Source organism: Sphingomonas trueperi, assembly GCF_011927635.1.
GTDB lineage: Bacteria > Pseudomonadota > Alphaproteobacteria > Sphingomonadales > Sphingomonadaceae > Sphingomonas > Sphingomonas trueperi.
In genome coordinates this window covers 1-46968 of sequence record NZ_JAATJB010000021.1, presented here as the reverse complement: position 1 = coordinate 46968, position 46968 = coordinate 1, and the positions used below count along the sequence as shown (strand labels likewise).

Sequence of the window (46968 nt, the reverse complement as noted above, 5' to 3'; positions counted from 1 at the left end):
GCGCTGCTCATCGAGGCCGGACAGATGACAGCATCCGACTACGTGCCAACATACCCCGACTTTACTGCTTGCATCCGAAGGGGCGTCCACAGATGCCATCTATGCCTGTCCTGTAACTACAGGGCTACCGTGTCTTAGGGACCGTGAGGGGTAAGGTTAGCCTGAAAATGGATTGCGTACGGGTCCGGCCATATGCGGCATCGCCGCCATGGGCGCGCGCGATGGCCCGGACGACGGCGAGCCCCAGTCCCGTGCCCTGCGTGCGCTGTGTGTCCCTCGCGAAGGGATCGAACGCCCGGTTCTCGAAGCCGGCACGAAGGCCGGGCCCTTCATCGATGACGCTCACGGAAGCAGTGGCATCGGTGAAGTAGGTTTCGATGCGGATCACGCAGGGATCGGCATGGCAGCGCGCATTCTCGACGAGCGCAATGATCGCTTGGCGCAGCCGAGCGGGATCGCCTTGGATGGTCCCGGGCTGCAGGTCCAGCGCGAGGCCGAACCCCGCGGGCGCGAGCATGGCGGCAAGGGTGGGCGCCAGGGCATGCACCTCCCCCGCGAGATTCACTTCCGTCAGCATCAGCTCCAACCGCCCGCTGTCTGCGAGGCTGACACTCCGAAGGTCCTCGACAAGCCGTGTGAGGCCGTCGACCTGCTGCAGCAATCCGGCGATCAGTTGCGCATCGAGCGGGAAGACGCCGTCCTGCACCCCCTGCAGCCTCCCGCGCAGGATCGTGAGCGGGGTGCGCAGTTCATGCGCGATCTGGGCATTCCAGGTCGACAGGTCCTCGGACATGCCCTGCAAGCGCCCCGCCATGGCGTTGAAGTCTGCAATGAGCAGCGCCGTCTCGCCATGCGCTTCGGAGATTTCGTCGACCCGCGTGGCGAGATCCCCGCCGGCGATACGGCGCGCGGCCTCTCCGAGGGCGCGCAGCGGATGGACGATCCTCCTGGAAATCCAAAGCGCAATTCCCAGCGCCAGCATCGCGCCGAACAGGCAGCCGGTGAGAAGGATGCCGAAGTCGAGGCCGGTGAAGTCATCGGCTCCAGGAGGCGACGGGGCGAGGATGTGCAGCCGTTCGAGCACCGCGTAGACGATGTAGAAGGTGGCCGACGTGGCGATGACAGCCATCATCGCGAGTGCCGCCATCACCAGCGCCAGCTGGCGGGTCAGGCTGATCCGCTTCCTCATGCCCGTGACCAGAGCCGGTAGCCGACGCCGCGAACGCCTTCCGGCATGTCGGGGGCGCCCGCCTGGTCCAGCTTGCGGCGCAGCTTGCTGATGTGACTGTCCACCGTGCGATCGAGCGCATCCGACCCCGGCAGGCACGCGTCGAGCAGTTCGCTGCGGCTGAACACGCGGGTTGGCGTGCGGGCCAAGTGGGTCAGCAGCCGAAACTCGGTCAGCGTGAGCGCCACGTCGCCCCGATCGGTGCGGACGATGTGCGCGATCGTGTCGATCTCGACCGGGCCGATCCGCAGCACGCCGCCCGCAGCTCCGGGCCCGGCGCGGCGCAGCACGGCCTTCACCCGCGCCACCACCTCCACCGGGTTGAACGGCTTGACGACATAATCGTCGGCCCCGATGCGCAGCGCCTGGAGCTTGTCGATATCCTGGTCGAGCGCGGTGAGCACGAGCACCGGCGTGCCGCCCCGCCGCCGCACTTCGGACAGCACCTCCCAGCCGTCGACCAGCGGCATCGTGATGTCGAGCAGCAGGACGTCGGGCTTCAGCGCCAGGTGCAGGTCCAGTGCGGTGCGGCCGTCGCCCGCCTGCACGGTACGAAAGCCCTCGCGCTCCAGATAGGCGCGCAGGATGTCGGCGATGTCCTTGTCGTCTTCGGCGATCAGCGCGAGCGGGTTCATGCGGGGCGGGCTCCGGCGGGCATGGCAACGTCCTATCAGCGAAGACGAAGCCGCCGCCAGTGCGCCTCCACAAAGCCTCCACACAATCTCGACGGAGGCGCAACCCGTCGCGCGGATAGGCGGCCGCATGATGGCTCGAATGCTTTTCCGAACCCTGCCGCTGGCACTGGCGGCCGCTGGCGGGCTGGGCGCCTGCACTGCCGATACGTCGCCCGCCACACCAACCCGGGAGGTGGAGGTGCTGACGCTGCGCGTCGCTCCCCAGGCCGTGATCGCGAGCGACGAGCTGCCGGGTAGGGTCGTCGCGTTCCGTACGGCCGAGATCCGGCCGCAGGTGGGCGGGATCCTGCAGCGCCGCAGGTTTGAGCAAGGCGCGATGGTACGCACCGGGCAGGTGCTGTTCGAGATCAGCCCCGCGCCGCTGCGCGCCGATGCCGATATGGCGCGCGCGACCGTCCAGAAGGCCGCAGCGGCCTTCGCCCGCGCACGAACCCAGGCAGAGCGGCTCAAGCCGCTGGTCGCGGCCGATGCGATCAGCCGCCAGAGCTATGACGATGCCGTCGCCGCGCGCGACCAGGCCGCCGCCGAGCTTGCCGAAGCGCGCGCGACGTTGCGTCGCCGCCGCATCGACCTCGGCTTCGCCCGGGTCACTGCGCCGATCGCGGGCCGCATCGGCGCGGCGAACCTCACAGAGGGCGCGTTGGTGACCGCCGGCGACGCCACGCCGCTCGCCACCATTCAACAGATCGACAGAGTCTATGTCGACGTTCGCCAGCCTGCCGAGCGCTATGCGCAGCTCCGGGACGCGGGCGGGGCGACGGGCCCGGTCGAGATCGTCTTGGCATCGGCTGCTGCGCATCCGATCAAGGGACGCCTCCTGTTTTCGGGCATTGCCGTCGATCCGGCGACCGGCGATGCGCTGGTCCGGGTCGAGGTCCCCAATTCGGGCGAGCGCCTGCTGCCGGGCATGTTCGTGCGTGCCCGCCTGCCGCGCGCGCCGTTACCGGCCGCACTGACCGTGCCGCAACAGGCCGTTACCCGCGCCGATGACGGTGCCGCGCAGCTCGCGGTGGTGGACTCGCAGGACCGCGTGCATCTCCGGCGCGTGCAGCTCGGGCCGATCGTCGGCGGCCGATATGTCGTGCTGTCCGGGCTTCGTGCCGGGGAAGTGGTGATCGTCGAGGGGCAGGATCGCGTGCAGCCCAACACCCCGGTGAAGCAGCTCCCCTGGCGCGATCGCAGCGCGGGCTGAGGACAGGACCATGCCGCACTTCTTCATCGACCGCCCGGTCTTCGCCTGGGTCATCGCCATCGCGATCGTGCTGGCGGGCGCACTCGCCCTTCCGCAACTGCCCGTCGCGCGCTTCCCCAGTGTCGCGCCGCCGACCGTCAGCATCTATGCCAGCTATCCCGGCGCCACGCCGCAGACGCTCAACGACAGCGTCGTCTCGCTGATCCAGCGCGAGCTCTCCAGCGTGAAGAACCTGCTCTATTTCGAGAGCTCGGCCGACAGCGCCGGCTCCGCCACGGTCACCGCTACCTTCCGCCCGGGCACCAACCCGGAAATGGCGCAGGTCGACGTCCAGAACCGGCTCAAGGCGATCGAGGCGCGACTGCCCCAGGTGGTACGCCAGACCGGCGTCACCGTGGAGTCCGCGAGCTCCGGCTTCCTGATGATCGTCAGCCTGATGTCCGACGGGCAGCAGGACGAGGTCGCGCTGTCCGACTATATGACCCGCAACATCGTCGACGCGCTCAAGCGCGTGCCGGGCGTCGGCCGCGTCCAGAATTTCTCCGCCGAGCGCGCGATGCGGATCTGGATCGACCCGACCAGGCTCGCCGGCTTCGGCCTCACCGCCAGCGACGTTACCGCAGCGATCACCGAGCAGAACGTCCAGATCGCGCCCGGCGCGCTCGGCGCGGAACCGACCGCGCAGGAACAGCGCGTGCTGGTGCCGCTCACTGCCGACGGTCAGCTCAAGACCATCGAAGACTTCGCTGGGGTCATCCTGAAGGCGAACCCCGACGGATCGAGCGTCACGCTCGACAAGGTCGCCCGAATCGAGCTGGGCTCGCAGAGCTTCGGCAACGCCACCCGCGAGAACGGCAAGGTCGCCGCATCCGTCGGGATCCAGCTGAGCCCCGGCGCCAATGCCGTCGCAACCTCGCAGGCGGTGCGCGCGCGCATGGACGAACTGGCGCGCGCGCTGCCGCCAGGGATGAGCTGGTCGGCCGGCTTCGACACCGCGCCGTTCGTGCGCATCTCGATCGAGAAGGTGGTGGAGACGCTGGCCGAGGCGATGCTGCTTGTCTTCCTGGTGATGTACCTGTTCCTGCAGAAGGTGCGCTACACGCTGATCCCGGCGATCGTCGCCCCCATCGCGCTGCTCGGCACGATGACGGTGATGCTGGCGACGGGCTACTCGATCAACGTGCTGACCATGTTCGGCATGGTGCTGGCGATCGGCATCGTCGTCGACGACGCGATCGTCGTCGTCGAGAATGTCGAGCGGCTGATGCACGAGGAGCACCTCTCGCCCCGCGACGCCACGCGCAAGGCAATGCGCGAGATCACGCCCGCGGTGATCGGCATCACGCTGGTGCTCTCGGCGGTGTTCATCCCCATGGCGCTCGCCGCGGGATCGGTGGGCACCATCTATCGCCAGTTTTCGATGGCTATGGCGGTATCGATCCTGTTCTCCGCCTTCCTCGCGCTGACGCTCACCCCGGCGCTGTGCGCCACGCTGCTGAAGCCGCTGGACAAGGCGCCGCGCAAGAACCGCTGCTTCGCCTCGTTCGACCGCATGTTCGAGGCGGCGACCCAGCGCTATGAGGATTGGGTGCGAGCGCTGCTCAAGCGCTCGCTGCGGATGATGCTGGTGTTCGCGGCGCTGCTCGGTCTGCTCGGTTTTGCCTTTACCCAGCTGCCGTCGTCGTTCCTGCCCGAAGAGGACCAGGGCTATTTCATGACCAGCTTCCAGCTTCCCGCCGACGCCACCGCCAGCCGTACCCTGGAGGCCGTGCAGGCGTTCGAGCGCCACATGGCCGGGCGGCCGGGCGTCGAGCGGACCGAGGCGATCCTGGGGTTCGGCTTTTCGGGCTCAGGGCCCAACGCGGCGATGATCTACACCATCCTCAAGGATTGGGGGCATCGCGGCGGCACCGACGTCCGCTCGGAAGCCGCCGCCGCCGATGCCGCGATGCACAAGGCGGTGCACGAAGGCCAGGTGATGAGCATGCTGCCGCCGGCGATCGACGAACTCGGCACGTCCTCGGGCTTTGCGCTGCGGCTCGAGGATCGCGCGGGCAAGGGGCGACAGGCGCTATTCGACGCGCGCGACGCGCTGATCACTACTGCCGCGCACAGCCCCAAGCTCGAGGGTGTCTATGCCGAGGGGCTGCCGGCGGGTGCCAGCGTGCGGCTCGACATCGATCGGGCCAAGGCGCGCGCACTGGGCGTGTCGTTCAGCGCGATCAGCGACATGATCGGCACCGCGCTCGGCAGCAGCTATGTCAACGACTTCCCCAACAAGGGCCGCTTGCAGCAGGTGATCGTCCAGGCCGACGCCAAGGACCGCATGAACCTGGACGACGTGCTCCGCCTGCGCGTGCGCGGGGTCGAAGGCAAGACGGTGGCCCTTGCCGAACTGGTGACGCCGGTGTGGACCACCAGCCCCCTCCAGCTCGCCACCTATAACGGCTATCCTTCGGTGAGCATCACCGGCACCGCTGCACCGGGCACCTCGAGCGGCGATGCGATGCGGGAGATGGAGCGTCTGGCGGCACAGCTGCCGCCCGGCTTCGCGATCGAATGGACCGGACAATCGCTCCAGGAGCGCCAGGCGGGTGCCCAGGCACCGATGCTGATCCTGCTCTCGATGCTGGTCGTCTTCCTGGTGCTGGCCGCGCTGTACGAGAGCTGGTCGATCCCGATCGCGGTGATGCTGGTGGTGCCGCTGGGGCTCATCGGCGCGGTCTCTGCCGTGGCGCTGCGTGGGCTGACCAACGACATCTTCTTCAAGGTGGGGCTGATCACGATCATCGGGCTGAGCGCCACGAATGCGATCCTGATCGTCGAATTCGCCAAGCAGTATCACGCGAACGGCAGCGACCTGGTCGAAGCGGCGATCGCTGCGGCCCGCGTGCGCCTGCGGCCGATCGTGATGACCAGCCTGGCTTTCACGCTCGGCGTGTTGCCGCTGATGCTGGCGCATGGCGCGAGCGCCGAGACCCAGCATGCGATCGGCACCGGCGTGTTCGGCGGCATGATCACAGGCACGGTGCTCGCGCTGTTGTTCGTGCCCGTCTTCTTCGTAGTCGTGGTGGGACTGGCGGAGCGCTGGCAGACGCGTCGCGCCGGCAAGGAGGCATGACGATGCGCCGTCTTTTACTCGTGATGCTCCTGACGACGACCGCCTGCTCGATGACGCCGAGACGGACCTTGCCGGCACCGCCCGTCGATCATGCCTATCCGGTGGTCGATGGAACGGAGGCGCTGCCCGAATGGCGGGGCATGTTCGGCGATCCGCGCCTGCAACGGCTGATTGCATTGTCGCTCGACAGCAACCGCGACCTGCGCATCGCCGCGCTGAATGCCGAGGCGACCTATGCGCAGCTGCGGGTGCAGCGCACGCAGGCCTTGCCGGGCGCCAATGCCGAGGGAAACTATACGCGCCAGCGCCAGCCCTCGTCGGTGGCCGGTGCCGGCGTCGGCCTGGCGCCGGGCGGCAGCGCGACCGGTTTCGAATTCGGCCAGTTCGCCGCGCAGGTGGCGCTGACCAGCTTCGAGCTCGATCTGTTCGGGCGCGTACGCGCGATGAACGCGGCGGCGCTGCAGCGCTGGCTGGCCTCGGTCGAGGCGCGGCGGGCGGTGCGGCTGGCGGTGATCGGCGCGGTGGCCGAGGCCTATTGGACCGAGCGGCTCGCCGAGGAACAGCTGTTCCTGGCGCGCGCGACGCTGGAGGACTGGCAGGCGTCGCTCGAGATCACCCGCCTGCGCCGGGCGGCGGGCCAGGCGAGCGGCGACGATCTCGAGCAGGCGGAGGGACAGGCCCGGCAGGCCCGGGCCGACCTCGCCCAGCGCGAGCGTGAACGGGTGCAGGCGACGAACGCGCTGACGCTGGCGGTGGGCGCGCCGCTGCCTGCCGATCTGCCGTCCGCGCTGTCGCTGCTCGACCAGCCGGTTCGCACCGCGTTGGCAGCCGGTGCGCCCTCGGATCTGCTGATGCGCCGCCCGGACATCGCCCAGGCGGAACATGAGTTGCGCGCCGCCAACGCCGATATCGGTGCGGCCCGCGCGGCCTTCTTCCCGCGCGCCTCGCTGACCGGGGCGTTCGGTTTCGCGAGCCTGGCGCTGGACAGCCTGTTCCGCGGTGCCAGCCGCAGCTGGTCGTACACGCCGGCGATCAGCGTGCCGATCTTCCGTGGCGGCGAACTGCGCGGCAATCTCGACCTCGCCAAGCTGCGCGCGTCGAGCGCTGTCGCCGCTTATGAAAAGGCGATCCAGACCGGGTTTCGCGAGGTTGCCGACGGGCTCGCCGCCCAGTCGACCTATGCCGCGCAACTCACCGAACAGCGCGCCGCCGTCGTCGCGACCGAGCGCCGGACGGCGCTGGCTGCCATGGCCTATGCCGCCGGGCAGACCAGCCGCATCGAACTGCTCGACGCACAGCGCACCACCTATGCGGCACGGCAAGCCACGCTCTTGGCACGACGAGATCAACTAGCCGCTGCTGCGGCGCTGTACCGCGCGCTGGGCGGCGACGTTCGAGAGAAAGCAACACGATGATGCACGCGAGCACGCGCTATCCGTTGCCAATGCGGATGCTGCACTGGATGCGCGCCGCGCTCCTGTTGGGATTGGTCGCTCTGGGTTGGACGATGACCAGCCTCCCCGACAGCCTGCCTGCGAAGTTCGCGTGGATGTATCCCCTCCACAAAGAACTCGGCGTTCTCGCGTTCGTTGCCGGAAGCATTGCACTGGCCATCCGCCTGCGTTCCGCCCTGCCACCGCCTCCTGCTGGCTTGTCCAAAGCGGAAAGGACACTGTCCGCTATCGTACATCATGCGCTGCTGGCGCTGGCGATGCTGGTGCCGCTGATGGGCTATGCGACGTCCAGCAGTTTCGCGCAAAGCGACGGCATTCCCTTTTTCGGCCTCGATCTGCCCGAACTCCTGCCGAAGAACGACCGTGCTTTTGCGGTATTCGCATGGGCGCACAAGACGCTCGCCTACGCGCTGCTCGCCTTGGTCGCCCTCCACGTCCTGGGTGTGATCAAGCACCGCTTTCTCGATCGCGGGCGTGATACCAACGTGCTGCCACGGATGCTATGACCTCTCACTGTGCTTCCGAACCACCTGTGCCCGCTACGGAATCCGATCCGGGTTCTGGCTGGCGTTGGCGCTATTGGTCGATCTTCAGCGGGCAGACGCTATCGGTAATCGGTTCCGCGATGACCCAGTTCGTGCTGATCTGGTGGATCACCGATACGGTGGGCACCTTCGGCGCGCTGGCTACCGCAGGGCTGGTGGGGCTGTTGCCGCAGGCATTGCTCGGACCGATCGGTGGAACCTTCGCGGATCGCTACAGCCGCCGCACGCTGATGATCATGTCCGATGCGATCGGCGCGGGCTGCATCCTGGTGCTGATCGCGCTCTTCCTGCACGGCAGCGTCGCGCTCTGGCATGTCTATGCGGCAATGTTCGTGCGCAGCGCCGCCGCCGCCTTCCAGATGCCGGCAGCCGCGGCCAGCGAGGCAATGTTGGTGCCGGCTCATTTCCTGCCGCGCGCTGTCGGGCTCAACCAGACGATGATGGGCATCGTCACCGTCGCCGCTGCGCCGCTGGGCGCGCTGGCGATCGGCCTGATGCCGGTGGGCATGGCCTTGTGGATCGATGTCGCGACGGCGGTGCTCGGGATCGCGCCGCTGCTGTTCTTCCGCATTCCGCAGCAGCGGATGCCAAGCGAAAGCAAAGGCATGTGGGCCGAATTTGGCGAGGGCATCGCCATCGTTTGGCGTAGTCCCAGGCTGCGTCGCGTCTACGCCCTGCTGACTGCCGTGGTGCTGGTGGTGATGCCCAGCGCCGAATTGTTGCCGTTGCTTGTGAAACAGCATTTCGGCGGCGGCCCGCAAGCGGTCGCAGTGCTGGAAGGATTGGGCGGCGCGGGTATGATCGTTGGGAGCGCGATCGTCGCGACCTTCGTGCCGAAGCGGCTCATGTCCTGGATATTGTGGGGGTTCATGTTATCCTGCGCCACGCTGATGGCGGCAGCGCTGGTGCCGCCCGGCTTGTTCTGGCTGGCGACGCTGTTCTGGGCGCTGAGCGGCGTCACCTTCATCCTTGGCGACGCGCCGTTCACCGTGCTGATTCAGACGACCGTGCCGAACCATCTGCAGGGCCGCGTGCTGGCGCTGCTCGGCACGATAATGGGCTTAGCCGCCCCCGTCGGCCTGCTCGCCGCCGCACCGCTCGGCGAAATTCTCGGCGTGCGGTGGCTGTTCGTGCTGACGGGAGGGTTGGGAACGCTCGTTTGCCTGATCGCCTTGCTTTCCCCGGTTGTCTGCACGGAGCTGACGGATCGAGGTTGACGCGGCATGAGCGGCCGATTGGTTTGCCTGCGGTACTGTTCGTACCCTTGGCGCTCCGCCTGTCCGGCTTCCTCATAGGCAACACACCGATCACTACGCCGTCCCCAGCCGGGACGGTCGGCACCATCGCTCACACCGTGAGCGGTTTCGCGGTCGTCTTCCTATGGTGGTTCTGCCTATCGTGCTTTGAGAGTCGGTTCAGGTTGGGAGGGGGCGTGCTGGGTATCGGTCTGGCCTGGGTCGCCATCGACGCAGTGGATCGCGGGCTGCTCGGCGACGCGCTCGCGGGCACGGGCCTGTCGTTCCTGCTCGTACCGATGGGCTTCGCGATCGTCGGCCATCTGGTCTGGCGGCTGATCGCCGAACGTCAGGGCGACCTGATTCAGCAACGTCACGACGCCGGGATCCTGGTCGCCGTTCTCCTTGGCGGGATGCTATTTATCGACTGGCGGCCGATGCGCTGTTCGGCTTCGCCTGGCGTCCGCTCGCGTTCGCCATGGCCCAGACCGCGATGGCGTTCGCCTTTGCACTATGGCTGGCGGGCAGGCTGATGACTGTGCGGGCCGATGTGCTGACGCTCGGCATCCTGGAAAAAGCTTCGTCGCCGACGGAAGCAACGCCACAGCCCGGCCTCTGGCATGTTGGCGAGTTGCATCGCTGGCTGTCGAGCCTGATGGACCGAACGCGTGTTCCTTGATCCCGAGCTAACCTTCGCGGCTTTCGTCGAGCACATGGGAGCGTCGGAACGCACCGTGCAGACGCTCATCAACCATGAAATGGGCAATGATCATTTCCGCACCTTCAGCCGACAGGCGGTGTGGGTGGTCGCCGCCGCACTCGCCGCCGCTGTGCCCCTGCTCGCGTTCCGGATCGATCTCGCCAGTGCCTATACGCAGGGGCTGCCGACCAAGCTCGCATTGACCGGCGCTGCTCCCTCTGGCCGGCGTGAACAGGCAGCCCCTCACACTCCGCATTGCCCACAGCCCGCCCACGCGCAGCTGGCTGCGCCGGGTGATCATCGCCGAGATCCTGCTGTTCGCCGGCGTACTCGCGGCGACGGCGTATCTTACCACCTTCCTGTCACCGCATGACGCAGGGCACGCGCGCCGTGCCCATGGCGACGCGGGTGTGGTCCACGACCCAGTTTCCGTCGCCGAAGCATATGGCGCAGGTCCCGCTTCGCCTTGCGCACGCCCATCCAGGTGCCGGTGGCGCAGACCAGGGTAACCATGGCGAGCAACGGCAGCACGACCAGATCCCAGACCGGGCGCGACCGCAGGCCCGGCAAATCGAGCCGGTGCAGACCGTCCTGAAGCCACCGAAAGGCCCGCGCATTGCCGTCTACCGCGCGCAGCAGCTTCCCGCTTTGTGCGTCGATATAGAGCCGGGTGGCCTCGCGATCGGCGCGCACCGCCCGCCATACCGGCAATGCAACCGGGGCCTTGTGTCCGTAATAATAGGAATCCTCGGCCGTCAGCAGGTCGAGGCTGGCGAGCGGCGGACCGGCGCGCAGTGCCGCTGCCACCGCCTCGCGTCGCAACGGCGCGGGTTCTCCCCGGTCGTCGAAGCGCATCGAGCTGCCGGACCCGCCGATCGCGATCGGGAAGACGCGACCGGCCATGGCGACGCTCTCCACCCGGCGGGTATCGGCGGGGACGCGATCGAGACGGGCAAGTGCGGCGCGCACCGTACCCCAGGCCATCGGCCCGGCGAGTTGCTGGTGTTCGGCGGCACCTGCGCGGCTGTCGAGAAAACCCCAGGGGTTCATCGACAACAGCCCGCTCGCGACCCAGCTCAGCGTCAGTACGCCGAAGACCAGTCCCAAGACATGGTGCCACCACCACAGCCCTTTGTACGGCGAGCCGAAGCTGCCATCCTTCCGCCGCCGCAGCCGGGCGATGCCGACCCAGATGCCGGTGGCGGTGAGGAAGCAGCCGACCAGGGAGGTCCAGATCACCACCTGGCTCCAGGCAGCGCCGTTCTGGCGGAGCAACGTCGGATAGAGCCAGTGGGGCACCGCACCGAGCCATCCCCAGAAGCGCTCGAACCGCGTCGTCTGCTGGACGATCTCACCGCTCCTGCCGGCAATGTACACGCTGGTGCCGGCCGGATCGGCATAGTCGACGCGGATGAGCGGACGGTTGGCACGGAAGGTTTGAACGGTCCATTGGTCGATGCCGGTCTCGGCAATCCGCGCGGGTGCGCCGGCGATGTTGGCCTGCGCGGCATAATCGACGGCGATGCGGCGAAAATCCTCCGGCGCCAGTTCGGCCAAGCGCGCGCCGGTGGCGAGATCATAGCTGACCGGCATCGCGCGAATCTGCCCTATCCGACGCTCCGTCGCCGCGGCGGGGACGATGCGCAGGACGGTCCGCCCCGCCATGGTCTCCAGCCGCGCCGAGGCCAGCGGCAGAGCGTCCGGCAGGTCGATCCGCGCCCGCGTCGCCGCAGCGGGCAGCCGCAGGAGCGGCAGCCCCCGCACCTGCTCCGCCGGGGTCAGCCGGGGATAGTCTACATACAGCATCACGAAGCCCGACAGACACCAGAGCGTCATCACCATGCCGATGACGACGCCCAGCCAGCGGTGCAGGACAAGGACTGCCTTGGGCATCGTCAGAAGCCCAGGCCGTAGCTGACTCGCAGCGTCCGCGGCACGCCGCGCGCGAAATAGAGGAAGCGCCCCACCCCGCTATCCGACACGGCGGACTGGAAGCCGCGCGTCGCGTAATCGCGGTCGAACAGGTTCTCGACGTTGATGCCGAAACGGTGCCGGCGCGCCGCATCGGGGAACAGGTGCACACCGGCATCGACGATCGCGTACTTGCCATAGTTGCGCCGGCCGAAGCCGCTCGCCGAGGTATAGGCGTCGCCCACCCAGTTGACCGAGGCGTTGGCGCCGATCGGCAGCGTGCGTGGCCGCCACGCGACCGTGCCGCGCGCCAGCTGTTCGGGGGTCCGGTCGCGCTGGAGCGACGAACCGGCGTTGCGCGCGCGGGCATAGGTGTAGCTCGCGTCGAGGTGCCAGGCGTCGGCGATCACCGCGCCCAGCACCAGCTCGGCACCGCGCACGTTCACGCGCGAGTCCGAATTGCGGTAGATGCCGTCCGGATAGGCGGGGTTGGCGGTATCGATATCGATCAGATGATCGATGCGCCGGGCGAAGACCGTGCCCTGCCAGTGGAACAGGCCGCTCGCCAGCGTGCCGCCGATGCTGGCATTGGCGCTAAGGCTCTCCTCCGGCCTGAGGTTGGGGTTGCCGCGTTCGCAGCAGGGATCGATCTGGTAGAGCTGCGAGGCGCTGGGCAGCAGGAACGACGTGCCACCATTGGCCTGGACGAACAGATCGTCGCGCAATTCGATGCGGCCGGTGACGTTCCACACCGTCTTCCGCGATCCGCTGCCATCGTTGTAGCGCAGCCCGGCCGAGAGCCGCGCGCGACGCGAAAGGTCGTCGTTGGTGCGGATCTGGAAGGTGCCGGCATGGACGCGCTCCTCGGTCGCGGCGATCCGCAGCACGTCCTCGCGCCCGCTGAACTGCTGGAAATCATAGCCGATCAGGTAATCGAGCCCGCGATGCGGCCGCAGCTGGACCAGCGCGCTGCCGCCATAGTCCTTGAAGCCCCAGAAGGTGCCGGCGGGGTACACCACCACCGGCGCGCCACCACTCGGGGAGTTGCGGATCTGGACATAGGCGGTCTTCCAGTCGTGGAAATAGCCCTTGAGGAACAGCTGCACCACGTCGCTCCCCACATAATCGAGCCGGGCGCTGGCGATCTCCTCGTTGCGATCGTTGCGGCTTTCGCGGGTGCGGGTGGGGCTGAGATTGTCGAGCTTCGCCTCGGTGTGGATATATTGGAGGCTGAACCGCCAGTCGGGACCGAGATCGTAGCGATATTTGCCGCCGACGGACCACAGGTCGTAGCCGCGGGCACGATCGGTCGCGCTCGGTTCCATCCGGCTATAGGGCTGGTATCCGTCGGAGCGATTGTGGGAACCCCAGGCTACGAACTGGTGCTTGCCCGCCCCGCCGCGCACATAGCCGCCGAGGTTGGTGCCGGCAAAACTGTCGACGCTGGCGTCTACCTGCCCGCCGAAGCGGTCCGAGAAGTCGCGGGTGACGACGTTGATCACGCCCGCGGCAGCCTGTGTGCCGTAGAACAGGCTTTCGCCGCCCTTCAGCACCTCGACCCGCTCGATCATGCTGGCCGGCAGCGTGTCGTTGGGCGAGGTACCGCCATAGAGCCGGTTGTTGATGCGGATGCCGTCCACGGTCCACAAAACGTCCTGCGTCCGCGAGCCCTGCAGCGACACGTCGACATAGCTGAACGGCCCGCTGGCAGGCTGAAGGTAGAGACCCGGCACGGTACGCAGCGCGGTCGCGACGTCGATCGCGCCGCTCTCCCGCAGCTGGGTTTCACTGCGCAGGGCCAGATCGCTGCCATAGCGGGCGCGCTGGCGCGGCAGCGTTTCCTCCAGGCTGGTGCCGGTGACGAGCAGCGCGTCGGCGTCATCCTCGGTCTGCGCGTGCACCGGCTGAAGCGAGGCAGCAGCGGCCAACGCAAAAGCGGCCGCAGAGCGAGAAACAATAAGGAACTTCATAGACATACCCCCGGCGTCGTCGACGTCGGGCGGAAGCGTGCCGTTCACGCGAACGGTCGGCGCACGGCGCCGGCCGGACGCCATGGGCGACCGGCGCACGTGACCGATGCGGCTCCCGCCGCTCGTTCGTCGCTCAGACGGAGTACACCGTGCCGCGGCCATCCCCTGGACCAAGGCAAGAGCGACCAGACGCCGGCAGGTCTCCTGGCTCACGGGTCGTCGCTCGACGCACGCCTTCCCAGGCCCTGAGGCCCAGTGGCTGCTTCCGTGGAAGGAAGCCCGTGCGTCTCGCTCACCGCTTACAGTTGCAGGGACAGCCTCGGATTCAGGCGGCATGCCGCCCTCACCGTGTTCCCTTTTAAGCCTCTCGTCGAGGCACCGGCGCGATCTGCGCTCGCGGCAAGAAACGCCGAAAGCGTCGCCTTGGTAGAGGCTCGCGGTCGACACCGCAAGGTGCCGGTCAGCCCGCCCCCCGCTGGGGTTTAGACCTTATCGCTTCCCCGCCCGCGGCGGCTCGCACCACTATTGCGGCCGCGCACCGAGATATGCCGCGAGCCGATCGACCATTTCCTCGGGTATGCGCCGCGCAATCACCGGCATCGTTGCCTGCGACTGGCGGGCATCCACCTGCTTGCCGTCGCCGCGCATCTGCCATAGCCGCGCGGCGAGATAGGCCGGTTTCTGCCCCGCCAGGACCGGATAGGGCTTGCCCGGCGCGTGGCAGCTCGCACAGGCGGGAAGCTGCCGGTTCGGCAGGCCGCGCGAAACGATGCGCTCGGCATCCGCATCGCGGACCTGCGGTGCCTCTCCCAGTCCCGGCAGTGCCGCAAACCGCCGCGCCAGCGCGGCCGCATCGGCATCGCTCAGCAACGCGGCGGCGTTGGCCATCACGCCGCTGAAGCGGTGCCCATCGCGATAGGCGCGCAGCGCCGCTTCGAGATAGGCCGGGTTCTGCCCGCCCAGCACAGGGATGTCGCCCTGCCCCCGCCCCCGTCCATCGGCACCGTGGCAGCCGGCACAGGCCTCGAACCGCGGCGCCCCCGCAATCCCGGCGATGCCGCCGGCCAGTCGCGCATAGTCGGCGGGTGTCATCGTCGGCAGGCGGCGGACGAAGGCGACCATGCGGCGGACCTCGTCCGGCCGGTCGCGCGCCGGCCAGGCGGGCATGCCGCTGAACTTCACGCCGTGATCGATGATCCAGAACAGCTCGCGGTCGCTCCATTGCTTCGCGGTGCGGGCAAGGTCGGGCGCGGGGGGCGTCGCCGCCTGGAACACCGCGCGCGGCCGCATGCCGGGGGCGCCGTGGCAGGCGGCGCAGCTCGCCGCGAAATGGCCGGCGGCGCTCACCAGCCCCTGGGGATCGGCCGCCGTCTTGGGGCTCTCCAGCGCGCTGCGGGTGCCGACCGAGTTGCGCATCACCCAATGCAGGAACCAGTTGGTGATCGGCCAGTGCCCGCTCGACGCGGCGACGTTGATCGCGCCGGACCAAGCGACCGCGAGCGCCAATGCCACGATACCGGCCAGCGCCAGCACTACGCGCTTCCAGGTGATCCGGATCGTCATACGCGCGCCTCCAGCCGCAACAGCGTGGCCAGCAGTCCGAGCCCGCCGACGAAATAGGCCGCACCACCGACGAGCAGCATCACCACGCCGGCAAGCTGCTGGTCGGCGAGCGGCGCCAGCCCCCAGGGCGCGGCATGCGCCATCGCCGGATAGAGCGGCCGCGGTGCCAGCCCGATCAGCGCACCAAGCAGCGTCATGTGCATCGAGGTGAGCAGCAACGCGCCCACCCCCATCGCCCGCGCGCCCGGTGCCAGCACCGCGCTCCACAGCAGCACGCCCGCGGCGAGGAAGCTCGCCTGCTCGAGCGCCAGCAGTATGGAACTATGCGCCGCCGCCGCCCGCAGCGCCGGCAGGTGCCAGCTCCACACCACGCCGAGCTCGACCATGCTCATCGCCAGCGGCGTGACGATGCGGGGCAGGCGCCGCGCGGGATCCATGCGCGTGCCGGCAATGCCCAGCGCCACGCATGGCGCCGCGACGGCGGTCGCCAGCATGTGCGCGGCCATGTGCCCGGTCATCCCCTGCCCGGCGAGCCTCCAGCCGAGCGCGAGCAGCGCGGCCCCCAGCGCCAGGGGGGCGGCTCTCACCGGCAGTCCCGCAGGAACAGCACCGGCAGCGCGGTGAAGACGACGCCGATCACGCTCAGCCCGGCGAGCAGCAAGGTGGCATAGGCGAGGAAGCGCAGTCGATCGCTGTCGGTGCCGGCTTCGTGCGGCGGATGGTCGCCGGGCGTGCGCGCCTGCACCCAGGCGATCCACCCCGAGGCGAGGATCACCAGCAGTGCCGCCGCCGTGCCGCCCCAGAAGATCGCCGGCGCGTCGACATAGCGCCCGGTCTTGGCGCAGCGCACCGCCGCCCAGAGATAGGAGAAGAGGAAATGCGCCGCCCAGCCCGTCGGCGGTACGATCAGCGTCCACAGGGTGACCCGGAGCGCGCGGAAGCGCTGGTGCAGCCGCCCGATCATGCCACCTCCGGGAACAGGCCCAGCGTCGCCCAGGTGACGAGCGCGGTGAACAACAGGAAATGCTGGTAGAGCGTGACGTTGCGGATGTCGGCATCATGGGTCGGCGTCGCGAGCCCGGCGAGGCTGCGGGCGAGCGCATAAAGCTGTCCGACCACGCCGACGCCGGCATGGGCGACGGTCCAGCCCGTCAGCGTCCAGACAATCGCCGGATAGCTGTGGAGCGTCGGATCGAGATGCGACAGCCAGGGGCCCGCCAGTCCAGCCGGAATCGCCGCCAGCCCGGCGAGCGCGCCTGCCGCCAGCAGCAGCCGCGCCGCGGTCACCGCGCCCCGGCGGTTGGTCTCGCGCGCGGCGAGCGTCGCCGCCCAGCCCAGCACCATCAGCGCCAGCGCGATCATCGGCCAGAACACGCCCGGCCCGGTCATGCCGGGCGGCGGGAAGCTCGGATGCACCGTCCAGAAGAAGTAATAGCCGAACACCAGCCCCGAAAAGGCCGTCGCATCGGCCATCATGGTGATGAACATCGCCCACCAGCCGGGCGCCAGCGGCCCCGCCACATAGAGCGGCAGATCGATACCATGGCCGATCGGCTTGCACGGCTTTTCGGGGATCTCGGCGGTCTGCCACAGCCAGGCCAGCACCAGCGCCAGCGTCAGCACGGCGGCGGCGAGCGCGAGCCAGTAGAGATGGTAGGTCGTCAGGATGAACACCCCGCCCAGCGCCGCCGCCGTCGCCATCGGCACGAAGGACGGCGTCGGCAGCCGCAGCACCGCGACGGGCTTGGCATCGAGCACCGAGGTGATCAGCGATTCGCGCCGCCCCTCCTCGGCATCGGGGAGGAAGAAGCGGCCCTCGTCGACCTTGCGCACGAAATCGGGCTGGTCCCAGATCGGATAGCGGGTCTCGATCAGCGGGATCGAGCGCACGCCCCATTGCTCGCCGCTGGGGGTGGCCAGCCATTCGAGCGTACCGGCGTTCCAGGGGTTGCGGGGCCCAAGCGGCCGCCAGGGCGAGCGCAGCAGGTCGATCACGATCAGCAGCACGCCGAAGGCGAACAGGAAGGCGCCGATCGTCGAGGCCATGTTGAGCCCCTGCAGCCCCAGTTCGGCCGGATAGGTGAACACCCGGCGCGGCATCCCCATCAGCCCGGACAGGTGCATCGGGAAGAAGGCGAGGTTGGCGCCTACGAACAGGATCCAGAAGGCGGTGCGGCCGATCCGGTCGCTCAGCTGCTTCCCCGTCACCAGCGGCCAGTAATAATAGAGGCCGGCGAACAGCGGCATCAGCGTGCCGCCGATCAGCACGTAATGCAGGTGCGCGACCACGAAATAGGTGTCGTGCGCCTGCCAGTCGAACGGCACGATCGCGACCATCACCCCGGTGAGCCCGCCGATCACGAAGATGGCGAGGCTGCCGGTGGCGTAGAGCAAGGGCGTCGAGAAGATCACCCGCCCGGCCGCCAGCGTGGCGATGAAGGCGAAGATCTGGATGCCGGTGGGAATCACCACCGCCTGGCTCGCCGCCGAGAAGAAGGCGAGGCTGATCTTGGGCAGCCCGGTCGCGAACATGTGGTGCACCCACAGTCCGAAGCTGAGGAAGGCAGTGCCCACCGCCGCCAGCACGATATAGGGATAGCCGAGCAGGTGCCGCTGCGCGAAGGTGGGGATCAGCATCGCGAACAGCGCGATCGAGGGCAGGAAGATCACATAGACTTCGGGGTGCCCGAAGATCCAGAACAGGTGCTGCCACAGCAGCGGATCGCCGCCACGGGCAGCGTCGAAGAACGGCCAGCCGAGCAGCCGCTCCATCTCGAACAGCAGGTCGCCCGCGATCAGCGGCGGGAAGGCGAACAGGATCATCACCGCGACGACCAGGATGTACCAGGCATAGAGCGGCATCAGGTTCAGCCGCATGCCCGGCGGACGGCACTTGAGTACGCCGACGATCAGCTCCACCGCCGCCGCGACCGACGAGACTTCGATGAACGACAGCCCCAGCATCCAGATGTCGGCGCCGAGGCCCGACAGGTCGGTGCGGGTGGTCAGCGGCGGGTACATGAACCAGCCGCCATCGGGGGCGGCATTGAAGAAGATCGAGCCGAGCACGAACACGCCGCCGATCAGGAAGCTCCAATAGCCGAAGGCGGAGAGCCGCGGGAACGGCAGGTCGCGTGCGCCGAGCAGCTGGGGCAGCAGGATGATCGAGACAGCCTCGAACATCGGCACCGCGAACAGGAACATCATCGCCGAGCCGTGCAGCGTGAACAGCTGGTTGAAGGTGTTGGCGGAGACCAGGTCGTTCTCCGGCACCGCCAGCTGGGCCCGTATGATCAGCGCGAGCACGCCGGCGAACAGCATGAAGACGAAGGCGGTGCTGGTGTACCAAGGCCCCACCGCGTTGTTGTTGGTATCGCTCCACCGCCGCAGCCAGCCCTTGGGCGGCGCCCATACGGTGCGCAGCCGCTCCTCCTGCGCGCGGCGCAGCTCGGGATCGTCCTGCGCGTGGAGGCTCATTGCAAGGTTCCCAGATAGCGCGCAATCGCGCGGGCTTCGGTTTCGGGCAACTGCGGATAGGCGGGCATGCGCGCACCCGGCTTCACGGCGGCGGGTTCGCGCAGGAAGCGCAGCCGGGCAGCCTCGTTATTGGGCAGCGTTCCCGCGCCGATCGTCGCGCGCTGGGCGAGATGGGTGAAATCCGGCCCGATCGTGCCGGTCGCCGCGGTGCCCCGGATCGCATGGCAGCCGCCGCAGCCGTGGCGGAGGAACAGCGCCGCGCCGGGATCCGCGCTCGCCACCGCCGGCCGGCGCTGCGCCGCGAGCCAGCGGTCGAACGCCTCGGCCGGCATCGCCACCACGTCGAACGCCATCAACGCGTGGGACAATCCGCAAAACTCGGTGCACTGGCCACGAAAGCGCCCCGCGCGGGTGGCGCGGACGGGCAGGTCGTTGGTGCGGCCGGGGATCATGTCCATCTTGCCGGCCAGCCCCGGAATCCAGAAGCTGTGGACGACATCGCCGCCCGCCAGCCGGAACAGCACCGTGCGGCCGACCGGAATGCGGATCTCGTTCGCGCTCACCACCGCCGTCCCGTCCGACGGTCGATAGGCGACGCGCCACCAGAATTGCTCGCCGGTCACGTCGATGCGCAGATCGGCGGGGGCCACGCCGCGCGGCCGCATATAGGGCAGGCTGAAGACGAGCAGCGCGGCCAGCACCAGCGCCGGGATCAGCCCGCCGGCGATCAGGATCAGGCGTTCGCCGCCGCGCAGGCTCAGCGCCCCCGGCCGAGCGCGCACCGCCCAGATCATCAACCCGGCGACGCCCGCGGCGACGATCATACCGCCCGCCACCATCACCAGCGTGATGTAATTGATGCCCGCCGCTTCCTCGCCGAACGCCGCGAACACCGATTGGTGGTGGTTACAGCCTCCCAGCGCCATCGTCCCAAGGACGATCGCCAGCCTTCCTCGCCTGCTGGTCCCGGCTCGCATCCCGCCGCCCTATCCCGCGCGGCGTGAGCCGTCCATCAAACGATGGAAACATCCTGTAATATATTGTTTCCAGGCGCTGCGGCAGGGCCGACCCCGCGCTGCGCACGGAACTTGTCGTCTCGCTGATGGCCGCGCGGCGTGCGGTGGGGGCGGCGCAGCGAAGACAGGATGCCGACGCAGAGGCCCAGGCACGAGCCGCGTGAAGCGCCAGCTCGGCGAGCGGGGTCCTACCTGGTGGGAAGACGGCGCGCCGGACTTCAACCGCCACCTGGCACGCAACACGCCCTATGCCGATTGGTACGCGCATCCCGATCCCCCGCCCCCGCCCCATCCTGTCGCGGAGACGGCCGGAACGGGCGTCACTTGAGCGGCGTATAGCGGCAGGTGAAGCGGGACGCCGAGGCGTCGGGCATCCGCGTCAGATGGACGTACAGCCTCTCGCCCAGCATGGCGTCGAGATCGAAGACGGCGTCCGCATCGTACAGGTCGTCGCGATGGGCATCCTTCCAGCCGCGCACGGTCGCAAGGGCGCGCGCTTTCGCGTCGCGCGCTGATCCTGCGACGACGAACATGTTCTTATGCTGCTCGGCGAAGTCGACCCCGTCATAGCCGCCGAGGTTGACGAACCAGAGCTTCTCGGGCCCAGCCGACGGCGCGGCGTGCAGTGCGACGGCATGGCCGTCGGCCCGGTCGATCTCGGCCCAGCAGTCGATGTGCAGCGTGCCGGGCGTACCCCACCAGTTGGTGCGCAACCGATCATAAGTGTCCTCGATCCGGTTCGCGACGACAAAGCGGACGTCATGAACCTCGACATGCGCCGACGGATGCTCCCCGCCGGTTTCACGATGCTGCCGAACCGCAGGTCCGCGTCTTTCGTGATCGTCAGCGGCTGCACGATGGTCAACAATGCCGTCGCCGTTTCGGCGACCTGCGCCATCGCGACGAGCGGCAACAGAAGCGCGAGCGCCGAGCATAATGTGCGGAGAACAGTCGATCAGTCTCGTTATGACGGCAACCGATTTTCGGCATACCCTCGGCCACAGAAACGCGTTAGACGCACGTCGGTTACAAATGCCCGCGCAAAAATGGTTTATCGGCGGCACCTGTCCGAAGGGACAGCGCCCTTCCTCTCAAACAAAATCCGCGTTGGCGATGTAGCGGGTCGCGGCCACGCCCCGCTGCCCTGGGGCGACCGTAATATCCATCCCGAACTGGATGGTGACGACGTTGCCGAGCGCCATCGGGTTGAGCTGGAAGTTCATCGTGCTCGCATCCGCTGGCCCCCAGCGACGAAGCTGGTGCCGGTCACCGCGCCGATGCGGAACCTCGTCACCGAAGCGATCGTGCCACTCGCCTGGGGTGCCATGGTAATGCGGATGTTGCGGGCAAGGCACAGGCTGGCCAGGTTGAGCAGGCCGCAGGTCCGGCGCATCGTGGGCGGTGGTACCGGCGCATTGCTGCGGCGGACGGCATCGCCGGAGATCCGCGTCACCGTCACCTCGGCGGTGGCAGGAACGGCCGCGAAGCACGACAACGCAGCGGCGAGGCCGCCGAACCTCCTGCAACCTCGCATCATCTTTCCTCACCCCAGTAGTGGCACGTCCATCTGCACCGGTGGCAGAAGGGCGCCCGTTCCCACCTTGCATCGCGTTTGCTGTTGAACGGTATCTCAGGGGTGGTCGAACGACCGCATACGCGCCGCCCCGTTTCACGACTCAGCGGAAACCGGTACGAGCATCGACACGTTGGTGCCTGCAACCGGTAAACAGACGCCGCAGGAGCGAATGCATGGACAAATCGAAAGCGCTCGACCTTGGCATTCGCAGGTCGGCGGAAATGGCCGCGGTGTTCATGATCGGCGATGGCCTGCTCGGGCTGCTGCAGCCCCGGCGCCATGTCACGCTCTGGCGGTCGGACGTCCCGGCGGTGGACGCGCTGGTTCGCCCCTTTGCGGAGCGGCCCGGTCGCCGGCGCGCTTATGGTGCGCTGCAGATCGTCGCCGGGATCGCGCTTGCCTCCGCCTTGAAGCGGCGCCATCCGCGCTGATCCATCCGCCCACGCCCAGGATCCGCACCCCCTTTTGGCTTGCAGAAAGCGGCTCCCATCCCGCAGGGTGCGTACCAGAAGCAAGCGGTAGCGGAAGAGGACGGGATGCGTAAGATACTGGCCGTACTGGCACTTTTGACCATGGCGCAAACCGCGCCGGACCCGCACCTGCCCAAGCCGACGCAGGACTCCGTCGCACCCACCCTGCCCCACGGATTGCAGCATGCAGTCCTCATCGTCTCCAAAACCAATGGCTGGCGGCATATCGAGCACATCCCGCACTCGAACCGCGTGCTGGCGGAGATTGCCGAGCGCCTGGGCCGCGCAAGCTTCGTCACCGAAAATGCGGCGGTGTTCAACGACGACCAACTGCGTCATTTCTCCGTCGTCGTGCTCAACAGCGCGAGCGGCGACTTCCTCACGCCGGAGCAGCGCGCAGCCTTTGCGCGGTTCGTCGCGCGCGGCGGCGGCGTCGTGGCGCTGCACGCGGCGGGGGACAACAGCCATACCGATCCCTGGTACGTCCAGACCGTGATCGGCACCAGGTTCATCGGCCATCCGGGCGGCGCCGATCATCTTCAGGCCGCGCAGCTGCTGGTCGACAGGCCGGATCACCCCGCCATGGCCGGGGTGAAGCTGCCCTGGTCGCCGGTCGACGAATGGTACTCCTTCGATTCGAACCCCGCCGCGAAGGGGATGACCGTGCTCGCGCGGATCGATGAGGGAAGCTACCGGCCGGGTGCCAAGCTGACGATGGGCATCCATCCCGTCCTCTGGGTCAATCCCTCGACCAAGGGGCGCGTCTTCTATTCGGCACTCGGCCATTCGCCGGAAGCCTATGACGACCCCAATTATCGGCGCATCCTCACCAACGCCATCCGCTGGGCTGCCCGCTAGCCAGCGGGATGCCGCGCAGGCACAGGTTACGCCGCATCGCCGCGGTTGCCTCTCTATGCGGCACCACGCTACACACGCGAACGATGGCCCGGGGCAATCCTCGTCGACGGATCGGAGACGCGCCCGTCCTGCGCCACCGGGGGCGTACGCCAGCCTGGGTCTCGCTCGGCTGGCGGATGGCACTGGCGCTGGCGCTGATCGGGATCGCGCTTGCCGGCCACTGGATCGATCGCGACGGGCTGCGCGACAACACCGATGGCAAGGTCAGCTTCGTCGACGTCGTCTACTTCACGATGATCACGGTGACGACGGTAGGCTATGGCGACATCGTGCCGGTGACGGACCGCGCCCGGATGTTCGACACGTTCGTCGTCACCCCGGTGCGGCTGTTCGTATGGCTGATTTTCCTCGGCACGGCCTATGATTTCGTGCTGCGGCGGGTTTGGGAGAAGTGGCGAATGCGAAGCCTGCAGCGCGATCTGAACGGCCATGTCATCGTCGCCGGCCACGGCACGAGCGGGACGGAAGCGGTGGTCGAGTTGCTTCGCCGGGGCAAGCCGCACGACGCGATCGTCGTGATCGATCCCCATGCCGACGCCGTGGCGCGCGCCGAAGCCGAAGGGGTGATGGTGCTGGAAGGCGATGCCAGCCGCAATGCCACGCTCGATGCCGTGAAGGTGGCCAGGGCGAGCGCAATGATCGTGGCGGCCGGTCGCGACGACACCTCGATCCTGATCGTGCTCACCGCCCGGCGCCTGGCGCCCAGCCTCCCCATCAGCGTCGTCATCCGGTCGGAGGACAATGAAGCACTGGCCGTCCAGGCCGGTGCCACCACCGTGATCAATCCGGCGAGCTTCGCCGGCCTGTTGCTGGCGGGATCGACCACCGGCCCGCATCTGGCGGAGTACATGATGGATCTGGCCGGGCTTCACGGCGCGGTATCGCTTCGCGAACGCAAGGTGGTGCCCGGCGAGATCGGCATGCCGCTGTCCGCCATCACCACCGGTGCGGGCCTGCGCCTCTATCGGGGCGGACAGCGCTACGGGTTCTGGCAGCGCGAGGCGCAATCGCTCCAGCTCGGAGATACGATCATCGAAGTGGTGCCGTCTGACGAAGCCTAGCCGGCAAAGGCATCCTTGGTCTTCCACTTCACCGGATTGCGCAGATAGGTGACGCCGTTCGCCTCGGCTTCGTGAAAACGGCCGGCGCCGATATTGACCTGGGTCGAAGGCAACAACGGCTTCGGTGCTGCTCGCCCACCATGGTCCCCCAACGATCGCGCCGAACGCCCGGCCTCAATCCCGCGACAGCGCCGCCACCCGCAGCATCGCGGCCGCCGCCAGCAGCAGCGTCCCGCTCGCAAAGGCCATCGTCCAGATCGGCTCGCCGGGGAAGAAGCGGTTCATGATCGACCCCATCACCGTCGCGACCAGCAGTTGCGGCACCACCACGAAGACGTTGAACAGCCCCATATAGATGCCGAGCTTCGCCTGCGGCAGGCTGGAGGCGAGGATCGCATAGGGCATGGCGAGGATCGAGGCCCAGGCGATGCCGATGCCCACCTCGCTGGCGATCAGCCACGCCGGATCGCGCACCAGGAAGAAGCTGGCATAGCCCGCCGCGCCGCAGAGCAGCCCGAAGATATGCGTGCGCGCCTTGCCGAAGCGCGCGGAGAGCAAGGGCAGCAGGGTCAGCGCCGCAACCGCCGCCACGCCGTTATAGGTGGCGAACAGCACGTCGACCCAGCTGGCGCCCTCCTGGTAGCCGGCGCTCTTGGGATCGGGCGCGCCGTAAAAGGCACCCGCAACGATTGGCGTGGTGTTGATCCACATGATGAACAGCGCCGACCAGCTGAAGAACTGCGCCACCGCCAGCCGCTGCATCAGCACCGGCATACCCGCGAAATCGCCGACGATATGGCCGAGCATGCTCGCGCGCCCTGCCCGCGCCCGCAGGATCGCCACGGCCTGGGCCAGGCCATAGGCAGCGAGCAGTCCGCCGAGCAGATAGACCTCCTTCTCCAGACGGAACTGCGCAACGGCCAGCACGACCAGCGCCCCCGCAAGTATCCAGGGCAGGCCCGCCGCCGGATGCCGCGCCGCGAGGAGGCGCACCGCCGCTCCCTCCTCGGAAGCCGCGGGCCCGTCGAATGCCGCCATCTCCGCCGGGCTGTATTCGCGCGTGGTCAGCACGGTCCACAGCACCGAGCAGAACAGTGCCGCGCCGCCGAACCAGAAGGCGTATTTGACCGTATCCGGCACGCCATGCGCCACCGCCGCGTTCGAGACGCCGAGATGCTCGAGCGCCCAGGGGAAGATCGATCCCAGCACCGCACCCATGCCGATGAACGCGGTCTGCACTGCATAGCCGGCACTGTGCTGGTCCTTGCGGAGCATGTCGCCGACAAAGGCGCGGAACGGCTCCATCGAGATGTTGAGCGAGGCGTCGAGCACCCACAGCAGCCCCGCCGCAAACCACAAGGCGGGGCTTTCCGGCATCAGCAGCAGCGCCAGCGCGGCGAGGATCGCGCCGCCGAGGAAATAGGGCCGCCGCCGACCCAGCCGCCCCAGCCAGGTCCTGTCGCTGAGGTGTCCGATGATCGGCTGGACCAGCAACCCGGTCAGCGGCGCCGCCACCCACAAGGCCGGAAGGTCGTCCAGCCGCGTGCCGAGCGACTGGAAGATCCGGCTCATGTTCGCATTCTGCAGCGCAAAGCCGATCTGGATGCCGAAAAAGCCGAAGCTGATGTTCCACAGCCCGGCAAAGGACTGGCGCGGCTTCTCCACCCTCATGCCCCGCACGACTTGCGTACGACCAGCCTGGTGGGGAGCAGCGCCGGGCCCACCGGCCGCTCGCGGATCCGCCCGATCAGCGTTTCCACCAGCGTGCGGCCCGCAAGCCGTGCATCCTGCATCACCGTGGTCAGCGGCGGGCTGGCCGAGCTGGCCGCCGGAATATCGTCGAAACCGATCACCGAAACATCCTCTGGAATGCGCTTGCCCGCGGCCTGGAGCACCCGCATCGCGCCGATCGCGATCAGGTCGCTCGCCGCGAGGATCGCGTCGAAATCCGCGCCGCTGTCGAGCAGCGCCTGTGCCGCCGCCGCCCCGGAATCCTCCGTCGTGATCGCGTCGATCTGGAGCGCGGGGTCGGCGGAAAGACCCGCCCCGGCCAGCGCTTCGGCATGGCCGCGATAGCGCTCGTGAAACTCGGGATAATGGCTCGAAGCCGTACCCAAAAAGGCAATGCGCTTGCGACCGCGCCCGAGCAGGTGCCGCGTAGCCTCGCCGCCGCCACCGCGATTGTCGCAGCCGACGGTCAGCCCGGCGCCCTCGGCCAGCACCGACCCCCAGCGGACGAAATGCGTGCCGGCATCCTGCAGCGCCTTGAGCCGCGCGCGATAGAGTTCGAAATCGCCATAGCCGAGCAGAATCAGCCCGTCGGCCTTGCGCGCATCCTCGTAATCGGTGTGCCAGTCGCTGGAGAGCTGCTGAAAGCTGATCAGCAGGTCATGATTATGCTCGGCGCAGGCACGGATGATCGAACCCAGCATCGAATGAAAGAAGGGATTGATCAGTGAATCGTCCGAGGTCGGATCCTCGAAGAACAACAGCGCCAGCGTCTGCGAGTGGCGCGTACGGAGATTGGAAGCCGCCTTATCGACGCGGTAGTTCAACTGCTTGGCGATCGACTCGATACGCAGCCGCGTCGCCGGATTGACTCCCGCCTCGCCACGCAGCGCGCGCGATACGGTCGGCTGCGAGACGCCCGCGAGTTGGGCGATGTCGAACGATGTAGGCTTGCGCTGCATGCCCATCCTGGTCCCTCCACGGCGTGCGGGCGTCTTCCCCGCATCGCATATTATGCATGGGCGCAGCAGCACCGTCCCGTCAATCGGGAGACTGGTGCCAAAAGGCCATAGCGGCGGCGGAACGGGCTTGAATACGTATGTGAGTGGCTGGCCTCCATACCCCCTTTTGCAAGATTGAATGCAGCACTGCGCAGATCCGGCGCATCCCGCATGGGGCGGGCATTCACCCGGCCACTCGAGAGCCGGGGGTGAGACAAATTGGGGAGAGACATGGTATTCAGCAATTTCCGCGGCCGTCGTGCCGCCCGCATCACCCTCGGCGCCAGCGCCGCCGCGATCGCCTTCAGCGTCACCACCGCTGCGTTCGCGCAGGACAGCGGCACCCCCGCAGCCGACGCCCAGGATAGCGGCCCCGGCGAGATCGTCGTCACCGGCTTCCGCGCCGCGCTCGCCACCTCCGCGAACATCAAACGCAACAACACGATGATCGTGGACTCGGTCTCCTCCGAAGACATCGGCAAGCTGCCCGATGTCTCGATCGCGGATTCGCTAGCTCGCATCCCCGGCGTCACCGCCCAGCGCCTCGAAGGCCGCGACCAGCGCCTGTCGATCCGCGGCCTCGGCCCGGACTTCTCCACCACGCTGCTCAACGGCCGCGAGCAGGTGACCGTCGGCGACAATCGCGGCGTCGAATACGACCAGTATCCCTCCGAATTCTTCAAGAACGTCAATGTCTACAAGTCGGCCGATGCCTCGCTGATCGCCGCCGGCATCGCCGGCACGGTCGATCTGCGGATGCTGCGCCCGCTCGCCCAGTCGCAGCGCACCTTCGTCGTCGCCGCACGTGGCCAGATGAACGAGCAGAAGAAGCTCAATCCCGACGGCACCCGCTACGGCTATCGCGCCTCGGCGACCTATGTCGACAAGTTCGCCGGCGACACGCTGGGCGTCGCGGTCGGCGTTTCGGCGCAGAACACGCCCACCCAGATCGAGCGCTACGCCGCCTGGGGCTTCCCCAATGAATCCGCGGCCGGCAACAACCTCTTCCTCGGCGGCGCCAAACCCTATGTGCAATCGAACCTGCTCAAGCGCTATGGCGGCGTCGCCACGATCGAATGGCAGCCGAGCGACAATTTCCACTCGACCTTCGACGGCCTCTATTCACATTTCGAGGAAACCCAGCGGCTGCGCGGCATCGAGTTCCCGATCGCGCCGCAATGGGGATCGGGTGCAGTCATCCAGCCGGGCTATCAGGTCCAGAACGGGCTGGTGACCAGCGCGACGCTCAGCAACGTCGTCGCCGTGCAGCGCAACGATTACAACAAGCGCAAGGCCGAGAATATCTCGCTGGGCTGGAACAATGATTTCAAGCTGAGCGACAGCATCCACTTCATCGTCGACGCCAGCTGGAGCCACGCCACCCGCACCGACTTCCTGCTCGAGACCTATTCGGGTACCGGCTACAATTCGTCGGGCGCGAAGGACACGATCAAGATCAGCCAGAATGCGAACGGCACCTACAGCATCGTGCCGACGCTCGACTATTCCAACACCAGCGTGATCAAGCTCACCGATCCGCGCGGCTGGGGCTACAACGGCACCCAGGCCGTGGTGCAGGCCGGCTTCCTCAACCGCCCGGATTTCGAGGACGACCTAAAGTCGCTGCGCGCCAGCTTCAACGGCGAGTTCAGCGGCAGCATCGTCAAGAGCTGGGAAATCGGCGGCAATTTCAGCCGTCGCGAGAAGACGAGCCGCTACACCTCCTACTTCCTCTGCCCACCGGGCGGCGGCACCAACTGCACCGTCGCCAGCGGCACGCCGACCAACTTCGCCGTGCCCGCCGACGCGGTGCTGGGCGAGCAGGTGGCGCTTGCCTATCTCGGCGTGCCGAAGATGCTGACCTATGATCCGCTCAAGGTGTACAGCCAGCTTCGTTCGGTGTTCGACAACCGGCCGGACTCGCTGGTGCGCGACAATGTAGTCACCGAGAAGGTCTATACCGGCTATGCCAAGGTCAACATCGACGGCACCGTCGGTGGCAAGGCGCTGAAGGGCACGCTCGGCCTGCAGGTCGTTCACACCGATCAGGGCTCCTCGGGCGCGATCGCGGCGCTGCAGAACGGCGTGGTCACCACATCGCCGGTCCAGGACAGCACCAAATATACCAACTTCCTGCCCTCGGCGACGTTCAGCCTGGAGCTGATGGACGCCTTTTACGTGAAGATGGGTGCGGCGCAGACGATGGTGCGCCCGCGCCTCGACCAGGAACGCATCACCCAGGCGGTGAGCATCGACCTGTCGAAGCTCGGCCTGGGCAGCCTGCCACAGAACAGCCCGTTCAGCTCGAACGGCGGCAATTTCCGGCTTCGCCCGTACCAGTCGACCAACATCGACATTTCGGTGGAAAAGTATCTGCGCGGCGGCGGCTATCTGGCGCTGACCGGCTTCTACAAGCACCTCACCGATTTCGTCGATCCGAACAACAGCACGCTGTATGACTTCTCGGCGCTGCTCTCGGCATTGCCGCCGGCAGCCGCAGCCATCGTGCGCGCCCAGAACGCCCAGTTCGGCCTGGTACGCGTACCCGACAATACCGGCCGCGGCGACATTCTCGGCGTGGAAGCGACCGCCTCGGTGCCGTTCAGCACCTTCACCCAGGCGCTTGACGGGTTCGGCGTGTTCGCGAGCGGCACCTATGTCGACAGCCGGGTCGTCTATGGCAGCAACGCCACGCAGGCCGTGACCATCCCCGGCCAGTCCAAGTGGATCGCCACCGGCACCGCCTATTACGAGAAGAACGGCTTCCAGGCGCGCGCCACCTATCGCTGGCGTGACAGTTTCCTGGCGGAGCTGGCCGGCCTTTCGGCCAACCCCGAGTTCCGCACCGGCAAGTCCGAGGGCGTGCTGGATGCGCAGATCGGCTATGAGTTCCAGGCCGGTCCGCTAAAGGGACTCGCGATCCTGGCGCAGGCCAAGAACCTCACCGACGCGCCGTTCATCACCACCGAGGCGGGCGATCCGCGCCTGGTGCGCGAATATCAGCGCTACGGCCGCGATTATTATCTCGGTATCACCTACAAGTTCTGAGGTTCGGCGGTCCGGTCTTCCTGGGAGGGGGCCGGGCCGTTCCATCGGCACCGGAGGGGTAGGCCATGGCAACCACAACACCCTATCGCATCGTCATTGCCGGCGGCGGCACGGCTGGGTGGATGGCTGCGGCTGCGCTGATCCGCTTCCTCGGACAGGGCTTTGCCGTAACATTGGTCGAATCCGATGCGATCGGCACGGTGGGCGTCGGCGAAGCGACCATCCCGCAGATCGGCATGTTCAACGCCAGCCTCGGCATCGACGAGGACGCCTTCGTCGCCGCCACCCGGGCGAGCTACAAGCTGGCGATCGAATTCGTCGGCTGGACCAGGGGCGGCCGCTACATGCACGCCTTTGGCGATGTGGGCCGCGACAACGGCCTGCTCGCCTTCCGCCACACCTGGCTGCGCGGGATGGCCGAAGGCGTGGCCGCGCCGCTCTGCGCCTATGCGCTCAACAATGTCGCGGCGCTTGGCAACCGGATGCAGCGCGGACCGACGCGCACCGTCCGCGTGCTGCCGGAAATGCCCTATGCCTTCCATCTCGACGCCGGCCTCTACGCCCGCTTCCTGCGCGACTATGCCGAGGCGCGCGGCGTGGTGCGGCACGAAGGGCGGATCGAAGCCGTCACCCGCAACGGCGCGGATGGCGACGTGGCGGCGCTCCACCTCGACAGCGACCGCCGGATCGAGGGCGACCTGTTTCTCGATTGCACCGGCTTCCACGCGCGGCTGATCGGCGAGGCGATGGGCGTCGGCTATCAGGACTGGTCGCACTGGCTCCCCTGCGACCGCGCGCTCGCGGTGCCCAGCGCGCGTGCCCGCGACTTCACCCCCTATACCCGCGCCACCGCGCACGATGCCGGCTGGCAGTGGCGGATCCCGCTGCAACACCGCACCGGCAACGGTATCGTCTATGCGAGCCGGTATCTCTCCGATGACGAGGCCGCCGCGCGGCTGCTCGCCGGGCTGGACGAGCCGGCGCTCGGCGATCCGCGTCCGATCCGCTTCCGCACCGGCCGGCGCGAACAGGCCTGGGCGGGCAATGTCATCGCACTGGGTCTGTCCAGCGGTTTCCTCGAGCCGCTGGAATCGACCAGCATCCATATGATCCAGTCCGCCGTGGAGCGCATATTGAAGCTGCTGCCCGGCCGCCGCGCGCCGGCGCCGCTGCGCGACAGCTACAACCGCCAGGCCGCGCACGAGAGCGAGCGCATCCGCGACTTCCTGATCCTGCACTATTGGGCGAACGATCGCGACGCGCCTTTCTGGCGCGAGCGGCGGGAGACCCCGGTGCCCCACGGGCTTGCCGAGAAGATCGCCCTGTGGCGCGAAACCGGCGAGATCCTCCGCGAGGACGGCGATCTGTTCAGCGACGTCGCTTGGCTGCAAGTGCTTGTCGGCCAAGGCATCACCGCCCGGGGACACCACCCCCTCGCCGATCAGCCGCCGCGCGCGCAAATCGCCGAATATCTCGACCTTCTCGCCAAGCTCAATGCGCGCGAAGTCGCGCAGATGCCTCCCCATAGCGACTTCGTCCGCGCGCACGGCGCCGCGGACGCGGAGATTGCCGCATGATCCGTTCGACCGCCCTCGCCCTGCTCGCCGCCGCGCTCACCGCGACGCCGGCCATGGCGCAGACCTATCGCGACCGCCCGCCCGAGGACGAGGTGCTCTACTTCCTCCTCCCCGATCGCTTCGACAATGGCGACACCGCCAATGATCGCGGCGGGCTAAGCGGCGACCGGCTGGTCACCGGCTTCGACCCCGCCTCCAAGGGCTTCTACCATGGCGGCGACCTGAAGGGCGTGCTGAACCGGCTCGACTATATCCAGGCGCTGGGCGCCACTGCGATCTGGGTCGGGCCGATCTTCAAGAACAAGCCGGTGCAGGGGCCGAAGGGGCAGGAATCGGCCGGCTATCACGGCTATTGGATCACCGATTTCACCCAGGTCGATCCGCATTTCGGGACGAACGTCGAGTTCAAAGCGGTGGTCGACGCGGCACACAAGCGCGGCATCAAGGTGTACATGGACATCGTGGTCAACCACACCGCGGACGTAATTCAATACCGCGAATGCGGCGACTGCAGCTATCGCAGTCGCGCCGACTATCCGTACAGCCGCAAGGGCGGTGTTGCTGGCGCCGCGATCAACCCGGGCTTCGCGGGCGATGGCGATCATAGCGACGCGAACTTCGCCAAGCTTGTCCGGCCCGACTATGCCTATACGCCATACGTCCCCGAGGCGGAGCGAAACGTGAAGGTGCCCGCCTGGCTCAACGACCCGATCTACTACCACAATCGCGGCAACTCGACCTTTGCGGGCGAGAGCTCGACCATGGGCGACTTCGTCGGCCTCGACGACCTGATGACCGAGCATGCGCGCGTCGTCGCCGGCATGATCGCGATTTTCGGCGGCTGGATCGATCGCTTCGGGATCGACGGCTTCCGCATCGACACCGCGCGCCATGTGAACCCAGCATTCTGGCAGGCCTTCGTCCCGGCGATGCTCGCTCGCGCCAAGGCCAGGGGCATCCCCAATTTCCACATCTTCGGGGAGGTCGCAGATCCGGAGGTCGCGGCGCTGGCCCGGCACACGCGCGTCGACACGTTCCCGGCGGTGCTCGACTTCGCCTTCAACCAGGCGGTGATCGACGTCGCCGGCGGCAAGGGCACCGATCGGCTCGCCAAGGTGTTCGCGGCGGACGTGCTCTACGAAGGTGGGGAGAAGACCGCGCACCGGCTCCCCACCTTCGTCAGCAACCATGACGCCGGCCGCGCCGCTACCTTCATCCAGCAGGCAAACCCGAAGATAAGCCACGCCGAACTGCTCCAGCGTGTCCAGCTCGCCCAGGCGATGCTGCTGCTGCTCCGCGGCGTGCCCACCATTTACTCCGGCGACGAGCAGGGCTTCGTCAGCGATGGCAACGACCAGGATGCCCGTGAGGATCTGTTCGGCAGCATGGTGGCGAGCTACAACGACAACCATCTGCTCGGCACCGACGCGACCACCGCCACGCCCAGCTTCAACACCGCCAACCCGCTGTTTCGCGAGATCGCCGCGCTCGCACGGCTGCGGACCAGCCACCCGGCGCTCACCCGCGGCCGCCAGGTCACCCGCTTCGCCAGCGACAAGCCCGGGCTGTTCGCCGTCTCGCGCTTCGATCCCAAGACCGGCGCGGAAACCGTGATCGCCTTCAACACCAGCGCCGAGCTCTGGACCGGCAATATCCAGGTCGAGACCGGCTCCACCGCCTTCCGTACCCTGGCAGGCGCCTGCCCCGCCAACGCTGTCGCACCCGGCAGCCTCGCCCTTTCCCTTCCCGCGTTCGGCTACACCGTCTGCGCGGCCGGAGCAGCCAAGTGAATCTCATGACGATGCGCGAGCTTTCCACCGAATCCCGCCCCTGGTGGCGCGGCGCAGTGATCTACCAGATCTATCCGCGCAGCTTCGCGGACTCGAATGGCGACGGCGTGGGCGACCTGCCCGGCATCACCGCGCGGCTCGAGCATGTCGCGGCGCTGGGCGTGGATGCCGTGTGGATCTCGCCCTTCTTCACATCACCGATGCGGGACTTCGGCTATGACATTGCCGATTTCTGCGATGTCGATCCGGTGTTTGGCACGCTGGGCGACTTCGACGCGCTGGTCGCCCGCGCCCATGCGCTGGGCCTCAAGGTGTTGATCGACCAGGTCTATTCGCACAGCTCGGACCAGCATCCGTGGTTCCAGGAGAGCCGCACCAGCCGCACCAACGCACGCGCCGACTGGTATGTCTGGGCCGACGCCAAGCCCGACGGCAGCCCGCCTAACAACTGGCAATCGGTATTCGGCGGCCCGGCCTGGACCTGGGACGCGCGGCGCGGCCAATATTATCTGCACAACTTCCTGCGCGAGCAGCCGGACCTGAACTTCCACAATCCGGAGGTGCAGGCCGCCACCCTCGCCACCGCCAAGTTCTGGCTGGATCGCGGCGTCGACGGGTTCCGGCTCGATGCGATCAACTTCACGATGCACGATCCGCAGTTGCGCGATAACCCGCCCGCGCCAGACACGGGCGCCCCACGCACCCGCCCCTTCGACTTCCAGCAGCATGTCTTCAACCAAAGCCATGCGGACATCCCGCTGCTGCTCGAGAAGCTGCGCGCACTCGCCGACCGCTATCCCGGCCGCTTCACCGTCGCCGAAGTCGGCGGGCCCTCTCCGGAGGCCGAAATGCACCTGTTCACCGCCGGGAGCACGCGGCTGAACAGCGCCTATGGTTTCAACTTCCTCTACGCCGATCGCCTGACCCCCGCGCTGGTCCGCGACGCCGTCGCCGAATGGCCCGACGCGCCAGGCGTGGGCTGGCCGAGCTGGGCGTTCGAGAACCACGACGCCCCGCGCGCGATCTCGCGCTGGGTAGCGCCCGAGCACCGCGCCGCCTTCGCCGCGCTCAAGATGCTGCTGCTGCTCTCCTTACGCGGCAATGCGATCCTGTACTATGGCGAGGAGCTGGGCCTGACCCAGGTCGAGATCGGGTTCGAGGACCTGCAGGACCCCGAGGCGATCGCCAACTGGCCGCTCACCCTCAGCCGCGACGGCGCCCGCACACCGATGCCCTGGGTGGCGGATGCGCCCAATGCCGGCTTCTCGGTCACCCGCCCCTGGTTGCCGCTCGGAGCCGATCATCTGGGCCGCGCGGTCGACGTGCAGGATGCCGATCCCGCCTCATTGCTCCGCCTCACCCGCCGGCTGATCGGCCTACGCAAGCAGCACCCGACGCTGGTCGACGGCGCGATGACGGTGCTCCACGCCGACGAAGCGCTGCTGGTCTTCGCCCGCACCGCCGGGGACGAACGCCTGGTCTGCGCCTTCAACCTCTCGGCGGCGCCCGTCGACCTGCCGCCCGCCTTGCTCGAAGGGCTTTCGGTGGTGGAGGCGCTGAACGGCGCCACCCTCCATCGCCTGCCGGCTTATGCGGGGCTCATCGCCGGTTGATCCGATCCCGCGGGCATGCCGCGGGCGAGCTCGATCATCCGGTTGGCGGTCTCGCGCTCGCCCATCACCACCTCGTCGGCGCCCAGGCCCTCAAGGTGCGCGACCTCGTCGGCCGAATGGGCCCGCACCACCACTGGCACGCCGGGCGCGAGCTGGCGGGCATGCTGGAGGATCGCCCCGCCCTCGAACCCGGCGGGGATCGCGATCAGCAGCTTGCTCGCCTGTCCGATCTGCGCGGCGACCAGCGTCCGCACGTCGATGGCATTGCCCGCCACCACGGTGATGCCGGCCTTGCGCGCCTGCTCGGCCATGTCGTTCTGGTCCTCGATCAGCGCGAAGGCCTTGCCGTGCTGCTGGAGATCCTCGGCGATCATCTTGCCCACCCGGCCATAGCCGATCAGGATCACATGGCCCTTGGGCAGATCGACCGGCGCCACCGCCTCGCGACCCGCTTCCGCAACCTCGTAGCGCTTGGCGACCCAGGCGAAGAGGAAGGGGTTGAGGAAGATCGACAGCATCGCCGCCGCCAGGATCACGTCGCGCGCCGCCGCCGGCATCAGCCCGAGATCGGTGCCGAGACCCGCCAGGATGAACGAGAATTCGCCGATCTGCGCGAGACTGACCGCGACGGTGAGCCCGGTATGGTTCGAATAGCCGAACACACGGACGATCCCATAGGCCGCGAGCGACTTGCCGACGAGGATGATCGCCACCGCCGCCAGCAGCACCAGGGGCTGCTCGACCAGCACCGAAGGGTTGAACAGCATCCCCACCGAGACGAAGAACAGCACCGCGAAGGCATCGCGCAGCGGCAGCGTCTCCTCGGTCGCGCGCCTGCTGAGCGAGGTCTCGCCCAGGATCATGCCGGCGAAGAACGCCCCCAGCGCGAACGACACGTCGAACGCGAGCGCGGCGCCGAACGCTACACCGAGAGCAATGGCCAGCACCGCCAGCCGGAACAGCTCCTGCGAGCCGGTGCCGACCACCCATTGCAGCGTCCACGGGATCACCCGGCGGCCGACCAGCAGCATCAACGCGACGAAGCCGGCGACCTTGAGGAAGGTGGACAGCAAGGGCTGGAGCAGCGACCCGCCGCCCTCGCCGCCCATCACCTCGCCCAGCACCGGCAGCAGCACCAGCGCCACCACCATCGCCAGATCCTCGACGATCAGCCAGCCGACCGCGATCCGCCCGCGCTCGGTCTGTACGATGTCGTGCCCCTGCAGCGCGCGGAGCAGCACCACCGTGCTCGCCACCGACAGCGCCAGGCCGAAGACGATGCCCGCCTGCAGTCCCCATCCGGCTACAGTGGCGAGGCCGATGCCCATCGCGGTCGCCGCGGCGATCTGCACCACCGCGCCGGGCACTGCGATCCTGCGCACCGACAACAGGTCGCGCAGCGAGAAATGCAGGCCGACGCCGAACATCAGCAGGATCACGCCGATCTCGGCGAGCTCGTTGGCGAGCCCCGAATTGGCGACGAAGCCGGGGGTAAACGGCCCCACCGCCACGCCCGCGAGCAGATAGCCGGCGATCGGCGAGACTTTGATCCGGTGCGCGATCGCGCCGAAAATGAAGGCGACGACAAGTCCGGCGACGATGGTGGCGATCAGGGGCGCATGATGCGGCATCGATCCTCCTTGAAATGAAAAACTGGTTCGACACCGGCCGCGCCTGAAGGCAACCGGTGTCGATGCAGGTCAGGACTGGGCCACGCCGATCGCGGCTGCCAACAGCGCCGCGGCACCGGCAATGCCGGACCAGACGGCGATGGCGAACCATTTCGGGGGCCGCTTGCCTCTTCTTCTACGCATAGGGTCCTCCTCCAGCGCCGCAGCGGCGGCGAAGACGAAGTTCAGGCGTTCGGGCGCGCTTGGCGCCTCAGCAGCGACGCGCCGGCGGCGACCGTGCGCCGCGCGCGCCGCAGCGGACCGGGCGCAGCACCCTTGTGGGCGTGCGCGCGTAGGAAAGACCAAGAAGGACGAGAATCGCCGCGAGCGCCGGTGCCAGGGCAAGTACGACACCGCTACCGGCAGCGCCATCCTGCCGCCCGCCACGCGCGCTTTGCCAGAGGCCTACGCCCTGGTCACCGCGCTTGGCGGCAATCGCCACGCTGGTCGTCGCGGGGTTGAACGCCGGGCCGTGCACCAGCGTGTCGGGCGGGCCGAGCGGCGCGACTGCCCCGAACAGCACCGCCAACACCAAGGTCCATACCGCAACCGGCAACGCGAAGCGCCGGCTGGTGCCCCGATCGGGCATGGAGGTGAAGGAGCGGCCCATTACGCGATCAACGCAGGGATCGCGTGATGGTGCCGTAACGAAATGTTACTTGGGCATGCCCGTCAGCCCGCTCGCCTTGCGCAGCGCGTCGCCGTCGAGCCGATAGCCGTCGAGGAACACGGTCTGCACATGACGCAGGTTGCCGATGTCCTTGGAGACATCGCCTTCGACGAGGATGATGTCCGCCGTCTTGCCCGGCGCGATCGCGCCGACGTGGTCGTCCATCCCCACCATCCGCGCGGGCACGATCGTGGCGGTCTGCAACGCCTCGACATTGGTCAGGCCGGCCTGCTGGTAGAGCTCGAGCTCGCGGACCAGTTCGAGGCCATAGCCGTCGGTGCCCGCGACGATCGGCACGCCTGCCTGGTGCAGCCGTCCGACCACTTCGACCATCTTGCCGAAGCTCTTGCGGAAATCCGCGCGGGTCAGGCCGGCGAACAGCGGATAGCCGCCGATCTTCCACCCACGCGCCACTGCGGGCGGCGCGATGTCGACATAGGCCGCATATTCGGGGGGCACCGCGCTGCCGTCGGAGGTCAGCATCGGCTCCCACACCGAGAGCGTCGGGTCGATGATGGTCTTGCGCTTGGCGAGTTCGGCATAGAAGGCGCGCAGTTCGGGGGAGTCGAGGTTGAGGTCCTTGCCGTACTGCGCCGGCCCTTCCAGCCGCGCGGCGGTGTTGGCCTTGTCGACCACGTCCTGCGGCATCGCCTGCATCAGGATGAAATTGATGTGGGTGACCTCGTCATAGCCCGCGCGCACCGCGTCGAGCGGACGCATATGCGCGGGCACATGGCCGTGGACGTGCAGCCCCAGCCTGTGCGCCTCGGCCGCCGCAGGGGCAACCCAGGCCGGGTCCATCGAGGTGTAGAACTTCACCCCCCACATGCCGGCGGCCTTGATCTTGTCGACCGCCGCCACCGCCTCCGCCGCCGAGGAGACGGTGAGCGCGCCCTGCGCGGCCAGCGGATCCTTCTTGTCGATGATCACCGAGACCTTGCCGTCGGGCGCCAGCAGGTCGCCCGCAGCGCGGCGCTTGAAGATGCTCTGCGCATCTTCGATCGACGAGCCGGGGCTGCGATAATTGGTCATGCCGGTTGCGACGTTCTGGAGCAGGTTCCAGTCGTCGCCGACATGCTGGTGCGAGTCCCACAGGCCGGGCAGCAGCGTACGGCCCTTGCCGTCGAGCACCGTCGCCCCCGTCGGCGCCGCGATGCTGCCCGCCGGGCCGACCTTCGCCACCTTGCCGTCGGCGATCAGCACGGCCTGGTCGGGCACATATTTGCCGGCGACCGAATCGAACAGCAGCACATGGTCGACCAGCGTCGGCGTGCGGTTCGCGGGGACGAGAAACCGGTGCGCGACGCCGCGCACCATTTCGGCCGCCACCTTGTCCTGGACTTCCTTCAGCTTGGGGCCCGCCGCCTCATAGCCTTCCGGCAACAGGAACATGCCCCCGGAAACGCCGAAGAAGCGGTTCTGCGCGTCGAGCCACACCGGCGAGGGCGAGAAGCCGGTGCCGGTGATATAGGCGAGCTTCACCGTCTTCTTGCCGCTCGGCCCGTCGATCTCCATCGCCTTGCCGATGCTGATGCTGGCATGGCCGCTCGGCAGCAGGTCGATCCCTGCCGTGCCGGCCGCGACCAGCGCGTTGACGTCGTTCTCGAACGCCAGCCACGGGCCGCCATAGCTGGTGTAGCGCGCCTTGCCGAACGGCTTCTCGCCCGCATCGACTGCGGTCTTCCAGCGGGCGACGCCGCCGGCGTCCACGGTGAAGGTCTCGGTCGCGTCGCCGCTGTCGGTGAAGCCGCGCACGGCCAGGTCGATCGGCCGCTGGTCGGGCCCGAGCCGTACCACTTCGTCGGTTTCGGTGATCCAGCCGCGCAGCGACATCGACATGCGATAGGCGATGCGCCCGTCGGCCAGTGTCCACGACCAGACGTCGCCATGCTTGCCCGCGGTGGAGCTGATGGTGAAGTGCCGTGCCCCCGCGGGCGGCGTCATCAGCTCCGCCTTCTGCGTCTGCGCGGCGGCCGGCAGGATGGCGGCGGTGGCGAGCAGAAGCCCGAGGCGAAGTGCGTGCATGTGGTGGTCCCTCCCGTCGTGTCCATGGTCTGGCATGCCACCGCGCGGGACACAATTGTTCAGCATCGCCGGGGGTGTTGCTGCAAAACCTCGCATGCGGCGAAAGCGCATGGTCTGGCCAACGGGCCATTGACGGCCAGACCAAAGCGTGGAAGATACCGCTAACATGACGCTGGCAGCATAAGTCGGCGCGCACCCCGGGAAGAGGATGGATGAGCCGACCGACGCATCTCATGCCGAGCGAATCGATCGCACGGGCAGGCGTTGCAGGCGACGCCGATCCACCCTGACCCGGCACCTCTGAACCAACAGCGCGAACGAGTCTCCTTGCCGCGGCACACGATGTGCGCCCGCCATCGGAGCATCTCGTCCGTCACGATCAACACGTTGAAGGAAAGGACCGGCCGCGCGCCGGGCCACTTCGAGGGGACCTGAAACATGACCACCATTTCCCGCAGCTTCCGCCCTGCCCGCACCGCCCTGCTGTGCGCGACCATCCTCAGCGCGACCTGCGCGTCCACCGCCTGGGCGCAGAGCACGCCGCCCGCTGGCGAGACGGCGCCGGACGCGCCCTCCGTCTCCCCCCAGTCCGGCGAAGCGCCGATCGCGCAGGGCGGCGAGCAGGAAATCGTCGTCACCGGCTATCGCTCGTCGCTCGCCAAGGCGGTCAACGCCAAGCGGGATGCAACCGGCTTCACCGACTCGATCTTCGCGGAAGACATCGGCAAGTTTCCGGACACCAACATCGCGGAATCGTTCAACCGCATCCCCGGCATCACCATCACCCGCGACGTGACCGGCGAAGGTGTCAATGTCGCGATCCGCGGCCTCGGCTCGAACTTCACCAACGTCACCCTGAACGGCGCGCCGATCGCGGTCGCCTCCTCGGGCAGCACCGACGCGCAGGGCACCGATCGCTCGGTCGACCTCAGCTTCTTCCCGACCGACCTGTTCACCAAGCTTACCGTGAACAAGAGCTATACCGCCGACCTGCTCGAGGGCGGCGCCGCCGGTAACGTCGACCTGCGCTCGGCACGTCCGTTCGACCGCGCGGACTCGTTCCTCGCCTACAACATCCAGGGCTCGAACCAGGAGCCGGACAAGCGCATCGGCGCGCGCGGCTCGCTGATCGGCAGCTGGCACAACGACACGATCGGCATCCTCGCCGGCGTCTCTGCGCAGCGGCTGTTCACCCGCACCAAGGGTTTCGAGACGATCGGCTATACCAATCCAGCGCTGACCGCCGCGCAGTGCGGCGCAACCTCGGGCTGCAATACCACGGGCGGCGGCAACTGGACCATTCCGGCCGTGGTGCCGACGGGTGCCGGCGCGGGCCTGGTGGCCGGCCAGACGATCGATCGCGCCTTCCTCCTCGCCAACAATCCGGGCGCGACGATCCAGCAGATCGACAACGGCCTGATCCCGCGCCTTGGCCGCACCACCGACATTCGCGGTCCGCGCGACCGGATCAACGCGATCGTCAGCGCCGAATATCGCCCGACGGATACGCTGCACTTCTATGTGGACGGCCTGTACGGCTACAAGGAGAACGAACTGATCCGCGAGAACATCGCATGGATCGGCCGCAACGGCGCGGCGATCCCGACCAATCTGAAGTTCGACAAGTCGGATTGCAGCGCGGGCTGCACCGTCACCAGCGGCACCTTCGCGAACACGCAGTTCTTCAACGAATTCCGCCCCTATCACGAGACCACCGAGCTGTGGAGCGTCAACCCGGGCGTCGCGTGGGAGATCAACGACACGCTGAAGGCCAATCTCCAGGCGAACTACGCCCGCTCGACCTTCCACCGCGAAAGCCCCACCGTCGGCGCCACCACGCCGCTCGGCCAGGGGGCGACCGTCACCTACACCAACAATGGCGGCCTGCCGGAAATCAAGAGCAGCCTCGACCTGAACAACCCGGCCAATTTCGGCTGGTACACCGGTAGCCGCGTCAACCTGCAGGACGAGCGCCGGCTGAACAAGAACAAGGGCGTGCGCGGCGACCTGACCTGGGGGGATCGTGCGCTGAACCTGAAGGTGGGCGGCGCCTATGACGACGTCTCGCGCCGGATCCGCGGCTTCGACAATACCGGACCGTGGCAGAACGCAGCGTGCGGCAACAACCCCAGCGTCTACCTGCCGAGCCCCAACTCGCAGCCGCTCTGCGAAGGCCTGAATCAGCCGGGCGCGGCACCTGCCGGCTATCCGACCTATCCGGGCCTCGGGACCGGCTTCTCCGCCGGTCAGAGCGGGCCGGTCACCTATGGCGGTTCGCTGATCCCAAATTCGGCCTTCCCGACCTATCTGAAGCCGGGCCCCGCTGGCTTCGTCACCGTCGACTGGGATGCGTTCCGCAAGGCCAGCAACTATGACACCTATCACGACAATGCACCGGAAAGCGGCGGCGCCAACACCGGCGCCAGCGGCGGCCTGATCCGCGAAGTCGTCAAGTCGGCCTTCGCCACGCTGAACGGCGAGCAGGAAGTCGGCGGCAACATGCTGCGCTTCAACCTCGGCCTGCGCTATGTGAACACGATCCAGACGATCGAAGGCCGCGTCTCGATCGCCGATCCCCGCAACGCTACCCCCGCCGGGGGTCAGATCGCCGACGGCAGCCGCTACCCCAACCTCGTCAACATCGTGTCGACCCGCAACAACTACACCCAGTGGTTGCCGGCCGCGACGCTGGCCTATGACGTGAGCGAGCACGCGGTCGTCCGCGTCGCGGCATCGAAGACGATGACCCGCCCCGATCCCGCGGCACAGCTGCCGGGCGTGAGCTTCGGCGCTCCCTCGGCCGACCAGGCGACGATCGGCAATCCGGCGCTCGAGCCCTATATCTCGACCAATATCGACCTCGGCTTCGAATACTACATCGGTCGCGAGGGCGTGGTGAGCTTCAACGCGTTCCGCAAGTCGATCCAGGGCTTCACCACCAACGTCAACAACACGGTGCCGTTCTCCGCACTGGCGCAATATGGCATCACCTACGACACGCTGAATCCGACCCAGCAGATCGCGCTGAACTCGCGCGGCGGGCCGACCCAGGCGACGGTGCTGGTCACCAGCCAGGTCAACGTGCCGAACAAGCTGAAGATCAACGGCCTGGAATTCCAGTGGGTCCAGCCGCTCGACTTCCTCACCGAGAAGCTCGGCGTCCGCGGCTTCGGCTTCAACGCCAATGCCACGCTCGTCGACCAGACCAGCGACGGCCCGGCACAGGCGTTCGGGGTGGCGCCGTTCACCTACAACGTTACCGGCTATTATGAGCGGAACGGCGTGATGCTGCGCGTCGCGGTGACTTCGCGCGAGGGGTCGCAGAGCAGCGGCAACTCGCAGAACAGCATCCCGGCGGCGGCGCTGTTCAACTCGGACTACACCACCTGGGACTTCTCCTCGGCCTTCGATCTCGACAAGGTCCTCGGCGTGGAAAAGGCGCCCCAGCTGACCATCAACGTGTCGAACTTCACCGATGCGACGCTGCGTTCCTACTTCCAGTTCCCGAACGCGACGTTCACCCAGTACAAGCCCGGCCGCCAGTTCCTGGTCGGCCTGCGCGGCAGCTTCTGACGCGCGATACGGGGGCGGCTGCCACGGCGGCCGCCCCTCGTTCTTCGATCATCCGAGTACCTGAACGCTGGGATCCCAGTAATAATAGCCCAGCGTCGAGAGGCTGCCGCTGGTTCCCATCTGCACGACCTGGAACCAGACCTGATATCCTTCCGTCCCGGGCGAAAGCACGTTCGACGTCATGAAATACTGATATTGCTGCGTCGCCGTCCAGGTCGGGTTGGACGTGCTCTGCTGCGGCGGCGGCACCGGCACGGTGGGCTGCGCGGTGAGGCCGATGGGCGTCGTCATGACGGTGCTGCCGGAAAATTGCGTGATATTGTACGGGATGCAGTAGGTCGGCTGATCCCCGGAAAGGGTGACAGCATACCAGTTGACCGTGTCGCCCACGGTCGCATTGATGATAAGGTTGGGCGTGGCATTACCCGCATTCTGGACCGGTTGCGCCAGATATTGCTGCTCCGTGATCATGTACGCGAAATATGGCGGCGAAGGTGGATGCGCCAAACCCGTCGGCTGGGTCGAACTGCTGCTCGGTGAACCTGCGCTCAGAACTGCTTGCGCATCGAACACCATCACGATGTTTATCTGTGCCATCCTTCTCTCCCCCTTGTCATGCGCCTCGATCATATCATGCGCCCCATTTTTTGTTTTGCGGGTTACGCTGCTACGGCCAAGGACGACAAACCTATCTTACTTCAATATGAATGATGACCGGCAGCATTTGACCTGCTTACGCCGAATTCTTCGCAGCAAAGGTTCATGCTGGAAGATATATTTTATCCACTTCAGCGCCCGTGCGCATCAAGCTAGCCGCCGCGCTGGGACTGATAAATCCGGGATCCGGCTTCTCGTGCGGAGCGGGCTGAACACCGCGATCGGGCATCGCACCGGCGGCAGGCCCGCCACCGCCGTGCAGCATATCGAGGCGCCGAACTTCGCGTCATTCCGGTGCGATTTGTTCTACGTCGCGTAGGCCCGCCGAAGCGCGCACGCGCTTCCGCGAGCGTGGACGGCCTTCCGAGCGCCGGACTGGCGTAAAGCTCGGTTAGTCGTCCCCCCGCCGCGGCGGTGCGACCGACGCGCGGTGGATCAGCGTCGAGGGGAAGAGCGACGGCTCCTCCACCCCCTGCTCGTCGCCGAAGAAATCGGCCAGCAGCTTGAGTGCCGCCGATCGCCCCATCGAGACGATCGGCCAGTGCACCGTGGTCAGCGGCGGCCAGAGATGCGCGGCGATCGCGGTGTCGTCGAAACCGATGATCGACAGGTCCTCGGGCACGCTCATGCCCCGACGCCGCGCGGCATGAAGCGTCGCCGCCGCCATCTCGTCATTGCAGGAGAAGATCGCGGTGGGACGCGGCGACAGGTCCAGCAGCCGATCGGCGGCGGCGAGCCCGCTTTCGAAGGTGTAGGTACCCTCGGCAATCATGCTGCGCGGCAGCTTGATGCCGGCCTCGTTCAGCGCCTGCTCGAACCCCTTGCGGCGCTCGCGGGCCGAGCGGAAGCCGTGCGGCCCGGCAATCAGACCTATCCGATGATGGCCGAGCGCGATCAGGTGCTGCACCGCCTGGAGCACCACCTCGCAGTCGTTCGAGGCGACCATGTGCTCGGGCGCGTCGAGCGTCGTCGATCCCATGCGGACATAGCGGGTGCCGAGGCTCTGGCAGAGCTCGGCCAGCATGTCGTTCTCGGAAACCGGGGGCAGGATCAGCACGCCGTACAGCCGCTGCCGCTCGAGAAAGGCGCGCACGTCCGCCAGCATGGTCGACGAACCGCGATCGATCGGGCGGACGATCAGCTCGAACTCGGTGTCGCGGATGGCTTCCAGGATACCGGCCTGGACGTTCATCACCATCTGCGCGTTGGGATTGTCGTGGATCAGGCCGAGCAGGAAATTGTGCCGCAACGCCAGTGCGCGCGCCTGGACATTGGGGATGTAACCGAGATTGGCGATCACCGCCTCCACCTTGGCGCGGGTATCCTGGTTCAATAACGGCGAGCGATTGATGACGCGGCTGACGGTTTTTTTCGATACGCCGGCAATGCGGGCGACGTCGTTGATGGTGGGCTTGCCCGTCTTCTCCATGCCGCCATGCTATACGGCGGCGCCAACGATTGCGATAGAAGAACGACACCACGGACACCGGTGGACAGCTACCTCCAGCTGCCCAAATCGACACAGGAAGCCGGCGGTACGCGCGGTGCCGCGCAGGCGCAAAACCGCCCGCAGACACCGCGCACCGTCCGGTTACCGCCGAACGTCAAGCCCGCCCTCGGCGAAGGCGGCGAGGTCGGCGCGGGTGAACAGGCTGGCGTCGCCGGGCAGCGAGTGTTTGAGCGCGGTCAGCGCCAGCCCGGCCTCGGCCATCGCGCGGGCATCGCCGCCCTCCAGCAGGCCGTGGAGCACGCCCGCCGCGAAGGCGTCGCCGCCGCCGATCCGGTCGACGATGCCGCTGACGCGCAGTTCCTCGGTCTGGTGCCCGCCCTCGCGGGTATCGACGCGCGCGGCAATGCGGTGGCTGTCGACATCGTCGACATGTCGCGCGGTCGAGGCGATCAGCTGGAGCTTGGGGAAGGCCGCGAAGGCCGCCTCGGCCGCCTCGCGCCGCCGATCGGCGCCGTCGCCCGAAAACTGCTCGCCGAGCAGCAGCGAGATGTCGCGATGATTGCCGAACAGGATGTCGGCATGGCGGATCAGCTGGGTCAGCACGCCGCGCGGATCGCTGTCCCAGGCTTCCCACAGCTTGGCGCGGTAGTTGCCGTCGAACGACACGGCGATGCCGCGCGCGCTTGCCGCCTCGGCCGCGGCGATGGCGGCGGCGGCGGTGTTCGGTCCCAGCGCCGGCGTGATGCCCGAAAGGTGCAGCCGGGTCGCGCCGTCGAGCAGCGCGTCCCAGTCCCAGCTCTCGGCAGGCCGCGCGGCGAACACCGAGTTCGCGCGGTCGTACACGATCTCCGAAGCGCGCAGCCCCGCGCCGGGGGTGAGGAAGTACAGCCCCATTCGGCCGGGCGCCGCGAGCACGCGCCGGGTATCGACCCCGCGCCGGCGCAGTTCGCCCACCGCTGCGGCGCCGAGCGGATTGTCCGCCACCGCGCTGATCATCGCCACATTATGCCCCAGGCACGCCAGCCCGGTCGCGACATTCGCCTCCGCCCCCGCGATCGCCACGTCGAGCTTCGGCGTCTGCAGCAGCAGCTCGCGACCCGGCGGCGAGAGCCGCAGCATCATTTCCCCGAAAAATGCGAACGTCATCGTGCCAACCAGCCTCCGTCAACGGCGAGAATATGCCCTTGCACATAGTCCGAAGCGCGTGAGGCAAGGAAGACCGCAGCGCCGCCCAGATCCGCCGGATCGCCCCAGCGCCCCGCCGGGATGCGCTCGAGGATCTGGCGGTTGCGGGTCTCGTCGGCCTGCAGCGCCGAGGTGTTGTTGGTGGCGATATAGCCCGGCGCGATCGCGTTCACGTTCACGCCCTTCGCCGCCCATTCGTTGGCCAGCAGCTTCGTCAACCCGGCGATGCCCGACTTGGACGCGGTATAGCTCGGCACGCGGATGCCGCCCTGGAAGCTGAGCATCGAGGCGATGTTGATGATCCGTCCGCGCTCGCCGGTCTCGCCGAAGCGGCGGACCATGAACTTGCCCGCGGCCTGGCAGAGAAAGAACACCGATTTGAGGTTGGTATCGACCACCGCGTCCCAATCCGCCTCGGTGAAATCGAGGCTGTCGGCGCGGCGGATGATCCCGGCATTGTTGACCAGGATGTCGATTTTCCCCAGCTTATTCACAGCTTCGTCCACAACCCTGTCCACAGGTGCGATCGTGGACAGGTCGGCGGCAATCAGCTCGGCGCGGCGGCCGAGCGCGCGTGCCTTGCGCACGGTTTCCTCGGCAGGCGTACGGCCGACGGCGGCGATGTCCGCCCCCGCAGCGGCAAGCGCCAGCGCGATGCCCTGGCCGATGCCAGTGTTCGCGCCGGTGATGACAGCCACCTGGCCGGTGAGATCGAAGGGGTTGGTCATGTTGGGATCCTCCTCCCCCTCCGCCTGCGGGAGGGGGAGTTAAGGGGTCAGGCCAGCTGGCAGATATCCAGCACCTGCATGTCGGTATAATCCTGGTTCTCGCCCGCCATCGCCCAGATGA

At 67.6% G+C, this 46968-nt stretch carries 38 protein-coding genes and 1 riboswitch; of the genes, 17 read left to right on the top strand and 21 right to left on the bottom strand.

Going from position 1 to position 46968, the window contains the following annotated elements; translation table 11 throughout:
- Positions 1-124: 124 nt before the first annotated feature.
- Both GGR89_RS20505 and GGR89_RS20500 read right to left on the bottom strand, forming a co-directional pair.
- Positions 125-1189 carry an ATP-binding protein gene (locus tag GGR89_RS20505; protein WP_125975419.1) on the bottom strand — a complete coding sequence of 355 codons (1065 nt, stop codon included), beginning with the start codon at positions 1187-1189 and terminating at the stop codon, positions 125-127.
- Entirely contained in the window at positions 1186-1863 is a 678-nt protein-coding gene (locus GGR89_RS20500; protein WP_125975417.1) for a response regulator, read from the bottom strand. The genes GGR89_RS20505 and GGR89_RS20500 overlap by 4 nt, the downstream gene beginning before the upstream one ends.
- A 139-nt stretch (positions 1864-2002) precedes the next feature.
- Here GGR89_RS20500 and GGR89_RS20495 point away from each other — a divergent pair, with 139 nt between their 5' ends.
- From GGR89_RS20495 to GGR89_RS22085, 8 genes are all read left to right on the top strand, one after another.
- On the top strand, positions 2003-3115 hold the full coding sequence (locus GGR89_RS20495) for an efflux RND transporter periplasmic adaptor subunit (protein ID WP_241217933.1): 1113 nt from the start codon (positions 2003-2005) through the stop codon (positions 3113-3115).
- Between the two features lie 10 nt (positions 3116-3125).
- Complete coding sequence (locus GGR89_RS20490) at positions 3126-6236, top strand: multidrug efflux RND transporter permease subunit (protein WP_167713065.1); 3111 nt, start codon at positions 3126-3128, stop codon at positions 6234-6236.
- A gap of 2 nt (positions 6237-6238) precedes the next feature.
- Complete coding sequence (locus tag GGR89_RS20485; protein ID WP_164542654.1) at positions 6239-7651, top strand: efflux transporter outer membrane subunit; 1413 nt, start codon at positions 6239-6241, stop codon at positions 7649-7651.
- Complete coding sequence (locus GGR89_RS20480; protein ID WP_206434287.1) at positions 7648-8196, top strand: cytochrome b; 549 nt, start codon at positions 7648-7650, stop codon at positions 8194-8196. Before GGR89_RS20485 ends, GGR89_RS20480 begins: the two co-directional genes overlap by 4 nt.
- A gap of 26 nt (positions 8197-8222) precedes the next feature.
- Positions 8223-9452, top strand: coding sequence for an MFS transporter (locus GGR89_RS20475; protein WP_206434286.1), 1230 nt, complete (start codon positions 8223-8225; stop codon positions 9450-9452).
- A gap of 215 nt (positions 9453-9667) precedes the next feature.
- The gene (locus tag GGR89_RS22095; RefSeq protein WP_206434285.1) at positions 9668-10003 is read left to right on the top strand and encodes a hypothetical protein; all 336 of its coding nucleotides are present in this window, start codon (positions 9668-9670) and stop codon (positions 10001-10003) included.
- Positions 10003-10149 (top strand): hypothetical protein, encoded by a 147-nt coding sequence (locus tag GGR89_RS22090; protein WP_206431220.1) that lies wholly within the window; start codon positions 10003-10005, stop codon positions 10147-10149. Before GGR89_RS22095 ends, GGR89_RS22090 begins: the two co-directional genes overlap by 1 nt.
- Positions 10139-10543 (top strand): hypothetical protein, encoded by a 405-nt coding sequence (locus GGR89_RS22085; RefSeq protein ID WP_206434284.1) that lies wholly within the window; start codon positions 10139-10141, stop codon positions 10541-10543. Before GGR89_RS22090 ends, GGR89_RS22085 begins: the two co-directional genes overlap by 11 nt.
- Here the strand turns inward: GGR89_RS22085 and GGR89_RS20465 are convergent.
- The 7 genes from GGR89_RS20465 to GGR89_RS20435 all read right to left on the bottom strand — a co-directional run bounded on the left by GGR89_RS20465 (position 10519) and on the right by GGR89_RS20435 (position 20068).
- Positions 10519-12063, bottom strand: coding sequence for a PepSY domain-containing protein (locus GGR89_RS20465; protein WP_125975406.1), 1545 nt, complete (start codon positions 12061-12063; stop codon positions 10519-10521). The genes GGR89_RS22085 and GGR89_RS20465 overlap by 25 nt on opposite strands.
- A 2-nt stretch (positions 12064-12065) precedes the next feature.
- Positions 12066-14051: a TonB-dependent receptor plug domain-containing protein gene (locus GGR89_RS20460; RefSeq protein ID WP_125975404.1), complete on the bottom strand. Its 1986-nt coding sequence runs from the start codon at positions 14049-14051 to the stop codon at positions 12066-12068.
- A gap of 177 nt (positions 14052-14228) precedes the next feature.
- A riboswitch (cobalamin riboswitch) is annotated at positions 14229-14449 on the bottom strand.
- Between the two features lie 124 nt (positions 14450-14573).
- A complete protein-coding gene (locus GGR89_RS20455; protein WP_125975402.1) occupies positions 14574-15614 on the bottom strand; it encodes a c-type cytochrome in 1041 nt (346 codons plus the stop codon).
- Positions 15611-16201 (bottom strand): cytochrome c oxidase assembly protein, encoded by a 591-nt coding sequence (locus GGR89_RS20450; RefSeq protein WP_125975400.1) that lies wholly within the window; start codon positions 16199-16201, stop codon positions 15611-15613. Before GGR89_RS20450 ends, GGR89_RS20455 begins: the two co-directional genes overlap by 4 nt.
- On the bottom strand, positions 16198-16578 hold the full coding sequence (locus GGR89_RS20445; RefSeq protein WP_125975398.1) for a hypothetical protein: 381 nt from the start codon (positions 16576-16578) through the stop codon (positions 16198-16200). The genes GGR89_RS20450 and GGR89_RS20445 overlap by 4 nt, the downstream gene beginning before the upstream one ends.
- A complete protein-coding gene (locus GGR89_RS20440) occupies positions 16575-19091 on the bottom strand; it encodes a cbb3-type cytochrome c oxidase subunit I (protein ID WP_125975396.1) in 2517 nt (838 codons plus the stop codon). Before GGR89_RS20440 ends, GGR89_RS20445 begins: the two co-directional genes overlap by 4 nt.
- Positions 19088-20068 (bottom strand): cytochrome c oxidase subunit II, encoded by a 981-nt coding sequence (locus GGR89_RS20435; RefSeq protein WP_125975394.1) that lies wholly within the window; start codon positions 20066-20068, stop codon positions 19088-19090. Before GGR89_RS20435 ends, GGR89_RS20440 begins: the two co-directional genes overlap by 4 nt.
- 199 nt (positions 20069-20267) lie before the next feature.
- Between GGR89_RS20435 and GGR89_RS22450 the strand changes: the two genes are divergently transcribed.
- Positions 20268-20435 (top strand): hypothetical protein, encoded by a 168-nt coding sequence (locus tag GGR89_RS22450; RefSeq protein WP_241217931.1) that lies wholly within the window; start codon positions 20268-20270, stop codon positions 20433-20435.
- Here the strand turns inward: GGR89_RS22450 and GGR89_RS20425 are convergent.
- From GGR89_RS20425 to GGR89_RS20420, 3 genes are all read right to left on the bottom strand, one after another.
- Positions 20428-21042, bottom strand: a complete 615-nt coding sequence (locus tag GGR89_RS20425; protein ID WP_125975392.1) for a DUF1543 domain-containing protein — start codon at positions 21040-21042, stop codon at positions 20428-20430. The two genes, GGR89_RS22450 and GGR89_RS20425, sit on opposite strands and share 8 nt — an antisense overlap.
- Positions 21043-21198: 156 nt before the next feature.
- A complete protein-coding gene (locus GGR89_RS22725; protein ID WP_277600105.1) occupies positions 21199-21330 on the bottom strand; it encodes a hypothetical protein in 132 nt (43 codons plus the stop codon).
- Positions 21327-21602 carry a hypothetical protein gene (locus tag GGR89_RS20420; protein ID WP_125975390.1) on the bottom strand — a complete coding sequence of 92 codons (276 nt, stop codon included), beginning with the start codon at positions 21600-21602 and terminating at the stop codon, positions 21327-21329. The genes GGR89_RS22725 and GGR89_RS20420 overlap by 4 nt, the downstream gene beginning before the upstream one ends.
- Before the next feature lie 254 nt (positions 21603-21856).
- Between GGR89_RS20420 and GGR89_RS20415 the strand changes: the two genes are divergently transcribed.
- The 3 genes from GGR89_RS20415 (at position 21857) to GGR89_RS20405 (ending at position 24132) form a co-directional block, all read left to right on the top strand.
- The gene (locus GGR89_RS20415) at positions 21857-22114 is read left to right on the top strand and encodes a hypothetical protein (RefSeq protein ID WP_125975388.1); all 258 of its coding nucleotides are present in this window, start codon (positions 21857-21859) and stop codon (positions 22112-22114) included.
- A 105-nt stretch (positions 22115-22219) separates the two neighbouring features.
- Positions 22220-23011 (top strand): ThuA domain-containing protein, encoded by a 792-nt coding sequence (locus GGR89_RS20410; RefSeq protein WP_125975386.1) that lies wholly within the window; start codon positions 22220-22222, stop codon positions 23009-23011.
- 83 nt (positions 23012-23094) lie between these two features.
- Positions 23095-24132, top strand: coding sequence for a potassium channel family protein (locus tag GGR89_RS20405; RefSeq protein WP_125975384.1), 1038 nt, complete (start codon positions 23095-23097; stop codon positions 24130-24132).
- A gap of 174 nt (positions 24133-24306) precedes the next feature.
- Here GGR89_RS20405 and GGR89_RS20395 read toward each other — a convergent pair whose 3' ends face one another.
- Positions 24307-25803: an MFS transporter gene (locus GGR89_RS20395; RefSeq protein ID WP_125975382.1), complete on the bottom strand. Its 1497-nt coding sequence runs from the start codon at positions 25801-25803 to the stop codon at positions 24307-24309.
- A complete protein-coding gene (locus GGR89_RS20390) occupies positions 25800-26828 on the bottom strand; it encodes a LacI family DNA-binding transcriptional regulator (protein ID WP_125975380.1) in 1029 nt (342 codons plus the stop codon). Before GGR89_RS20390 ends, GGR89_RS20395 begins: the two co-directional genes overlap by 4 nt.
- 264 nt (positions 26829-27092) lie before the next feature.
- Here GGR89_RS20390 and GGR89_RS20385 point away from each other — a divergent pair, with 264 nt between their 5' ends.
- The 4 genes from GGR89_RS20385 (at position 27093) to GGR89_RS20370 (ending at position 34889) form a co-directional block, all read left to right on the top strand.
- Positions 27093-29909 carry a TonB-dependent receptor gene (locus tag GGR89_RS20385; RefSeq protein ID WP_125975378.1) on the top strand — a complete coding sequence of 939 codons (2817 nt, stop codon included), beginning with the start codon at positions 27093-27095 and terminating at the stop codon, positions 29907-29909.
- Between the two features lie 65 nt (positions 29910-29974).
- Positions 29975-31486, top strand: coding sequence for a tryptophan halogenase family protein (locus tag GGR89_RS20380; RefSeq protein ID WP_125975376.1), 1512 nt, complete (start codon positions 29975-29977; stop codon positions 31484-31486).
- Complete coding sequence (locus GGR89_RS20375; protein WP_125975374.1) at positions 31483-33276, top strand: alpha-amylase family glycosyl hydrolase; 1794 nt, start codon at positions 31483-31485, stop codon at positions 33274-33276. The genes GGR89_RS20380 and GGR89_RS20375 overlap by 4 nt, the downstream gene beginning before the upstream one ends.
- 5 nt (positions 33277-33281) lie before the next feature.
- The gene (locus tag GGR89_RS20370) at positions 33282-34889 is read left to right on the top strand and encodes an alpha-glucosidase family protein (RefSeq protein ID WP_125975425.1); all 1608 of its coding nucleotides are present in this window, start codon (positions 33282-33284) and stop codon (positions 34887-34889) included.
- Here the strand turns inward: GGR89_RS20370 and GGR89_RS20365 are convergent.
- The 3 genes from GGR89_RS20365 to GGR89_RS20355 all read right to left on the bottom strand — a co-directional run bounded on the left by GGR89_RS20365 (position 34865) and on the right by GGR89_RS20355 (position 39254).
- The gene (locus GGR89_RS20365) at positions 34865-36520 is read right to left on the bottom strand and encodes a cation:proton antiporter domain-containing protein (RefSeq protein ID WP_125975372.1); all 1656 of its coding nucleotides are present in this window, start codon (positions 36518-36520) and stop codon (positions 34865-34867) included. The two genes, GGR89_RS20370 and GGR89_RS20365, sit on opposite strands and share 25 nt — an antisense overlap.
- Before the next feature lie 250 nt (positions 36521-36770).
- Positions 36771-37148: a hypothetical protein gene (locus tag GGR89_RS20360; protein ID WP_125975370.1), complete on the bottom strand. Its 378-nt coding sequence runs from the start codon at positions 37146-37148 to the stop codon at positions 36771-36773.
- Positions 37149-37214: 66 nt separating this feature from the next.
- A complete protein-coding gene (locus tag GGR89_RS20355) occupies positions 37215-39254 on the bottom strand; it encodes an amidohydrolase family protein (protein WP_125975368.1) in 2040 nt (679 codons plus the stop codon).
- A gap of 438 nt (positions 39255-39692) precedes the next feature.
- On the opposite strand from GGR89_RS20355, the gene GGR89_RS20350 reads away from it, so the two are divergent.
- Positions 39693-42827 (top strand): TonB-dependent receptor, encoded by a 3135-nt coding sequence (locus tag GGR89_RS20350; RefSeq protein WP_126002243.1) that lies wholly within the window; start codon positions 39693-39695, stop codon positions 42825-42827.
- A gap of 48 nt (positions 42828-42875) precedes the next feature.
- Here the strand turns inward: GGR89_RS20350 and GGR89_RS20345 are convergent, their stop codons facing one another.
- The 4 genes from GGR89_RS20345 to kduD form a co-directional block, all read right to left on the bottom strand.
- On the bottom strand, positions 42876-43457 hold the full coding sequence (locus tag GGR89_RS20345) for an AidA/PixA family protein (protein ID WP_125975363.1): 582 nt from the start codon (positions 43455-43457) through the stop codon (positions 42876-42878).
- 418 nt (positions 43458-43875) lie between these two features.
- Positions 43876-44913, bottom strand: a complete 1038-nt coding sequence (locus tag GGR89_RS20340; RefSeq protein WP_125975361.1) for a LacI family DNA-binding transcriptional regulator — start codon at positions 44911-44913, stop codon at positions 43876-43878.
- Between the two features lie 162 nt (positions 44914-45075).
- Positions 45076-46080 (bottom strand): sugar kinase, encoded by a 1005-nt coding sequence (locus GGR89_RS20335; protein WP_125975359.1) that lies wholly within the window; start codon positions 46078-46080, stop codon positions 45076-45078.
- Complete coding sequence (gene kduD, locus GGR89_RS20330; protein WP_125975357.1) at positions 46077-46847, bottom strand: 2-dehydro-3-deoxy-D-gluconate 5-dehydrogenase KduD; 771 nt, start codon at positions 46845-46847, stop codon at positions 46077-46079. Before kduD ends, GGR89_RS20335 begins: the two co-directional genes overlap by 4 nt.
- Positions 46848-46968 lie beyond the last annotated feature (121 nt).

Coding starts and splice junctions, on each gene's coding strand:
- GGR89_RS20505 (WP_125975419.1), bottom strand. CDS start 1,189: ATGAGGAAGCGGATCAGCCTGACCCGCCAGCTGGCGCTGGTGATGGCG.
- GGR89_RS20500 (WP_125975417.1), bottom strand. CDS start 1,863: ATGAACCCGCTCGCGCTGATCGCCGAAGACGACAAGGACATCGCCGAC.
- GGR89_RS20495 (WP_241217933.1), top strand. CDS start 2,003: ATGCTTTTCCGAACCCTGCCGCTGGCACTGGCGGCCGCTGGCGGGCTG.
- GGR89_RS20490 (WP_167713065.1), top strand. CDS start 3,126: ATGCCGCACTTCTTCATCGACCGCCCGGTCTTCGCCTGGGTCATCGCC.
- GGR89_RS20485 (WP_164542654.1), top strand. CDS start 6,239: ATGCGCCGTCTTTTACTCGTGATGCTCCTGACGACGACCGCCTGCTCG.
- GGR89_RS20480 (WP_206434287.1), top strand. CDS start 7,648: ATGATGCACGCGAGCACGCGCTATCCGTTGCCAATGCGGATGCTGCAC.
- GGR89_RS22090 (WP_206431220.1), top strand. CDS start 10,003: ATGACTGTGCGGGCCGATGTGCTGACGCTCGGCATCCTGGAAAAAGCT.
- GGR89_RS20465 (WP_125975406.1), bottom strand. CDS start 12,063: ATGCCCAAGGCAGTCCTTGTCCTGCACCGCTGGCTGGGCGTCGTCATC.
- GGR89_RS20460 (WP_125975404.1), bottom strand. CDS start 14,051: ATGAAGTTCCTTATTGTTTCTCGCTCTGCGGCCGCTTTTGCGTTGGCC.
- GGR89_RS20455 (WP_125975402.1), bottom strand. CDS start 15,614: ATGACGATCCGGATCACCTGGAAGCGCGTAGTGCTGGCGCTGGCCGGT.
- GGR89_RS20445 (WP_125975398.1), bottom strand. CDS start 16,578: ATGATCGGGCGGCTGCACCAGCGCTTCCGCGCGCTCCGGGTCACCCTG.
- GGR89_RS20440 (WP_125975396.1), bottom strand. CDS start 19,091: ATGAGCCTCCACGCGCAGGACGATCCCGAGCTGCGCCGCGCGCAGGAG.
- GGR89_RS20435 (WP_125975394.1), bottom strand. CDS start 20,068: ATGCGAGCCGGGACCAGCAGGCGAGGAAGGCTGGCGATCGTCCTTGGG.
- GGR89_RS20425 (WP_125975392.1), bottom strand. CDS start 21,042: ATGCTCGGCGCTCGCGCTTCTGTTGCCGCTCGTCGCGATGGCGCAGGT.
- GGR89_RS22725 (WP_277600105.1), bottom strand. CDS start 21,330: ATGAACTTCCAGCTCAACCCGATGGCGCTCGGCAACGTCGTCACCATC.
- GGR89_RS20415 (WP_125975388.1), top strand. CDS start 21,857: ATGGACAAATCGAAAGCGCTCGACCTTGGCATTCGCAGGTCGGCGGAA.
- GGR89_RS20410 (WP_125975386.1), top strand. CDS start 22,220: ATGCGTAAGATACTGGCCGTACTGGCACTTTTGACCATGGCGCAAACC.
- GGR89_RS20405 (WP_125975384.1), top strand. CDS start 23,095: ATGGCCCGGGGCAATCCTCGTCGACGGATCGGAGACGCGCCCGTCCTG.
- GGR89_RS20395 (WP_125975382.1), bottom strand. CDS start 25,803: ATGAGGGTGGAGAAGCCGCGCCAGTCCTTTGCCGGGCTGTGGAACATC.
- GGR89_RS20390 (WP_125975380.1), bottom strand. CDS start 26,828: ATGGGCATGCAGCGCAAGCCTACATCGTTCGACATCGCCCAACTCGCG.
- GGR89_RS20385 (WP_125975378.1), top strand. CDS start 27,093: ATGGTATTCAGCAATTTCCGCGGCCGTCGTGCCGCCCGCATCACCCTC.
- GGR89_RS20380 (WP_125975376.1), top strand. CDS start 29,975: ATGGCAACCACAACACCCTATCGCATCGTCATTGCCGGCGGCGGCACG.
- GGR89_RS20375 (WP_125975374.1), top strand. CDS start 31,483: ATGATCCGTTCGACCGCCCTCGCCCTGCTCGCCGCCGCGCTCACCGCG.
- GGR89_RS20370 (WP_125975425.1), top strand. CDS start 33,282: ATGACGATGCGCGAGCTTTCCACCGAATCCCGCCCCTGGTGGCGCGGC.
- GGR89_RS20365 (WP_125975372.1), bottom strand. CDS start 36,520: ATGCCGCATCATGCGCCCCTGATCGCCACCATCGTCGCCGGACTTGTC.
- GGR89_RS20360 (WP_125975370.1), bottom strand. CDS start 37,148: ATGCCCGATCGGGGCACCAGCCGGCGCTTCGCGTTGCCGGTTGCGGTA.
- GGR89_RS20355 (WP_125975368.1), bottom strand. CDS start 39,254: ATGCACGCACTTCGCCTCGGGCTTCTGCTCGCCACCGCCGCCATCCTG.
- GGR89_RS20350 (WP_126002243.1), top strand. CDS start 39,693: ATGACCACCATTTCCCGCAGCTTCCGCCCTGCCCGCACCGCCCTGCTG.
- GGR89_RS20345 (WP_125975363.1), bottom strand. CDS start 43,457: ATGATCGAGGCGCATGACAAGGGGGAGAGAAGGATGGCACAGATAAAC.
- GGR89_RS20340 (WP_125975361.1), bottom strand. CDS start 44,913: ATGGAGAAGACGGGCAAGCCCACCATCAACGACGTCGCCCGCATTGCC.
- GGR89_RS20335 (WP_125975359.1), bottom strand. CDS start 46,080: ATGACGTTCGCATTTTTCGGGGAAATGATGCTGCGGCTCTCGCCGCCG.
- kduD (WP_125975357.1), bottom strand. CDS start 46,847: ATGACCAACCCCTTCGATCTCACCGGCCAGGTGGCTGTCATCACCGGC.